This is a genomic window from Acinetobacter sp. FY683 (assembly GCF_059515885.1).
The window spans coordinates 1-57,252 of record NZ_JCAKNA010000012.1; the positions used below are offsets into that span (position 1 = coordinate 1).

Below are 57,252 nucleotides of genomic sequence, written 5' to 3' on the forward strand. Positions count from 1 at the left end.
GGCTTTGTTGCACAAACCTAGCATGGAAGGCTTATTCAGCAATATAATTTCAAAATGAATAAACCTGCCCCTAAAATCTATCGTACAACCAATTGGTCATCCTATAATCGAGCCTTAATCAACCGGGGTAATATTTCCATTTGGTTTGATCCAAAGACCCAGTGGTATGCACAATCACAAGGCAAGCAAGGTCGAAATCAGACCTACTCCGATACAGCGATTCAATGCTGCTTAATGATCAAATCTCTATTTCGACTCTCTTTACGTATGGTCACAGGTTTTGTTCAAAGTCTGATTAAACTCTCTGGATTAGATTGGACAGCGCCGGATTACACTACGCTTTGCAGAAGACAAAAACATATTGATATTGCGATTAGCTATGAAAAAAGTAGTGATGGTCTGCATCTACTCGTAGACTCTACTGGTTTGAAGTTTCTAGGTGAAGGTGAATGGAAATGCAAGAAACATGGGGCTGAATATCGTCGTCAATGGCGTAAGCTGCATATTGCTATAGATGCTAAAACTCTTCAAATACGTGCTGTACAGCTCACTACAAATGATGTTGGTGATTCTCAAGTACTTGAAGATTTACTTTCTCAAATTCCCTTGGATGAGAAAATTGATTCTGTTTATACAGATGGTGCTTATGACACAAAGCATTGCCGACAAGTCATTTTAGATCGAGATGCACATGCGATCATTCCACCGAGGAAAAATGCAAAGCCTTGGAAAGATCAGCAAGCGAGGTCTATCGAGCGGAACGAGTTATTAAAGACAGTCAAACGTCTAGGTAGATCGCTTTGGAAAAAGTGGTCTGGTTATCACCGTCGGAGTTTGGTTGAAACGAAGATGCATTGCATCAAATTATTAGGCGATAAATTAACAGCAAGGAGTTTTCCTAGTCAGGTGAATGAGATCCACGCACGCATGGCAGTCTTGAATAAATTCACAGAATTAGGTCGTCCTCATACCCAAGTTGTCTCTTAAATTTGGCTCACCTAGGGGAGCTCAGCCTTTCAAGCCTTTATGCAACAAAGCCGCAGGAATATCAAGTTGTCCCCATTGTACAATGCTGGCTTTTGAGTTTTTGAGATGTCCGTGTAACGAATCACCAATTCCCCGAAAATCGAAACTTAATACGTTATAACCTTGTTCACTTAACCACTGTGCAAATGGGTGGTAGAAATTTTTTGTGATACCTGTGGCAGGACAAATTAAAATAGGAAAATTGTTGCTAGTATTGTTTGTTGATGGGTAAAAGCGTCCTGATAAAACATAGTTATCTTTACACTTAATTTTAATATCTTCAGATGCAGTCATAGTGTTTCTTTAATGGGAAAGAGATAATGACAATTAATGTACACAAGTTATAAGAGGAAGCTCAGTCATTTTTTTGACTTAGGAGGTCAGTTATTTGATTAAGTTGAAATTTTAAAAATAGAAAATATAATTTTTATAATAGTTGTGAATGTTTTTTTACTTTTAAAGATGGATGCTTAGCATCCACCTTTTAATCAGAAGTTTGGCTTTTGAGTGTTTTTCGACATTTGTGGTCTGCAAGATTCCACATGGCAAAAGCGAGTGATACGACAAAGGCATAGACGAAGAACTCAGGTTTTAAGTTTCCTTGAATCATTCCATGTAGCGCTAAAATCATCATAAGAGCAAACGTGGTGCTTAAATAAGTCACCATGTGTTTCGTTTTAAGCATATTAATGAAGACTGCTTTATTTAAAAATGGAGAAAACATTTTCAGGCCTCCTTAGGGTGTTGTTAATTCATAGTATTTTTATCGGGTTTTGATTGACAACTATATCACTTTTTTGCTGGTATTTCAATAGGTGATACTACTATTTACTGAGTAAATGATACTTATCTGTTTGGGTAAAGACGTATAAGTGTTTACTTAATGTGAATACAGAGTTAAGAAATCATTTATAACTTAAAAGCAGGATACGTGCCAAATTTATTAGATTAAAGTCTAAATTTTTATATTAAAAAAGGTTTTGGATTGTGATCTATAAGCAATAATTGCCTGTTTGGATAAAACGAGGCAGTTATTGGCTATATGAAAAATAGTATTTGGGTAAAATTCTATTTCTTAGAAAAGTTAATGTTGATTATTTTTTAACTTTATCGATCACAATGCAAATAACGAGTACACATAGAGATGGTATTAACCATGCTAAATTTTGTGCACTTAAAGGTAGGTGAGTTAAGGCATCAGGTAAGAATTGTTCAAAGCCCGCAACTTTTAAGCCGTCCGCTATACCAAATAACAAAGCAATTGCTGTTACAGGTGTAATTACGCGTGATGGGTTATTAAAGAACTTCCAGCAGAAACCTAAAAGAATAACGACAATAGCAGGAGGGTAAATTGCACTTAAAACTGGTACCGAGAAAGCAATAAGCTTTGTCAAACCTAAGTTGGAAATAACGAATGAGAAACCAACTAAAATGAACACCCAAGCTTTATAAGAGATCTTTGTGATTTGAGAGAAATATTCTGAACATGCACATGTTAAGCCAATTGCTGTAACCATACATGCAATAAAGATCATCGCACTTAAGAAAATAGAGCCGAAGTCACCAAATGCGTGTTGAACATATGCGTGTAGGATAACCGCACCATTTGTTGCATTTGCTGCTACATCATGACTCCCTAAACCAAGTTTGAATAAGCTGAGATAAACAAGGGTTAAGCCAATACCTGAAATAATACTTGCGATAACAGCATATTTGGTTGTGAGTTTTGCATCTGTTACGCCACGTGAGCGGATTGCATTAATAATCACAATACCAAAAACTAAAGCACCAAGAGTATCCATGGTTAAATAACCATTTACAAAACCTTCTGAAACTGGGCTTTCTATATAATTACCAATTGCAGGTGGAATAGTTCCTGCTGGAATTAAAAATGCAGCAACACCTAGAATAACTAAAGAAAGAATTTTTAATGGAGATAAAAAATAACCAATAGTATCTAAGATTTTGTTTGGGTATAAAGAAACAAGTGTTACAAGTGAAAAATAAATTGCACTATAAATAAGCAAGCTTGATGCAGAAGTACCAAAATAAGAAGAGAAACCAATTTCATAAGAAACTGTCGCTGTACGTGGCGTTGCAAAAAGCGGACCAACAGCTAAATAACATGAAATTGTTAAAATTAAGCTTGCTACTTTACCTAAAGGAGAACTTAATTTTTCAATTGAACCTTCAACACGTGAAAGAGCAATAATTGTGATAACAGGTAAGCCAACTGCTGTGATTAAGAAACCAAAAGCTGCTAACCAAACGTGTTCACCAGCTTGTTGTGCCACGATAGGTGGGAAAATAATGTTGCCTGCACCGATAAATAGTGCAAAGGTCATGAAACCTAAGGCAATAATATCCCGTGTACGTAAATTCGTCATGAAGGAGATCGGTTAATAACAAAAAGGGCGATTTTAGAGGAATAAACTCTTATTTTCTAATCAAAATATATTGAAAAATGAGGGCTTTTAGTGTGCGAAATATAAAATAAAACTATTAATAAAATGATGTTTAAATTATCTGTATGATTTTAAATTGTTAATTAAATAAAATTAAATATTGTTTCGATATTTTCTTATAAAAATGAATTGAAATATATTTTGTAAAAAAAGGTTAAGTGTTTAAAAACCAATCATCAGATGTATTTGATAATTTGAGGGTGTATCTCACATACGTATTTAAAAGGTTTATAATAAGTATTCACTTAATTTTGGACATAAAGAAATGCGAGCTTCCGCTGTTAAAATTAAAACTGAGCAAGATATAGAAAAGTTGCGTATTTCGGGGCGACTTGCTGCACAAGTTTTAGCGATGATAGGGGAATATGTAAAACCGGGTGTCACGACTGAATATTTAGATGATATTTGTAACGATTATATTGTAAATACACTAAAAGTTATTCCAGCCAATGTTGGTTATTATGGATATACAAAAACTACGTGTATTTCTGTAAATGAAGTCGTGTGTCATGGTATTCCATCTGTAAAAACAGTTCTGCAAGATGGTGATATTATTAATATTGATGTCGCAATTATTAAAGATGGTTATTTTGGCGATACAAGCCGTATGTATTATGTTGGTAGTGTTTCTCCTGCTGCAAAAAAACTATGTGATACGACTTATGAGGCAATGGTTGCTGGTATTCATGCTGTTAAGCCGGGTGCAACATTAGGTGATATTGGTTTTGCTATTCAATCTGTTGCACATAGAGATGGTTATACTGTTGTACGTGAATATTGTGGTCATGGTATTGGTACTACTTATCATGAGCAACCGAGCGTTTTACACTATGGTCAAGCTGGTCAGGGCATGATTCTTAAAAAAGGAATGGTGTTTACTATCGAGCCGATGATTAACGCAGGTAAATCTGGTGTTAAAGAGCTTAAAGATGGTTGGACTGTAGTAACTAAAGATCGCTCATTGTCAGCGCAATGGGAGCATATGGTTGTTGTAACCGATACAGGTTTTGAGTTATTAACACCATGGCCTGAAGGTGTAGGTTCTTATCTTGAAATTTAAAAAATAATTTAGCTTTTTATTTAAAAAGCCCATCAAGGATGGGCTTTATTTTGTTTCATGGGTGATATTAATTTAGTGCTTACTAAGCTGCTCAACAAGATAATCAATAAATACACGAACAGCAGGAAGTAAACCACGTTTAGATGGATATACTGCATGAAAAATACCATGTTGGGCTTTCCAATCTGGTAAGACACGTACTAGTTTTCCGCTTTGTACGTAATCGCTTGCAATACTATCTGGTAATAATGCTACACCACAATTTTGGCTGGTCAGTTGGGCTAGCATGAGTAAGTCGGAACCCATAATGGTTGGGTTGACCTTAATTTTTTTCTGTTCATTTTTACTATTGTGAACAGTAATAAATTGATCTAAATGTTCATCTGCCATGCTTAAAATTTGATGTTCCGCTAAGTCTTCAGGTTTTTTTAGCTCACCATGCTGATTTAAGTAGGCTTGAGTTGCAAATAGATGTTGCTCAATGGTGGCGAAGCGACGTAATACTAAACTAGGGTCATCATCTAAACTCGAGCGAACACGTAAAGCAATATCAAACCCTTCATTTATGATGTCAACTCTACGGTTGGTCACCATCATTTGTAGTTTGATTTCAGGATACTTTTTAATAAAATGGGGAAGTATTTTTGCCATTTCATTTTGTGCGATGGTAACGGGCACACTTATTTTAATGACGCCTCTAGGTTCGGCACTTAAATGATCTACAAGGTCATGTGCAGCTTGAGCTGCATTTAGCATGACTTGTGTGTGACGATAGATATTCATTCCAATATCGGTTACTGCGAAATGGCGAGAACTACGTTGAATAAGACGAACACCTAATCGCTCTTCAAGATTGTAAACACGACGACTTAATTTTGATTTTGGAATGTCGGTTGCACGTTCGGCGGCGCTAAATCCACCATGTTCTACAACGACAGAAAAGCAAAAAAAATCATCTAAATCCGTGAGCATTTTAATATTCTCTTTATGCAACAATAAGACTATTAAATTTTTATTGTTCTATAAAGTCAATTTTTAATTGGTAAATTTTTAAAGTAATTACAATTTTTTTTAATGGCTAAAATGTAAGAAAGCGATGCACTTATGTTTTAAATAGTGTGTTTTAGCAGGATTTATTTGTTGCTTAATTTACTTATCTCTAATATGCGGTGATTTTATTTTGTAGTTCTCATTATGCGTTACACGGCAGAGCAAGCTTTAAATATTTTGATAGAAGGTAATCGTAAATTTTGTTCAGGGGAAATAGCTACTCACTGCTTTGAAAATGCACAACAAATTATGAAATCTGACCAATCTCCAAAAGTTGTGATATTAAGCTGTTCGGATTCTAGGGTATTGCCAGAGCAAATATTTTCACAAGGTTTTGGTGATGTATTTGTGATTCGAGTTGCTGGAAATATTGCAAAATCATCTCAAATTGGGAGTATTGAGTATGCTGTAAAGCAATACGAAATTCCGCTTGTTGTTGTGTTGGGGCATAGTGATTGTGGGGCAATTACCTCAACGATTAATGCAATACATGATTTAGATCATGTATTGCCAGAAAATTTACAGCATATTGTAGATGATATTAAACCTACGGTTATGAGTGTTTATGAAAATAATAAGACAGCAGCATTATGTGAAATTGCGAAGTTAGCTATTAAAGAAAACGCCATGAATATTGTGAATGGATTATGTGAAAACTCTAGTTTTCTTAAAAATCGTGTTGAGTGTATGCAATTAAAAATTGTTGCAGCTACGTTTAGTATGGATACGGCAGTGGTTGAATTCTTTAATTAAGTTTTGTTATAGATTCTTTTATACTATTGCACATTCAAATTTTTTGCTGTGACTCAAATGGCTTATCAACTTATTCAAACCAATATAAATGCAACAGATAATATTACATGTCCTCATTGCCAGCATGCTGTGATTGACTGGTCTGAAGAGCAATATGTTCAGCCATGTGAACATGTTTTGTTTATTGCGATGGATTTAGGTTTTGAATATATTTCAGATGAATTTGAGCAAAGTATGTCTCGTAGTGTAGATGAAATTCATGCACATGATGATCAGCTTAATATGTTTAAAGAATTAACGGAAACAAACTATCCAAATTATATGATTTATCAAAGTGACTTAGGTGCTCAAAATCTTTCTAGATATGTGGGCTTTGTTCAAGCTTAATAGATTACTAGTTAAAATTTTAAATAAATAAAAAAGCTCCATTAAGGAGCTTTTTTATTTATCGGAGATGATGTTAATTCGATGTTTCGACTTCCTCCTCAACATCATCATCTGTGGTATCCATACCAAGTTCTTTTAATTTTCGAGTAAGAGTATTGCGCCCCCAGCCAAGTAATTCGGCAGCATGGCGTTTACGACCACGTGTTTGTTGCAGTGCTGCATTAATGAGTGAGCGTTCAAACATAGGAATGGCAATGTCTAAAATCTTCATTTCACCATTTTGAAGCTTTTGACCTGCCCACTGACCCAATAACTCATCCCAGTGATGAATAGTAATGCGCTCAATATTTGGTGGAATTTCACCTTCAGGCATTTTGTTCAATGGAATTTGTTTGAGCTCGGAAGGTAAATCTTCAGGATAAACCTCTCGACCTGTAATCATGACGGTTAACCAACGACATGTGTTTTCAAGCTGTCGCACGTTACCCGGCCAAGGCAGTTTTTGAATGTATTCTTGTGTTTCTTGACGTAAGATTTTTGGGCTTACTCCAAGTTCTTTGCCTGCACGTGCAAGGAAGTGCTGTGCGAGCATAGGGATATCTTCACTGCGATGTGCAAGTTTTGGAATATGAATTCGAATAACGTTTAAGCGGTGATATAAGTCTTCACGGAAACGTCCATCATGCACTAGTTTTTCTAAGTCTTGATGTGTTGCTGCAACAATACGGACATCAACTTTTACAGGAATGTGTCCGCCAACGCGGTAGAACTCACCATCTGCTAAAACGCGTAATAGACGTGTTTGTGTTTCAAATGGCATATCGCCAATTTCATCTAAAAACAGCGTGCCACCATTAGCTTGTTCAAAACGCCCTTGACGTTGCGTATTCGCCCCCGTAAATGCACCTTTTTCATGTCCAAATAGTTCCGTTTCAATCAGATCTTTTGGAATGGCAGCCATGTTGAGCGCAATAAAAGGTTTGCTACTACGTGGAGAGTGGCGGTGAAGCGCATGTGCAACAAGTTCTTTACCTGTACCAGATTCGCCATTAATTAAAACGGTAATATGTGATTGTGATAAGCGACCAATTGCACGAAATACTTCCTGCATAGCAGGTGATTCACCAATAATTTCAGTTGACTGAATAGGCAATGTTGTTTTTGCAGATTCTTGTTGCTGTAATTTGGTAATGTGTAAAATTGCACGATTCACTAAAGCTAGCGCTTCGTCAATATCAAATGGTTTTGGTAAATACTCAAAAGCACCTGTTTGATAACTTGAAACTGCAGATTCTAAATCTGAATGCGCCGTCATAATAATGACAGGAAGGTCGGGGAAGTTAGCTTTAACTTTTCCTAAGAAAGTAAGACCATCGATACCTGGCATACGAATGTCAGTTAAAATGACATCGGGTGCTTCTAATGTAAGTTGATCTAAAGCAGATTGTGCTTCTTCAAAACTTGTAACATCAAAACCTTCTTCTCTAAATGTTTTTTCTAGTACCCAGCGCATGGCGCGATCGTCATCAATTACCCATATTTTATTTCGCGACATGATTCGACTCCCAAGGTAAATATAAGCTAAAGATTGTTTTTCCAGGAACTGATTGGCATTCAATCATTCCGTTATGTTGATGCATAATATTTTGTGCAATACTTAAACCAAGCCCAGTGCCTTTAGCACGACCTGTTACAAGTGGATAAAAAACGGATTCCACAATTTCTTCGGGGACACCAGGTCCATTATCTTCAATATCTATACGTACGGCAGAACGGTGCAATACACTGTTAATGGTTACCAAACGTTGAATTCTAGTTCTAAGAATAAGTTCGGGTTGGTGTTCTATAAAAAACTCTTTGTTTTCTGTTATGGCTTGGACAGCATTTGCACCTATGTTTAGCATGACTTGAATGAGTTGATCTCGATCTGCAAGTACATAGGGAAGTGATAGATCATAATCACGTGTAATTTTAATTTTCTTTTTGGTTTGATTGGCAATGAGTGAGCGAACACGCTCTAATGGCTCATGTATATTTGTTGGTTCATAACTTGGAAGTTGGCGTGAACCAAGCATGGTATCTGCAAGTGTGCGTAAACGATCTACTTCACTAATAATAATGTCAGTAAATTCTGCATATTGAGGATCGTTTAAACTACGTGCTAATAATTGTGTCGCGCCGCGAATTCCTGCTAGTGGATTTTTGATTTCATGTGCAACGCCACGTATTAACTGGCGAGCCACTTGGTGTTGTTGAATTAAATTTTCTTCTTTTGAAATTTTCAACATTCGATCAATTGGATTTAGTTCAATTAAAAGCAAAGGATGATAAGTTTTAGCATAATTAAGTAATGAGACAGAGTAATCAACGTGAATGTCTTTGAAGTTCACATTAATGGTTGCTTCACGACGCGTGTAGGGTTGCCCTGTACGAATAGAGTTATTTAAGGCTTCTTTGGTGTTAAATTCATCGCTTGGAACATGAAGTAAATTAAGAACAGGCTGACCTTCAGCGCGTAATAAACTAATATCAAACAAAGCTTCGCAAGATGAGTTGAGATAAAAAATATTAAGATTACTGTCGACAAGTAGAATGGCTGTTGCCAAGTTATCTACCAACAAACGATAGTCGATAGTTGAGTCTTGATCCATTTGTTATAAAGTCCTGTTTGAATAATGCTTAAGCATCTTCGTAAAGCAATAATTTTGAATGAAGAACATTAATTGAGCCAAATTACTGCAACATCTGCGCCAACTTGTCTAAATTGGGCATAAATTGTTGCTAAAAACATAAAACCGCCCTGAAATTGTTCTTATTTAAAAAGGTATAGCGGATAGGCTGAATAATGTAAATAGCTTATGCACAATAATGGTGCGTGTGTGAATATGTGTTTATTTTTATGGCTGTATTTTGGTGCGACATGTAAAGAGTGGGCTTTATAACTATTTTTATCTTCAGAAAAGACATACAATATGCGCATTCTAGTGGAGCGCAGATTCATGAAATCCCCCAAAGTCGGTTTTGTTTCTTTAGGTTGTCCTAAGGCATTGGTAGATTCCGAACGAATTTTAACTCAGTTAAAGACTGAAGGTTATGATGTAGCGTCAGATTATGACGGTGCGGATTTAGTTGTTGTAAATACCTGTGGTTTTATTGAATCTGCAGTGCAAGAGTCTTTAGACGCAATTGGCGAAGCCATGAGTGCAAATGGTCGTGTTATTGTGACAGGCTGTTTGGGTAAAGACGAAGACAAAATTCGCCAAATGCATCCAAATGTATTAAAAGTTACAGGTGCGGCGGCATATCAAGAAGTGATGGAAGCTGTGCACGAATATGTGCCTGAGCCACCAAAACATAATCCATTTATCGATTTAGTTCCAGAGCAAGGCATTCGCCTTACGCCTAAACATTATGCTTATTTGAAGATTTCAGAAGGCTGCAACCATCGTTGTACATTCTGTATTATCCCAAGTATGCGTGGTGATTTGGTTTCTCGTCCTGTTGGTTCTGTATTAAGCGAAGCACAAGCATTAAAAAATGCGGGTGTAAAAGAAGTATTAGTGATCTCCCAAGATACTTCTGCTTATGGTTTAGATACCAAGTACAAACTGGATTTTTGGAATGGTCAGCCTGTTAAGACTAAATTCTTCGACATGTGTGAAGCTTTAGGTCAGTTAGGTATTTGGGTTCGTTTACATTATGTATACCCATATCCGCATGTAGATGCTGTTATTGATCTAATGGCACAAGGTAAAATTTTGCCTTACTTGGATATTCCTTTCCAGCACGCAAGTCCAAAAGTATTAAAACTTATGAAGCGACCTGCTCATAGTGAAAATACTTTAGATCGTTTAAAAGTTTGGCGTGAAAAATGTCCTGATCTTGTTATTCGTTCAACATTTGTTGTTGGCTTCCCAGGTGAAACTGAAGAAGATTTCCAAATGTTATTGGATTGGTTGAAAGAAGCACAGTTAGATCGTGTTGGTTGCTTTACGTATTCACCTGTAGAAGGTGCAACGGCAAATGACTTGCCTGATCATGTGCCTGAAGAAATCAAACAAGAGCGTTATGAGCGTTTCATGCAAGTTCAGCAAGAAATTTCAGCCGCTAAACTTCAAAAACGTATCGGTCAAATTATGACTGTGCTTGTAGATGATTTGGAAGAAGAGTTTCCAGTTGCTGTAGCACGTTCTTATGCAGATGCACCAGAAATTGATGGTAATGTTTTTGTTGAAGATATCGACAAGACACAAATCAAAGCGGGTGATTTACTTGAAGTTGAAATTACTGATGCAGATGAGTATGACTTGTTTGCTAAGTTAATTCGCATCAAATCTGCCTAATAAAGTTAAATATAAAAATAGTTTGTAAAGAATCGGAGCTTTTTATGATGTTGGATTCAAAAAAACCACGTTATGCACGTATCTTATTGAAGCTATCAGGTGAAGCACTTGCTGGTAATAAAGATATGGGTATCGATGCACAAGTACTCGATCAAATGTCGTTATCTATTGCTCACTTAGTGGGTTTAGGTGTTCAAGTCGGTATTGTTGTTGGTGGTGGTAATTTATATCGCGGTAGCCAATTACAAAAAGACGGCTTGGTTGGTCGTGTAACAGGTGACCAAATGGGTATGCTTGCAACTGTTATGAATGGTTTGGCATTGCGTGATGCGTTGGTACGCCGTAACATCAAAACACGTTTAATGTCTGCATTACCAATTGGTGCGGTTGTTGAACAATACTCAAGCCGTGATGCAATTCGTCATTTAACGCAAGGCGAAGTATGTGTATTTGTTGCAGGTACGGGTAATCCATTCTTCACAACAGATACAGCAGCATGCTTACGTGGTATCGAGATTGAAGCAAACTTAATCTTGAAAGCAACTAAAGTTGATGGCGTATACAACAAAGATCCAAGTAAATTTGATGATGCTGTTAAATACGATACTTTAACATTTGACCAAGTGTTAGATGAGAAATTAGGTGTGATGGATTTAACGGCAATTTGTTTATGTCGTGATCACCATGTACCACTTCAAGTATTTGACATGAATAAATCAGGTTCTCTACTTTCAGTTGTAATGGGCGAAAAAGAGGGTACTCACGTTACGAATTAATGTACGTGAGCCTGAAAGCTCTTTATACTACAAGCTATTTTGAAATTACATCTTTTAAGAATTTAGTAAGGAAGATCATATGATTAACGATCTTAAAAAAGACGGCGAACAACGCATGCATAAGACTCTCGAGTCTTTAGATCAAGGTTTTGCTAAAGTACGTACAGGTCGCGCGCATCCATCAATTCTAAATGGTGTAATGGTACCGTATTATGGTTCAGACGTACCTTTGAACCAAGTAGCAAACGTGGGTGTTGAAGATTCACGTACATTGTTAGTTCAACCATTTGAACGCACAATGGTTTCTGCAATTGATAAAGCCATTCGTGAATCAGATTTGGGCTTAAACCCAATTACTGCTGATGCGATTCGTGTACCACTTCCAGCATTGACTGAAGAAACACGTAAAGACATGCAAAAAGTTGCACGTTCAGAAGCTGAAAATGCAAAAGTTGCACTTCGTAACATCCGTCGTGATATTTTGGGCGATGTGAAAGCATTGTTGAAAGAAAAAGAAATTTCTGAAGATGATGAACGCCGTGCAGGTGATGATGTTCAAAAAATGACAGATAAATTCGTAGCAGAAGTAGATTCACGCTTAGCTGCGAAAGAAGCAGAATTAATGAAGGTCTGATTAAATGACCCAAGTTGAAGACTATTTATATCTTCCGAAACATGTTGCCGTTATTATGGACGGCAACAATCGTTTTGCTAAAAAAAATCAATTGGATACAGGTGGTGGACACCGTGAAGGTAAAAATGTCCTAGATCCAATTGTAGAGCACTGCCGTAAAAGAAATATTCAGGCACTGACGGTTTTTGCTTTTTCAAGTGAAAATTGGAATCGCCCTCAATTTGAGGTGGATTTACTCATGCAATTGTTGGAAGATACAATTCTTGAGCAGATTCCACGTATGGAAGAATTTAATATTTCCTTGCGTTTTATTGGGGATAGGTCTCCTTTATCTCCTAAATTACGCGACCTTATGTTGCAAGCTGAAGAAAGGACTGCTAAGTTCGACAGTATGACTTTAACTATTGCAATTAGTTATGGTGGTATGTGGGATATGGCGCAAGCGGCAAAGCAAATAGCCCTTGATGTCCAAAATGAAAAATTAAAAATAAATGACATCGATACAGATCTTTTTGGTCAGTATGTAAGTTTAAGTGATTTGCCTGCGGTGGATTTACTCATTCGAACAGGTGGTGATTATCGTTTATCTAATTTCTTATTGTGGCAAGCAGCGTATGCTGAATTATATTTCACAAAAACATTATGGCCTGAATTTACTGTTGAAGAATTCGATGTTGCGATAGCAGAGTTTGTAAGTCGTGAACGTCGTTTTGGTAAAACATCAGAGCAAGTTCAACAAAAAAATTTCGAGAATTAATACATGTTAGAGCGGATTATTACCGCATTGGTTTTGGTTGCTGTGGTTTTAAGTTGTATGTTTGCAACGCAATCACATTACCCAATGCTTGTGCTAATGATTGTTGCTGCTGGGGTTGCAGGGTATGAGTGGTTTAAGCTTATGCCAAGAAGCTCTACAAATGTAATTAAGCCAATAGCTTGGGGCTTTGGTATTGTTACTGCTGCACTATCTACTCTTGCTCTCTATTACAGTGAAATTGCACTGTTGCTATGGATAGCATCAATTTTTATTTGGGTACTAAGTATTCATTGGGTGAAGTCTTATCCTGAATATGATGGTTGGTACAATGCAAGCCTTAAATTGATTGGTTTTGTATTAATTTCTGCTGCAATCACCGCAATTTTCTCTGTATGGGATAGTTCACCTTGGTGGCTTATGTACCTATTCTTATTGGTATGGGGTGCCGATAGTGGAGCGTATTTTGTTGGGCGTAAATTAGGAAAGCGTAAACTTGCACCACATGTAAGTCCAAATAAATCTATTGAAGGATTATTGGGTGGTGTATTTGTTTCAATGGCTATTATTGTGGTTGTTGAAGCAATTTATCTTGATTTAACGATTGCACAACATATTTTATTTTTAATTCTTTCAGTCCTTACAGTTTTTAGTTCGGTATTGGGAGATTTATTAGAATCTATGATTAAACGTCGTGCTGGTATTAAAGATTCAGGTCGTATTTTACCAGGTCATGGTGGTGTATTAGATCGAATTGATTCTTTGCTTGCAGCAGCTCCTGTGTTCGCAGCAGGTATGTATGTTTTAAAACTTATTGGCGTAGATTTATAAATGTCTCAAACTGTTTGTATATTAGGTGTTACAGGTTCAATTGGTCAAAGTACTTTAAAAATACTGCAACAACATCCAGATCAATATTCTGTTTTTGCAGTGACTGCATATAGTCGAATTAATGAGCTTGTAGAAATATGTAAACAGTTTCATCCTAAAATTGCTGTAGTTCCTACGCAAAAAGTAGATGAATTAAGAGAAAAATTAAAAGCTGAAAATTTATCTGATATTGAAATTTTATCTGATGAAGCAGGTTTAATTGCTGTTGCAGAGCATCCATCTGTGGATGTGGTTATGGCTGCAATTGTAGGTGCTGCTGGTTTAATGCCAACTTTGGCTGCTGTAAAGGCGGGTAAACGAGTATTACTTGCAAATAAAGAAGCTTTGGTGATGTCTGGCGATATCATGATGCAAACAGCACGTGAATCTAATGCTTTGCTTTTACCTGTAGATTCAGAACATAACGCAATTTTTCAAAGCCTACCGCAAAATTACCTACAAGCTGAGCGTAATGGGAAACCAAAGCAGGGTGTTTCTCAAATACTCCTTACAGCTTCGGGTGGTCCTTTTTTAAATCACACTCTAGAACAGTTGGCATCTGTTACGCCTGCACAGGCCTGTAAGCACCCTAATTGGTCTATGGGTCAAAAAATATCTGTTGACTCTGCAACTTTAATGAATAAAGGCTTAGAGCTGATAGAAGCTTGTCATCTGTTTGCGATTGAAGAACAATTTGTTACAGTTGTCATTCATCCACAAAGTATTATTCATTCATTAGTTCAATATGTGGATGGTTCAACTTTGGCGCAAATGGGTAATCCTGATATGTGTACGCCTATTGCTCATGCTTTAGCATGGCCTGAGCGTATTCAGACACATGTGCCACCGCTTAACTTATTTGTTAATAATCAGTTGAATTTTCAAGAGCCTGACACCTTTCGTTTTCCTGCACTAAATTTAGCAAGACAAGCGATGAAAGTGGGTGGTCTAGCACCAGCTATTTTAAATGCAGCAAATGAAATTGCGGTTGCTGCATTTTTGGCAAGTAAAATAAAATTTACGGAAATACCTAAAATCGTTGAAAAAACATTGGACAATATTGCAAATGGATCTGCGGATTCAATTGAAACAATTTTACAAATTGATCAACAAGCTCGTATAGTTGCTGAAAAGTTTGTGGTTGGTTATTAAAGGAAGAATAAGATGAGTGCTATTTTTATAATCGTCGCTGCTATTTTATTACTTGGTCCTTTAATTGCGATTCATGAATTTGGTCATTATTTTGTAGCACGAAAATTAGGTGTTAAGGTTCTTGTCTATTCAATTGGTTTTGGTCCAACGCTTTTAAAATGGACTTCAAAAAAATCAGGTATTCAGTATCAGTTGTCGGCATTACCTTTGGGTGGCTACGTCAAAATGTTAGACGAGCGAGAAGGTAATGTTGCAGAAGAAGATTTACCCAAAGCATTTAATCGACAGCATCCTTGGAAGCGCATAGCCATTGTTGCTGCAGGACCATTAATTAATTTAGCTTTTGCTGTGTTTTTATTTTGGATTTTATTCTTACCCTCACAAGAACAGTTGAATACTCGAGTAGGAAGCATTGCTCCAAATTCTCCTGCGGCAACTGTTAAAATGCAAGTGGGCGATAAAATTACAGCGATTGATGGGACAGATGTTACATCATGGGAAAAGTTGAATTTTGCACTTGTGGACCGCGCGGGTGAAACAGGTGTTATTAGTGTTGATGCCGATAGAGCGGGACAAGCACAGAATTTCAAGTTACCTATTCAAGACTTTTTAAAAGATCAAAGCAAATCACCTTTAGATACTTTAGGCTTTACGCCATATCGACCACATATTGCTGCGGTTATTACTAAATTAAGTGATGATGGTGCTGCAATTCGTCAGGGTATGAAAGAAGGCGATAAAATTGTTGCAATTGATCACGTTAAAATGAATGATTGGTTTGATGTTGTGCGAGTTGTACAAGCATCTCCTGAAAAGTTACTAAAAATTGATGTATTAAGACAGAATAAACTGGTTCATCTTGAAGTTATGCCTCAGGGTAAACGAGATAATATGGGAAATATTTCTGGTGTCCTTGGTGTACAAAGTGATCCTGGAAAGGTTAAAGTACCTGCTGAATATAAACAAATGATTCAATATTCTCCACTTGAAGCAATGACCATGGCGGTAGATAAGACCGGTCAAATTTCAGGGATGATTTTAAATTCAATTGTTAAAATGTTTCGTGGTTTAATTGGTTTGGATAATTTATCTGGTCCAATCACTATTGCGAAAGTTGCTGGGCAAAGTGCTGAAATGGGGTGGCAAACTTTTATTTCATTTATGGCGCTCATGAGTGTAAGTTTAGGTATATTAAATTTATTACCAATTCCTATGCTTGATGGTGGACATTTAGTTTATTATTTTATAGAACTAATTCGAGGTAAACCAGTTTCTGAACAAATACAAATAGTTGGTTTGAAAATTGGTATGGTATTGCTAGGGAGCATGATGCTCTTGGCGTTATTTAACGACTTTATGCGTTTATAAAAACGTGGATGATATAAATTAACATTGGAAAACACTGGCATGCATCACAAAAACCTTTTTATGCCTTTAGCACTTATCAGTGCGATGGCAGCAGCACAACAAGTATATGCAGCAAATGATTTTGTCGTTAGAGATATAAAAATAGATGGACTTGTTCGCTTAACGCCAGCCAGTGTTTATGGTTTGATTCCTGTAAATAGCGGTGATCGTGTGAATGATGCTGTTCTAGCAGACACGATTCGTTCTTTATATGCATCAGGTTTATTTGATGATATTAAGGTATCAAATGAAAATGATGTGCTGGTTTATAGTGTTGTAGAACGCCCAATTATTTCTAAAGTTGAATTCAAGGGTAACAAGCTTATTCCTAAAGAAGCCCTGCAAGAAGGCTTAAAGAAAATGGGAGTTGCTGAAGGTGAGGTTCTAAAACAATCTGTAATTCAAACGCTTGAATCAGAATTAACTCAGCAATATATGCAACAAGGTCGCTATGAAGCGAGTGTTAAAGTTATTACTACAGCACGTCCAAACAACCGTGTAGATTTAACGGTTGAATTTGTTGAGGGTAAGGCGTCTAAAGTCGTTGATATTAATATTATCGGTAATACTGTTTTTAAAGACGATGATATTAAACAAGTATTTGCTATTAAAGAAAGCGGTTGGAATTCGATTATTACGCGTAATGATCGTTATGCACGTGAAAAAATGGCTGCAAGTTTAGAGTCACTTCGCGCTTTATATTTAAACAAAGGTTACATTAATTTCAATATTAATAACTCTCATTTGAATATTAGTGAAGATAAGAAAAATATTTTTGTTGAAGTGTCTGTGGACGAAGGTGAGCAATTCAAATTTGCTGAAACTAAGTTTTTAGGTGATGCTCTTTTCTCTTCTGATGAATTGAAGGCGCTACAAATTTATAAAGATGGCGACATTTATTCGCAAGAAAAAGTAAATAATGTAAAGCAATTGCTACTGCGTAAATACGGCAATGCTGGTTATTACTATGCAGAAGTAAATGTTGTTCCTGAAATTAATAATGAAACAAAGCAAGTCGGCTTAAATTACTATATCAATCCAGGTCAGAAAGTTACAGTGCGTCGTATTAACTTCGCTGGTAATACTAAAACGGATGATCAAGTACTTCGTCGTGAAATGCGTCAAATGGAAGGCGCATTGGCAAGTAACGAGAAAATTGATTTATCTAAAGTGCGTTTAGAGCGTACGGGCTATTTCAAAACTGTTGATGTAAAACCTGAGCGTGTACCAGGTGCACCTGACCAGATCGATTTAAATGTTACTGTTGAAGAGCAACACTCAGGTACAAGTACATTGGCTGTTGGCTTCTCACAAAGCGGTGGTATGACCTACCAAGCGGGTTTAAGTCAAACGAACTTCTTTGGTACGGGTAATAGTGTTGCAATTGATTTATCTCGTTCGCAAACACAAGATTACTACAACTTAAGTGTTACTGATCCATACTTCACCATCGATGGTGTTCGTCGTGGATATAACATGTACTACCGTAAAACAAAATTAGATGATAAGTATAGTGTTCAAAACTATGTAACGGATAGTTTAGGTGGTGGTTTAACATTTGGTTATCCAATTGATGAAAACCAAAGCGTAAGTATGGGCTTAAATGTTGATCAAACTAAAGTTACGACTGGTGATAATGTTTCCATTTATGTACGTGACTATTTATTGGAAAATGGTGGTAAGGAAACTAGTGCTGGAAAATATAAAGGTGACTTCTTAACATTTAATGTAAATTTAGGATGGTCATACAATACTTTAAACCGCCCATTATTCCCAACATCGGGTACTTCACATCGTATTAATGTAGAGATTGCAACGCCAGGAAGTGATGTTGAATACCAAAAGTTAACTTATGATGCTCAAGTCTTTTTCCCATTAGGTAAAGATTTTGTTATCCGTGGTTATGGTAAGTTGGGTTATGGTAATGACTTACCATTCTATAAAAACTTCTATGCAGGTGGTTATGGCTCGGTACGTGGTTATGAAAATAGTACATTAGGTCCAAAATATCCATCTGTTAATGATAATTACTCTGAGGAAGTCGGGGGGGATGCGCTTATACAATTAGGCACAGAGCTTGCACTACCTGTTCCATTTAAAGGTGATTGGGCGCGTCAATTTAGACCAGTTATTTTTGCTGAAGGTGCCCAAGTTTTCCAAACTCAGTGTAATGTGCGAGGGGTAAGCTTAGAAATGTGTGAAGATAATAAGGGCATTAAGTTTGATGATATGCGTTATAGCGTAGGTGTTGGATTTACATGGATTACTATGATTGGTCCATTATCTCTGAGCTATGCATATCCACTCAATGATAAGTCTGGTGATGAAACAAAGAGCATTCAATTTGAAATTGGTCGTACTTTCTAAGTACGGCTAATATTATTATATTAATTTAGGATTTTAAAAAATGAAAAAAGTATTACTAGCATTGGCTTCAGGTTTGGTGTTTACAGCAGCACAAGCAGCAGATTACGGTGTAGTTGATGTTGAAAAAGTCGTACAAGGTAGTACTTATTTAAAGCAGCAACAAAGTAGCTTGCAGCAATCAATTAAGTCTCAAACAACTCAAATTGAACAACTTCAAAAAGATTTGGCAGGTATTCAACAAAAAGGTAATACGGCTAAAACTCAAGCTGAAATTGATACTTTAAAAGGGCAGTTTGAAGCAAAAGCTACTCAATTGAATTCTTTACAGCAACAAGTTCAGTCTAAAGTTCAATCAACTATGCAAGCAACAAATACAACATTTGAAACGCGTGTAAAAACTGCTGCTGAACAATTACGCAAAGAAAATAAATTGGACTTGGTTTTAAACAAAAATTCAGTACTTGCAGCTGACGCAGGCACTGACTTAACTGATAAAATCATTCAAAAGGTTAATGCAATTAAATAATTTATGAATCATCAATTTTATCGCTTAGATGCTCTTGCACAGCAAGTACAAGCGAAGGTGTTGGGACAGGCTGATCTTAAGTTTAAAGGATTGGCTAGTCTTGAAAATGCAAATGAACATCAGCTTGCGTTTGTAAATGGCGAGAAATACATTAATCAGGCGAAAGAATCAAAAGCTGGTGCCTTAATTGTGACATCAGCATATAAAGATTTGCTTGAGGGTTATCATTCTAATTTTTTAGTTGTAGATAGCCCGTATCTTGCATTTGCAATTTTGACACATGTATTTGAGCGTAAACAAATTGAGCGTGGTATTGAAAATACCGCGCAGATTCATCCTTCCGCAATAATTTCAGATACTGCATATATTGGTCACTATGTTGTGATTGGTGAAAATTGTGTTGTAGGTGATGATTCCATTATTCACTCTCATGTGAAAATTGATGATTTTGTTGAGGTTGGAAAAAACTGTTTTATCGACTCACATGTGACTTTAACGGGCGCATGTAAAATTGGTAATCGTGTTCGTATTCATGCAAATACGGTTGTTGGTGGAGAAGGTTTTGGTTTTGCTCCATATCAAGGAAAGTGGCATCGAATTGTACAATTAGGTTCAGTTGTTGTGGGTGATGATGTACGAATCGGATCAAATTGTAGTATCGATCGTGGTGCTTTAGATGACACTATTTTAGAAAATGGCGTCATTATTGATAACCTTGTGCAAGTTGCTCATAATGTGAAAATTGGAGCAAATACGGCAATTGCTGCAAAATGTGGTATTGCTGGAAGTACAACAATTGGCAAAAACTGTGTGCTTGCAGGTGCGGTTGGTATTGTTGGTCACATTAATATTGCCGATAATGTAACAATCACAGGAATGTCAATGGTGACAAATAATATTTCTAAAGCTGGTAGTTATTCATCGGGTACTGCGCTGATGGAGTCAAATTCCTGGAAAAAGGCCGCAGTTCGCTTTAAACAATTAGCAGATGTGCCATTGACCCAATTGGTCAAACGACTTGATCATATGCAATCACAAATTGAATCCCTTGAATCAACATTTAAATTGCGTAAATAACTATGATGACAGAGTCTAATACTACAACATTCACGATCCCGACATTACCAATGAACATTAATGTAATTCGTGAATATCTTCCACACAGATATCCTTTTTTACTTGTTGATCGTGTAACTGAGGTGACTGAAAATTCGATTGTTGGCTATAAAAATGTCACAATTAATGAAGAATTTTTTCAAGGACATTTCCCTGAATATCCTATTATGCCGGGTGTTCTTATTATTGAAGCATTGGCACAGGTGTCTGGTGTTTTAGGTTTTATCATGAATGATGAGAAACCAAGACCGGGTTCTTTGTTCTTATTTGCTGGTGCAGAGAAAGTTAGATTTAAGAAACAAGTGGTTGCTGGTGATCAACTTGTATTAAAATCTGAATTAGTGATGCAAAAGCGTGGCATTTACAAGTATCATTGTACTGCTTCAGTTGATGGTGTTGTTGCCGCAGCTGCAGAAATCATAATTTCACACCAAAGAACAGGGCAGGCATGAGTAATAACGAACTTATTCACCCAACGGCTATTATTGACCCATCTGCTGAAATTGCAGCAGATGTGCAAATCGGTCCATATTGTATTATTGGCCCTAAGGTTAGTATTGGCTCAGGCACAAAGTTACACTCACACGTTGTTGTTGGTGGGTATACGCGCATTGGAAAAAATAACGAAATTTTTCAATTTGCAAGTGTTGGGGAAGTTTGCCAAGACTTAAAATATGCTGGCGAAGAAACATGGCTAGAAATTGGTGATCATAACTCGATTCGTGAGCATTGCAGCTTACACCGAGGTACGATACAAGATAATAGCTTAACAAAAGTAGGTAGTTATAACCTACTTATGGTAAATACACACATTGCACATGACTGTGTAGTGGGAGATCATAATATTTTCGCAAATAATGTGGGTGTTGCAGGACATGTACATATAGGTGATTTTGTTATTATTGGCGGTAACTCTGGTATACATCAATTCTGTAAAATTGATTCTTATAGCATGATTGGTGGTGCATCTTTAATCTTAAAAGATGTTCCTGCTTATGTTATGGTGTCAGGCAATCCTGCGCATGCTTCTGCAATGAATGTTGAAGGTATGCGTCGTAAGGGATGGTCGAAAGAAGTTATTCAAGGGCTTCGTGATGCTTTTAAATTGATTTACAAAGCTGGTTTAACGACAACGGAAGCGGTTGAGAAAATTCGTAATGAAATTTTACCAACGGTTCCTGAAGTTCAGCGTTTTATTGATTCTGTAGAGCAATCTAAGCGTGGTATTGTCCGCTAATAGATGTTTTAAGAAATAAAAAAAGACACTTTTTAGTGTCTTTTTTTATTTCTAAGTCTTATTTTTTAAGAAAACCTGCTTCTTCCGATTTAGGATAGTTCGTTAAAATTTGGCTTTTATATTTATTGGCTAAAGCGGTGTTTTTATCAACATTAAGTGCAATGCTATGCAGTCGATATAATGAACTTGAAGCTTTTGATGAATTTGGGTATTTATTTGCAACAATTTCAAAATTCTTTTTAGCTTCAGCATAATTTGCCGGATCGATTCCTAAATTAAACTCTGCTAACCAAAAATATGCATTACTAATATAAGCACTATTAGGGTGGTTCTTGATAAAAGCTTGCATTGGGGCTATGGCTTTTTTCGCACCACCTTGCTTATATGCTTCTAGAGCAACAGTATATGCAGCTTTGTCGGAGCTAGTTGTTGATGTGCTATTGATGGTTTTAGGTGCTACCGAAGTTTGTACTGTTTTAGGTTGAACTTGAGGAGTAGCTTCTACTTTATTTTGTACTGGGTACAGTATCTTGTTGGTTATCCTCCTCTTTGGCAACAGAGTCTGGGTCAACTTTTTCTTGAAGTAACTCTAAACGCTGATCTAAATCTGTATAGCGATTTTGCAAGTCATGTTTGAGTTGAGCAATTTCATTATCTTGTTCTTCTATCTTTCCGCGTAAGCTGCGTAATTCGTTTTCTAAGCGCTCTGCTTTTTGCATGAGCTGCCAATTAATATTAGTGGGCGTAATAGTAGAGTCATCATTTGGTGAATTTGATACATTAATGGCAGTTGCTGTTGTTGCTGTTGTTGCTGTGTAATTTCCAGCATCTTGGCTCAATCCACGAGATTCAATAGGAATTGCGTAGAGTGGAGCAGAGCAGAGCAATGTTATTGTAAATAGAGTATGCTTTTTTAGCATAATGTAATATCCATTTTAGATTGCAGTATTGATCAATAGGTATGACCAAAGATTTGTTTGATGTAGACATTTAAAACGTCTGAACAGTGAATTGCAATATGCTTTTACAATGTTACTTTATTTTAAGTGTTATTGATTGTAGCGAATAATATTGAAGACAAAGTGTATAAAAAATTATTTTGTTTTATTAATAATCAATTGGATGAATCATTGCTGAAAATTAACCTTGTATGCTTGCAAGTTCATTAAAAATCTCTATACTCTGTCCTTGCAATGGTAGCCCTGCCGGTTACTTCGCAATTGTTCTCTGTGAACCCCGCCAGGACCGGAAGGTAGCAACGGTAACAGAATAATGATGTGCCGAAGTCTTGCTGGTAGGGTTGCCACCAGTTTTATAATAAAAATATTTAAACCTTCCTTTTCTAAATTTTTATCTCTATTTATTCAAAATCATTCAGCTTTCTATTAATTGCTTTTATAATTGCATCCATTTCAAAACCTCGATACATCAAAAAACGTATTTGCTTGGCTTTAATTTTTGGGTCTTTAGTGACTTCAGTTCCGTACTTTTTGACTTTTAGTTCATAGGCTTGTTGAATCCAGTCTGTTTCTTTGAGTTCATCTGCAATTAATGCCGCATCAATTTTTTTATTTTTCAGTTTCATTTTAATTTGATTTGGACCTTTACCCTTACGCTTTTGGCTTGAGAGCATAATTTCAGCAACACGTTTGTCACTTTGGTAGTTTTCTTTAGATAACTCATCGACAAGCTCGATAACTTCGTCTCGATTGTCTGCATATAGCGCGAGTTTTTCGATGAGTTCCGCTTTTGAATATTCTTTGCGGGTAAGTACTGCAAATGCATAAGAACGCAAGCGAGAGCCTGTTAAGCCAGGTTTTTTATCTTCAGTAGTTGTGTGGCTAAAAAGACGCTCTTCAGGATTAAAGGCTAAACCAGAAGGTGCTGATGATATTTGAGCTTGATCCTCCTCATCACCAAATTGTTGTTTTAGCGTTTCATAATCGAGAAGTTTATTAAACTTTGCGTCGGACATGACTTTCTCAGTGAAAAATATTTGCGAATAAATACTTAGATATAATAACAAAACGCCCCGAAGGGCGCTCTGTATGAATGCTTAAAGATGATCTAAATGATGGAATTAAGCATCTAAAAGATCAGGTTCTTGCTCATCTGTATCTTCAACAACTGTACCTGTTGTAAGCAGTTGCTCACGAATTAGTTTTTCAATTGTTTCAGCTAAATCTTTATGTTCTTCTAAATAGCGAATGGTGTTGTTTTTACCTTGACCAATTTTATCGCCTTGATATGAATACCAAGCACCTGCTTTTTGAACAATTTCTTGTTGTACAGCAAGATCAATTAATTCACCAAGGTGGTTAACACCTTTACCATAAAGAATTTGGAATAATGCTTCACGGAAAGGAGGAGCCATTTTGTTCTTCACAACTTTAACTTTTGTTTCAGAACCAACAATTTCATCGCCTTCTTTAACTTGACCAACACGACGAATATCAAGACGTACAGAAGCGTAGAATTTTAAAGCGTTACCACCTGTTGTTGTTTCTGGGCTACCAAACATCACACCAATTTTCATACGAATTTGGTTAATGAAGATCACCATGCAGTTAGAGCGCTTAGCATTACCTGTAATTTTACGAAGTGCTTGGCTCATTAAACGTGCTTGAAGACCCATGTGAGAGTCACCCATTTCGCCTTCAATTTCTGCACGAGGTGTAAGTGCGGCAACAGAATCGACTACGATCATGTCGATTGCACCAGAGCGAACAAGCATATCTGCAATTTCAAGTGCTTGTTCACCGTTATCTGGTTGAGAAACAAGTAAATTGTCGATATCTACGCCAAGTTTGCGTGCATATTGAGGGTCAAGTGCGTGTTCTGCGTCGATAAAAGCACATGTGCCACCAGCTTTTTGACATTCAGCAATAGCTTGTAATGTCATGGTCGTTTTACCAGAAGATTCTGGACCGTAGATTTCTACGATACGACCTTTTGGTAATCCACCAATACCAAGTGCGATATCAAGAGTGAGTGAACCTGTTGAGATTGCTTCTACAGCTTGTACAGTGTTATCACCTAAACGCATAACTGTGTTTTTACCAAATTGTTTTTCAATTTGGCTAAGTGCAGCATTTAGCGCCTTACCTTTATTCTCATCCATCTTATAACCTCAACACGATGTCACTAAATAATATATTCAAGTGGATGTATTTGATTCAATCGATTTCCACATGCCTATAGTGACAGAAAGTTTACTTATGTTCTATTGAAATCATATTGTGTGCGACACAATATGACGCTTCTATCAATCATCATTATAAGACCAAGACTGGTCAAATTGTTGATCATTTTCTTGTTTGAACTTGCTGATATCCCTACGATCTTTTTTGCTTGGGCGGTGATCAGGTCGAGCTAGATTATGCATCTTTCTTTGGGTATTAATCAATTCTCGTCGTGCAATACTGACTTCGGTTTCTTCATAAAGGAGTTGTGCAACGGGTGCAGGACCTCGAACATCAGACAGTGCCTTAACAATCACAGATTTTTTTTCTATGCCTTGCTGAACTGTAAGTTCCATACCTATACGAACTTCACGAGATACTTTCACGCGTTCACCGTTTTGATGAACTTTACCGCCTTCAATTGCATGTTTTGCAATAGAGCGTGTTTTGAAGAAGCGAGCAGCCCAAAGCCATTTATCGACACGCATGCCAACAGCATCTGGTGCTAGGTTCGATTTACGCATATTTTTCACGTTCCTCGGCTTGTTCTAAATGTTGAATTAAGTCGGTTAAGTTATTTAACATAGGGTATGCAAATTCCGTGCGCGGAGCATTATCGGAAGAGGGTTGCTGAATACTAAAAAGGTTTTGAATACCGAAGTTTTTTGCGCCATTGAGCACTTTTTCAGTGTCATCAATAAAATAACTTGTTTCAGCATCAAAAGGATGTTGTTTTGCGAGTATTTGCCAAAATTCAACAAATTCTTTGGCGTGACCAATTGTTTCAGAACTAACAATTACATCGAAATATTCTGCTAAATGCATTTTTTCTAATTTAAATTTTAAGCCTGCGCTATCTGCATTAGTCGCTAACCAAATTGGATAGTTGTTATCTTTTAAATAGTTGAGAAGCTCTAAACAACCTTCACGTTTTTTGACTTTATCTTTATATTCAATTTGCATAGCCAAAACGTCTACCCCAACTTTTGCTGTCCAAAAGCGTGAAGAGTACCAATTTAGCGTATGATTATGTTCTTGGTAAAATTCAAAAAGTGTATTTTTACTTTGTTCTATTGTGCATTGATGCATTTCTGCATAACGAATGGGTAATAGGTGATTCCAAATAAAATCATCATAAGCAAGGTCGAGTAAAGTTCCGTCCATGTCGAAAATGATTGTTGGTTTTTTAGAGTGATTTGACATATTTAAAGGTAATCTATGTTTAAGCCTACAACAGCGCCGCAAGACAGTTTGACTTTACAGCTTGTTCCCATTCTGACACAAGCATGTGAAATTTTGCGAGAAGAATATCAACAATATTGCTCAGGTTTGGCTTTTGATATAGAGAAAAAACAAGACGATTCACCTGTAACGCAGGCAGACTATCGAGTGAATCATTTTTTGACATTAGCTTTGGCGGAAATATCTAGATTACCTTTGCTTTCGGAAGAAGGTGATCATTTAACTCGACAAAATTGGCAAAAATTTTGGATGTTAGACCCTTTAGATGGAACCAAGGAGTTTTTGCATAAGCGACCTGAATTTACCATTAATGTAAGTTTAGTTGATGGAGAAAATACAAGTTTTGCCGTTCTTGCGATTCCTTGTGAGCGAACTTTGTATATTGCACCTGAAAGTGGTTTTCCTCTTAAATATGAAATAGAAACACGACAATGGTCAATTTATTCAAAGAAGGGTGATGATACAATTATTAAAATTGGTTTAAGTCAAAGTAGTCAAAAAAAACCAAAATATGAGCAATATTTACAAGCAATATCTGAATTAACAGCCTATTCGGAATTTAAGGCGGGAAGTGCTTATAAGTTTTGTATGATGCTTGAAGATCAAGTTGATATTTATCCAAGATTCCATCCTACATGTGAATGGGATACGAGTGCAGGGCAATGTCTGCTTGAACGTATTGGTGGTGGCTTGGTTGACTTTAAAGGTCGTGCATTTTTATATAATCAAAGAGAAACATTGTTAAATGATGGTTTTATCGCATATAAGAATGAAGATATGAAAAAATTGGCATTTCAAGCAGTAGAACTTATGGCTAGTAAGCATTGAGCAAATATTGCTTCGTGATATAGTGGAGTAAATCCTTTCAATGTTTTTATTATGGCATTAGATCTTCTTCCAGCAAGTATGTTAAAGGCAATTGATTTATTACCTGATACAAAAGTGCCTGTAACATTATTTACGCGTCATTCAATTCGTGAAGAAGTGGCAGGTAAAGGCTTGGCTGGATATGACTTACAACTTACGAATCAAGGTCGAGATCTTGCGGAAGCATGGGGTGGGTATTTAATTAAAAATACAGATCGCTCAATAAAACATTGTATATCTAGCCCAATTCAACGATGTATTGACACGGCAGCACTGATGATTCAGGGAGCTGATGATATCGGTGATACGCTGCATACACATAATATTGAAATTATTGAACAGGGATTGTTGGTAGAGCCTGGAAGTTTTGTACTTGATATTAAGCAAGCAGGTCCATATTTCAAAGAGCAGGGCGCATTAGGTTTTATTAATAGCTTTGTAAACAATGCATTACCAGGTATGAAAAAACCCATTCATGGTGCGGTAGATGTACTTGAGCTTATTTATAATACGCATCCTGAGCAAAAAAATGGATTAAGTTTGGCTGTGAGTCACGACACGATTTTGGCGGCAATTTTAGCTGTAATTTCGGGTCGTTCAGTCATTACCAAAGAAGATTGGCCAAAAATGATGGAAGGTTTATTTGTTTGGTTTGAAGGAGATGTATTTTTAGAATCTCAGCTAAAATGGATTTGGCGTGGTGAAATACATGAGCTTGATATACGTGATTTTGAAAAAAATAATGGTTTGGTTGGTTAAAATTTTAAAAAGCGAGTTATTTAAAAAAGCCAGTTATTTAAAGAGTAACTGGCTTTTTTAATATCATATTTTTGCTTTTAATCGATTTTCAAATTTCAATAAATTAATCGTAAAGCCATCATCATTTAAAGGCCAAACATAGGTATTTACAGGGATACTTTGTTGATGGATTCGATTGTATTTGTCTGCGGCAATTAGCGTTGCAATATCATGTTCTGGAATGGTGTAGGCATGTACAACATCTTTAGGGTATTTTGTGCGTGAATAGAATTCTTCTTCAGATTCACCTTCATGTAGGGCAAATATTCGTTCAATGGCAGGTAAGTAAACACCGTAACCTAACCATGAGTCGACACCTTGGGAGGCTTGAATTTCGGCAGTGCCTTTCATATTAGAAATGACTTTACCAATGATGTCAGTTTCACCTTTTGAATTGAAGTATTCAATATACTGATTTTCTGTTTCTTGAAATTTGTCGAGTGTTGGTAGAAATTTATTAATCATTATGTTGCCCCAAATTAAGAAAATTTGCTTATATGGAATGTAACGACTAAAAAATAATACCATAATTTTTTTATGGGATTATTATTCTCTGAATTGGTAATTTGAATAAAAAATGGAATGAGTATTGTTTACTTTTAATAAAGTACGGGCATAAAAAAAGCCCTAAAAGGGCTTTTTTTACTGCAACAAATTAGTTAGCTAATGCTTTAACTTGTGCGTTTAAACGGCTCTTATGACGAGCAGCTTTGTTTTTATGGATGATACCTTTGTCAGCCATACGGTCGATCACAGGTACAGCAGTTTTGTACGCTTCTGATGCAACAGCATAGTCGCCAGCAGCAATAGCAGCTACTGTACGTTTGATGTAAGTACGAACCATAGAACGCAAGCTTGCGTTGTGTTTACGTGCTTTAACGTTTTGACGAGCACGTTTTTTAGCTTGAGCAGAGTTTGCCACTCGTGCACTCCTTGAATTAGATTGGTCTGGGCGGGCTGAAATTGCATCTGAAAACCATCTCCAGAAGAATGATCACCAGCCCGTAAACAAGTGCCATATTTTGATTAAATAATGCAGTTAAGTCAAGTCTTGACTTGGTTTGACTACATTTTAGATGCATAAAAAAGACGAATAAAGCGTTATATTATGGAATATTAAAGGAGTTTGCTTTTAAAATGATCAACTCAATAAAAAGTGCCATCGTCATAGGTGCAACAGGTTTGGTGGGAAAGCGGTTGCTCAATTTGCTAAATGAATCGCAACATTGTGACAAAATTACAGCAATTGTTCGAAATGAAAATGAAGAGCTAAAAAAATTAAAAAAAGTGCATCAAATTGTAATGAATGATTTCTTTTTGCTCAATTCATTGGATGTTCAAGAATATACGCATGCATTTAGTTGTTTAGGGACAACGATAAAAAAAGCAGGTTCTAAAGAAAATTTCTTTCATATTGATTATGAGCTGAATGTACATTTTGCACATCTATTTCAAAATACGAAAACACACTATGTGTTGGTGAGTGCGTTGGGTGCAAATGCTCAATCTAAATTTTTTTATAATCAAGTTAAAGGTCAGCTAGAACAATATATTCAGGGTCTACAACTTTCAAAGGTTTCTATTATTCAGCCTTCATTATTGTTGGGTCATAGAGATGAACAGCGAACTTTGGAAGATTTGACTCAAAAATTATATTTAAAGTTCTCGCATTTGGTGCCATCGACTTTTAAATATAAGCCAGTGACATCTGATCAGGTGGCTTATACTATGGTCGAGGCTGCACTTTATCAAACTGAACAATTTAAAATTTATGATAATTTAACAATACATAAAACTAAATAGAGGGATTACGCTGTGTCGAATGTGCCATTTGTAACTTGTGATTTATTGGATGATCATCCAGATTTAGATATTCAAGTTTTGATTCCATCATTAGATGGTAAGTTTCTTAATAGTTATGGTGCACGTAAAACATTTGGTGGTGAGGTGGTTACTGTCAAATGTTTTGGTGATAATTCTCGTGTAAAAGAGTTACTCGCAACAGACGGTACAGGAAAGGTTTTGGTTGTAGATGGTGGAGCATCTATGCGCTGTGCTTTAATGGGAGATATGATTGCAGAGTCTGCTGTTCAAAATCATTGGAATGGCGTGATTATTTACGGTTGTGTGCGAGATGTAGATGCGATTGCTCAACTTGATTTAGGTGTACATGCTTTGGCTGCTATTCCACAAAAAAGTACGCGTAAAGGCGTGGGTGAAGTAGATATTGAAATTTCACTTGGTAATGTGCGCTTTAATTCAGGTGATTATGTTTATGCAGACAATAATGGAATTATTGTCTCTAAAACTAAACTAGTTGACCTTTAATCAATAAGTTGGGTGAAATCTACGCTTAAAAATAAAGCGTGAAAATGGCGAACTATAAGTGTTCGCCATTTTTACATGTAATTAGAAATAGCGAAAATACATGAGCAGTACTAAGATATAGTGCTAAGAGTTGTATGAAATTTGATTTGAAATGCTAAATAAAATTGTAGATTTTTTTAAAAGTGATAAAGAAACACCCGAACAGATTTTTTTAAAAGAAAATCATATTGAATATAATGTAGAGCAGGGTTTTATTATTAATAGCATTGTTGTTAATGAGTGGTCGGAACGTTTAGAGTATTTATCGAATCGTAGATTAAAAAAATTTGATGATTTAAAAGCCCTTTATGATGCGGGTATGATTATTAATGAAAAAATTGATTTAGAAATTACATCGCAAAGATTTGTTGCTCGTTTAGGAAATACAAAAGAAAACTTGCTTGAACTTAAACAGGTGGTAAAGCTACTTAATGAATATTATCGAAATTTTTTAAGAGATAAAAAATAAAATATATAAGAAAATGGGCTTGTAGAAATATAAGCCTTTTTTATTGAGTCTTGAATATAAAAATTCATCTAAACTAAAAAAGCATCGTGTTAAGATACGACCACGTTGTTTAACTTTAAAAGTCAGATAAATGTTCCAACAAGAAATAGCTCAACTCAATTTGCCACGCCTTAAAACAGGTGAAAAACGCTGGATAGGTAATTTACAAGGTTCTGCAGCAGCACTACTTTTTAAAGAAATCAGCAAGCAAAATAAGCAACTATTTATTCTTGTGGCACGTAATAATCAGCATTTGGGGCAACTTGAAAGTGAGCTTGAATTCTATGGCATAAAGCCGACTATTTTCCCTGATTGGGAAATTTTGCCTTATGACCGATTATCTCCACATCAAGATATTGTGTCTGAGCGTTTATCTATTTTATCGAATATGCCAACGCAAGGTATTTTACTTATTTCAGCCACAACTTTAGCGCAGCGTGTTGCACCAACCACATGGGTTTTAGGTGAGCATTTTGATATTAAAATTGGGCAAAAATTTGATTTAGAAAAACAAAAAATAAGATTGATTCAGGCTGGCTATCATCTTGTAGATACCGTATATGATCATGGTGAGTTTGCTGTACGTGGCAGTATTATGGATATTTATGCTTCGGGGCAAAATGCACCTATTCGTATAGATTTATTTGACGATGAAATTGAAAGCTTAAAATTTTTCGATCCAGAAACACAGCGTACAACAGAAGCATTAAAAGAATTTGTGGTTTTGCCTGCAAAAGAGTTTCCACTTAAAGAGGGACGATCTATCTTTAGAGATCGTTATGCAGAGGTTTTTCCATCGGCAAATCCTAAGCGGAATCCGATTTATCAAGATGCATTAGAGGGCATTGCATCCCCAGGCTTGGAATATTATTTCCCATTGTTTTTTGAACAAAAGGACATGGAAAGCCAAAGTACCTTGCTATCTTACTTACCAAAGAATGGCATTGTCATTACAGATTCACATTTAGATGATGAGTTAACTAACTATTGGAAAGATATTGTTCGTCGTTATGAAGATCGTCGTCACAATGTTGATCAACCCATTTTGCCTCCCGAATATTTATTTTTACAGCCAAATCAGGTGCTAGAGCAAATAAATAGTTTTGGTCGTATTGTTGTATCGGCAGAAGTGTTTGATGAAAAAGCAGGTGTTACCAATTTAAATACGGAAATTCCACCTCGTTTACCTGTAGATCCGAAGCAAGAACAACCATTTGCTGCTGTAAAAAAATATGTAGATGACTCGACTTATCCTGTTTTAATTGTCGCTGAAAGTGCAGGTCGACGCGAAACGTTAAAAGATGCATTACGCACATCTTTAGGTGATATTCCAAATGTCGATACTTTTGAGCAATTTCAGATATCGGCACAGTCTATTGCAATTACGAGTGCACCTTTAGACCGAGGTTTGGTACTTTCAGGAAAGCTTAGTGTTATTTCTGAAAATCAATTATATGAGCATCGAGTTGTTCAGCGTCGTCGTAAACGTCAGCAAGAAGTTTCCGAAGAGTTTTTGGTTAGAAGCTTAACTGAGCTGAGTATTGGCGCACCTGTAGTTCATATCGATTATGGCGTAGGGCGTTATGCAGGTTTAATTACTTTAAGTATTGATGATCAAGATCATGAGTTTTTACAGCTCGATTATGCCGATGCTGCAAAAGTTTATGTGCCTGTGACCAATTTGCATTTAATTAGTCGTTATAGCGGTGGTGATCCAGATCTTGCACCTTTGCATAAGCTAGGTACAGATGCATGGTCTAAGGCTAAACGAAAAGCTTTAGAGCAAATACATGATGTTGCTGCAGAACTTTTACATATTCAGGCACGTCGTCAGGCTAAGCCAGGTTTTGGTTTTGAGCGTGATGAGAAATTGTATATGCAATTTGCTTCAGGCTTTGCTTATGAAGAAACTCTAGATCAAGCGAATGCAATTGAAGCGACACTTTATGATATGCAGCTTGCAAAGCCAATGGATCGGCTGGTTTGTGGTGATGTTGGCTTTGGTAAAACGGAAGTGGCAATGCGTGCTGCTTTTATGGCTGTACAAAATAATAAGCAAGTTGCAGTACTTGTTCCGACAACTTTACTTGCACAGCAACATTATGAATCGTTTAAAGATCGTTTTGCAGATTGGCCTGTACGTATAGAAGTGCTTTCTCGTTTTGGTTCTACAAAAACACATAACAAAACCATTGAAGATTTAGCTGATGGTAAAGTGGATATTGTGATTGGAACGCACAAAATTCTTCAAGAAAACATTCAGTTTAAAAACTTAGGTTTAATGATTGTTGATGAAGAGCATCGCTTTGGTGTACGAGATAAAGAACGTATTAAAGCCATGCGTGCTGATGTTGATATGCTGACATTAACGGCAACACCTATTCCACGTACGCTGAATATGGCATTTAGTGGTATGCGTGATTTATCTATTATTGCAACGCCACCTGCACGTCGATTGGCTGTAAAAACTTTTGTACAAGAACATACAGATGATGCAGTTAAAGAGGCAATATTGCGTGAATTATTACGTGGTGGTCAGGTGTATTTCTTACATAATGAAGTAGATACGATTGAACGAACAGCAGAAAACATTCGTAATTTAGTTCCTGAGGCACGTGTTGCGGTTGCACATGGTCAAATGCGAGAACGTGAGCTTGAACAGGTTATGCAGCAGTTCTATCACAAAGAATATAATGTATTGGTTTGTTCAACGATTATTGAAACAGGTATTGATGTTCCAAGCGCCAACACCATTTTAATTGAACGTGCAGATAAACTTGGTTTGGCTCAGTTACACCAATTGCGTGGACGTGTAGGGCGCTCGCATCATCAAGCTTATGCCTATTTGCTAGTTCCATCTATTAAAGGCTTGAAAGGCGATGCTGAGAAGCGTTTAGATGCAATTCAGCGTGCGTCTACTTTGGGTGCAGGTTTCATGCTTGCAACAGAAGACTTGGAAATTCGTGGAGCAGGTGAGTTACTTGGTGAGCAGCAAAGTGGTTCGATGCAAGCCATTGGTTATAGTTTGTATATGGAAATGCTTGAAAAGGCGACTAAAGCCATTAAAAAAGGTAAAACGCCAAATTTTGATGCACCATTATCATTAACTGCTGAAATTAATTTACATATGCCTGCATTAATTCCAGATGATTATTTGGGTGATGTACATCAGCGTTTATTATTTTACAAACGCATTAGCAATACGGATACACAAGAAAAACTTGATAATATTCGAATGGAGTTGATAGACCGATTTGGTATTCCGCCGCAATCGGTTAAGCAATTATTTGCTGTTCATCAAATACGTTTAAAAGCAGAAACTTTGGGAATTACCAAAGTTGATATTGGTGAGAATGGAGGACATATTGAATTCTCTCCAGATACGCCAGTACAAGCCATGAGTATTATTCAAATGATGCAGAAGCAGCCGACTTATTATCGTATGGATGGTGGTCAGAGATTGAAAATTACGGTAATGCTTCAAGATCACACAAAGCGTTTACAGTTTATAAACGATGTGTTGAATCATTTGATCAATGAATTAAAAGCATCGTAAAACGAGGAAATGAAAGCTGCCATCGGTCATAAATTTATATTATTTTTTAATAGGTACTTGTATTCCTAGGAATAAAATATTAAAAATGAATGTATGACCGAGTTCAAAACAAATGAGCAGTTATTTGTAGTGAAACACGTTATATAGAATATTCACACCCTTTGGGATGTGATAGTATTAGCCATCATTCTAATTTGCATCATTAATAAAGATATGTTTAGTTTGCATCCACAACTTGCTCAAGACACTTTTTTTGTCGGCGACTTTCCGTTATCAACATGTCGTTTAATGAATGATATGCAATTTCCTTGGCTTATTTTGATTCCACGTGTGCCAGGAATAACAGAGTTGTATGAACTTAGTCAGGCAGATCAAGAACAATTTTTACGTGAATCTAGCTGGTTATCAAGTCAATTATCACGCGTATTTCGTGCGGATAAAATGAATGTTGCTGCACTTGGGAATATGGTTCCTCAGTTGCATTTTCATCATGTTGTTCGTTACCAAAACGATGTGGCTTGGCCTAAACCTGTTTGGGGTTCTCAAGCAGTTCCATATAGCAATGAAGTACTTGCGCACATGCGTCAAACTTTAATGCTTGCTCTACGTGGTCAAGGTGAAATGCCATTTGACTGGAGAATGGACTGATTGACTTAGTTAAGCCACGAGGGGGTTTCGTGGCTTTAATCCTTGGGGAGAAAGGATTTGTCATTAGACACTTTGATGGATAGAGATCCAAAGCAATTTGAATACCTACATAGAGTTGTAGGGTATAGTAGTCTTGCATTAATTCTTATTGTTTATTATTTCACTTATCCCGATACGACCTATCAACTCTATATTCCATTATTTCTTATCATTTTCCTTATTTTTACGCCTAAGTTAAGCCAGTGGCTTGAATATAAATATAATGGTGTACGTGCAAGAAGAAACATCTTTTTTCTTATTGATATTGCAATTGTTGCCGTTACGCTTTCAGCGATTCAACTCAATATTGTTTTGACTTTTTTAACATTGGTCTCGCTGCTGTATACGGTAATTAATGTTAAAGTTCCATTCATTATTATTGCTGTGTCTGGGCTTTTTGGCATAGTTATATTTTATTTTTCGAATATATTTTTATTTGGTTTTGGTCCATATTTTCAACAAACTAGTGTTGAGCTAACTGTTCTTGCATTTTTATGCGTGATTGGTTTTTTTGGTATGGGTTCAATTTATCAAATTCGCCGTGTAAAAATGGCAACAGCAAAACAAGAATATTATTACTCTCAAATGCACCGTTATATGGAATTTGCTAATCAGTTAAGTCGTTATGCGCCTTTACAGTTGTGGCAATCTATTATGAAAGGTGAGTCTGAGGCAAAAATTGAATATAAGCGTAAGAAAATGACAATTTTCTTTTCGGATATTCAAGGATTTACCGAGCTATCAGAGACGCTTATTCCTGATGATTTGGCATTTGTTTTAAATGATTATTTAAGTCATATGACCGAAATTGCTAAGCATTATGAAGCAACCGTAGATAAGTTTATGGGTGATGCCATTCTTATTTTCTTTGGCGACCCAAATTCTCAAGGCCCAGAGCAAGATGCTAAAATATGTGTAGAAATGGCAATTGCGATGCGTCAGCAAATGAAGTTGTTACGCGAACGTTGGATTAAAATGGGTTATCCTGCGTTACATATTCGCATGGGAATTAGTACGGGTTATTGTCACGTTGGTAATTATGGTGCTGCATACCGTATGGCGTATACCATTGTTGGACGTGATGCAAACTTGGCGGCTCGTTTACAAAGTGCAGCCGAAGTTGATGAAATTTTGGTATCAGAAAGTACATATAATTTAGTGAAAAGTAGCTATTTATGTGCACCAAGAGCACCGATTTCATTAAAAGGGATACAAGAGCCTGTTCCAACATGGCAGGTAATGGAAAAGTATAAGTCAGATGTAACTGAGTATCAGCAGTGGTTTGATTATGAATATAAAGGTTTTCATTTGTTGCTAAACTTTGATGAAGTGCAAAACTTTGAATATTCAAAACTCATTGATGTATTAGAGAAAATGATTAAGCGTATTCAAACTCAACAAGCTTTAACGAACTCGCAAGGTATTGTTAAACTTCGTTTATCTGATGAAGTTATAGTTGAAGACTAATATTTATTTTTATTAGATTAAAAAAAACCATGCTTTTGCATGGTTTTTTTTAAATATGAATTAGTGATTTTCAGAAGCATGGTTAATCGTGTACTTCGGAATTTCAACTTCTAAGTCTTCATCAACAACTTTAACTTGGCAAGAGAGGCGAGAATCTGGTTCTAACCCCCAAGCACGATCAAGTAAGTCTGCTTCAACATCATTCATTTCTTCTAAGCCATCGAAGCCTTTACGTACAACAACGTGGCAAGTTGTACATGCAGCTGACATATCGCAAGCATGTTCAATTTTGATACCATTTTTGAGTAAGCTTTCGCAAAGGTTAGCGTTTTCTTCAACTTCAAACTCAGCACCTTCGGGGCAAATTACCGCATGTGGAAGAACTTTAATACGTGGCATATTCTTTACCTTAAATTAGTTTGAGTTTGACCAGTCATCAAGCTTGGTGCCTTTTAAAGCGGCATCAATATGTTGATTCATGCGAGCAGCAGCAAATGCATCACTGTGTATTTTAAGCTGCTCAACCGAATCTTCAATAGCTTTGATATCTGATGTTTCAATTTGAGTTTCTAAATGTGTTTTTGCACGAGTTAATTGGTTAAGTTGATCTTGACCTAAAAGGTGAGCATCAACTTTTAAAGCTTGTTCTAATGCTTCAAGTTCGCGTTTAGCTTCAACTTTAGTTTCTTGTAAGTGACGAAGATTTTTATCTTCTTCTGCATATTTGAAACCGTCTACTAGCAAACGCTCCATATCTGTATCAGATAAACCATAAGATGGCTTGATATCAATTTGAGCTTGAACACCTGAGGTTGTTTCTTTGGCAGAAACGCTTAACAAGCCATCAGCATCTACTTGGAATGTTACTTCAATTCGTGCTTGACCAGCAGTCATTGGAGGAATACCACGAAGTACGAAACGACCTAAGCTACGGCAGTGTTCAACTAAATCACGTTCACCTTGAACAACATGAATCAACATGGCTGTTTGACCATCTTGATATGTTGTAAATTCTTGACGACGTGCAACGGGAATGGCGGTATTGCGTGAAATTAAGCGCTCAACTAGCCCACCCATGGTTTCTAAACCAAGTGACAATGGGGTTACATCTAAAAGTAGCGAACCATCTGTAGAGTTACCAATAAGTTGGTTTGCGGTGATAGATGCTCCAATTGCAACAACTTCATCGGGGTTGATTGTGCAAAGAGGTTCTTGATTGAAAACTTCGCGGACTGCTTTTTGAACAGCATAAGAACGAGTAGAGCCACCCACTAATACCACACGTTGAATATCTTCTAAATCAAGTTTTGCATCGCGCATTACACGTTTACAAACACTGATAGTTTTATCTAACGCAATTTTGATAATTTCTTCAAATGTTGAGCGATCAAGAGTTAAAGCTTGATTAACAAGTTCTAGTTTTACACTTTCTTGATGAGTTAATGCTTCTTTTGCTTGGCGTGCAGCAACTATTGCATGTGCATATTCAGTGTCATCTAAGGTATCAATGCTAAGCTGTTTTTTTGCCCATTTGACAATAAGACGATCTAAGTCATCACCGCCTAGTGCTGTATGCCCACCTGTTGCTAACACTTCAAAGACGCCTTGCGAGAAGCGTAGAATTGAAACGTCAAATGTACCGCCACCTAAATCATAAATCACATAGTTTTGATCATGCTCTAGATTTGCTTCTTGGTCTAAGCCATAAGCTACCGCAGCGGCAGTAGGCTCATTTAATAAGCGTAAAACATTTAAACCTGCAAGCTGTGCAGCATCGCGAGTTGCTTGACGTTGAGCTTCATCAAAGTAAGCAGGAACTGTAATAACAGCGCCATTAATCGGGTTCTTTAAGCTAGATTCAGCACGATCTTTCAACTGTTTTAAAATTTCAGCAGAAATTTCTACAGGTGTTTTATGGCCTTGTGCTGTTTCAAATGCTGGCATTTGATTGTCTTCACCCAAAAGAGTGTATGGGTGTTGAAATTTAATGTCGGCTTTTGATCGACCCATAAAACGCTTTACAGATGTAATTGTATTTTTAGGATCTGTTGTTAAAAATGGTTTTGCATCATCGCCAAATTGCGTTGTTTGATCAGCATAATGTACGACAGAGGGAAGTAACACGCGACCTTGTTCATCATTGAGCACTTTGGCTTTACCTGAAAGAACTGTTGCGACCAATGAGTGTGTTGTACCTAAATCGATACCAATTGCAATTTTGTGTTCATGCGGTGCACTTGATTGACCTGGTTCTGCAATTTGCAAGAGAGCCATTGTGTTACATCCTTTGCACGTTAAAAAGTAAAAAAATAAATAATGCTTGAATTGCTTAAGCTAAATAGCTTTAAAACTTAAAATTCATCATCTAAGTCGAAGTTGTCATCATCTAAGAAACGATCTTCGGCTTTGTTAATATCGGCCAAAACTTTTTGGAAAAAGCGTAGTTTACGAACAGTATCGCGTGCTTCAGCCCAATCTTCATCATCGTAATCAATTTTAAACTCACGAACCAAGCCATCTATCCACTGCTGAACTTCTTTTTTAAGAGATTGCAGATCATCGGCAGAGTGGGCTTCATCAAGTTGTTCACGGATTTCTAAAGCAGATTGAAGAAATTCGAAATCGCCAATAGATTGATCTAAATGGTAATCTTGCTTTTTTAAGCTTAACAAATATGCCGCACGGCTATCTACATTTGATAATGCTTTATAAGCTTGGTTGATTTCACTCGATTTAATCAGTGCTTGGTCTTTATCTTCGGCTTTGTCTGGATGATATTGCTGCTGAAGCTTTAAAAATTCAGCTTTTAACGTCGCTAAATTAATATCAAGAACAACGGGAAGATTGAACAACTCAAAATGATTCATGGGAAATTGTGTCCACGATAAATTTGCAAATCATATAGATTAAATACGATTAAAACAGTGTTGGACACTGTTTTAATACGTGAAAAGGCTAATGAAAATTAAACTGTGAACGATTCGCCACAGCCACATTCGCCTTTTTTATTTGGGTTATTGAATTCGAAACCTTCATTTAAGCCATTTTTAACATAGTCCATCTCCATACCATCAAGATAAACCAAGCTTTTCGGGTCAACGAAAACATTTACACCATGCTGAACAAACATTTGGTCATGAGTATCGACTTCATCAACAAATTCGAGTACATAAGCCAAACCTGAACAGCCAGAAGTTTTCACACCAACACGAATGCCTTCACCTTTACCACGATTTTTCAGGTAATTGCTGATGTGAGCAGCCGCATTTTCAGTTAAATTGATCATGAAAACTCCGTGATACTTTGTTCAATACGCAAAACGATTAAGCTTTTGCTTTTTTGCTACGGTAGTCTTCTACAGCAGCTTTAATTGCATCTTCAGCTAAAACAGAGCAGTGTACTTTCACTGGTGGTAAAGCAAGTTCAGTTGCGATATCAATATTCTTAATTTCTTGAGCTTGATCTAGTGTTTTGCCTTTTAGCCACTCTGTTACAAGTGAGCTAGAAGCAATAGCAGAACCACAACCATAAGTTTTGAAGCGTGCTTCTTCAATTACACCGTTGTCATCAACTTGGATTTGTAAGCGCATTACGTCACCACAAGCTGGTGCACCAACCATACCAGTACCAACATTTTCAGCATTTTTGTCTAAAACACCAACATTACGAGGGTTTTCGTAATGATCAATTACTTTTTCGCTATAAGCCATGACGCGTCTCCAAAACTCGGGGTCAGCCAAATATTTAATGGGGATGAATTTAAGTTAATCAACAAGATAGTTTGATTTCAAACTATCTTGTTTGGGGATGAATTAATGTTCAGCCCATTCAACAGTTGAAAGATCGATACCGTCTTTGTACATATCCCAAAGAGGTGAAAGATCACGTAATTTTTGAACAGCAGTTTTAGTCACTTCAAGAACATGGTCAATATCTGCTTCAGTTGTGTATTTACCAAAGCTGAAACGAATTGAGCTATGAGCTAGTTCGTCTGAAAGACCTAGTGCACGAAGGACATAAGATGGTTCTAATGTTGCAGATGTACATGCAGAACCTGAAGATACTGCAGCATCTTTTAGTGCCATCATTAAAGACTCACCTTCAACAAAGTTGAAGCTTACATTTAAGTAGTTCGCAACGCTTTGAGTCGGGTGACCATTTAAGAAGACTTGTTCTAAACCTTGTAAACCATTCCAAAGTTTGTCACGCAGAATACGAATACGTGCTTGTTCAGATGCTAGATTTTTACCAGCTAATTCAAAAGCTTCACCCATACCAACAATTTGGTGAGTCGCTAAAGTACCTGAACGCATACCACGTTCATGACCACCGCCATGCATTTGAGCTTTTAGACGTACACGCGGTTGACGACGTACATAAAGAGCACCAATGCCTTTAGGGCCATAAATTTTGTGAGCAGAGAAGCTCATTAAATCTACTTTCATTGTAGAAAGATCGATTTCGATTTTACCAGCAGCTTGAGCAGCATCTACGTGGAAGAAGATTTTCTTAGCACGAGTGATTTCACCAATTGCAGCAACGTCAGTTACCGTACCAATTTCGTTGTTTACCATCATAAGAGAAACAAGAATTGTATCTGGACGAATTGCAGCTTCAACCATTTCAGGTGTGATTAAACCTGTTTTAGGCTGTGGTTCGATATAAGTGATTTCGAAGCCTTCTGCTTCTAATTCACGACAAGTATCTAAAATTGCTTTATGTTCAATTTTGCTTGTAATGATATGTTTGCCTTTAGATGCATAGAATTGAGCAACACCTTTAAGAGCAAGGTTATCAGATTCTGTAGCACCAGAAGTCCATACGATTTCGCGAGGATCTGCTTTAATTAAGTTAGCAACTTGTTCGCGTGCATATTCAACTTTTTCTTCTGCCTGCCAGCCATAAGCATGTGAACGAGAAGCTGCGTTACCAAAAGTACCATCAAAAGTTAAACACTCAACCATGCGTTCCGCAACTTGAGGGTCAACAGGAGTTGTTGCTGCGTAATCTAGATAAATTGGACGTTTCATGTCAAATACCTGTAACCGATAATAAGTCTGAATCAAAAGAAGCTGAATTTTGGCGAATTGCAACGGTTTGAACGTTGTCTCTAGCTACAAGATCAGCAAGTGTGATTTTTTCTAGATAATCGGCAATGTGATGGGAGAGCTCTTGCCATAAATCATGTGTTAAGCACATTGCACCATTTTGGCAGTTACCTTTATGGTCGCAACGAGTTGCATCAACAGCTTCATTTACAGCTTCAATAATGGCTAACACAGTAATATCTTCAGCACTACGCGCAAGGTGATAACCACCATTTGCACCGCGAATACTTGAAACTAAGCCGTGACGTTTTAATTTAGCGAACAGTTGTTCAAGGTAAGCCACAGAAATAGATTGTCGAGATGCAATTTCAGCAAGAGTGATCGTTTGTTCAGTTGGCTGCAAAGCTAAATCAAGAAGAGCAGTCACTGCGTAGCGACCGCGAGTGGTTAAGCGCATGATTCGATACACATGGTTAGACTAGATGGTTCAATTCTATGAATCCTGACTAAAATAGTCAAGTATTTTTAAGGTGAGAAAGTGTTACGAGAGGGCATGCTATTTTACTAATTTTTATGCGAATATATTATATACTAATAAAGTTAATAAAAGCGCAATAATTGTAATAAATAGTATGTTTAATCGCTTTTGATTTCGCTGTATGCGATGAATTCGATTTTTATACTGCTTTATTTTGACATGTTGCTCATTAATTTTGGTGCGTTGATGTTCAATTTTTTCTAAAAGTGGTGCAATTCGCTTTTTAGATGTCTCAATATTTTGTTCATCAACAGGTTCTTTGAGCCATTGTTTCCAATCAGATAAAATTTTGGGTACATTAAATAGTAGTAATAAATCCTTAAATTCATCTTTAAGTGTGATGTCACCATCTATACGCATAGCCTTAATGCTACGCTTATTGCCTAATAAAAAGATTTTAATTAAGTCTATTAAAGATGTACGGACATCTAAGTCCACTGCTTGTGCAGGTGCTTTTAGATCTAAAAGAATACCGTGTTCATTAAATTGAACGTAAATATCAAAAAAAGGAATGTAGCTATTAACTTTAATAGAAATTTGATTTTCTACAAATTTTTTTGCTTGTAATGCAATAACACGATCATGTTTGAGGACTAGTGTAAATATAGTTTCCAAAATAATGAGAACTGTATTCAGCAACAAATGTGTTTCATTTTGTCTTTGTTGCGATTCGTTCATGAAAATTATTCCCTCTAAAACAAGTATGTCCTTTTAAATAGTAAGAACATTAAATATGTAGAATGTTGCTTTGTAGAACAGTTTTGATAAAGGATCAAGTACTAATTTTGTTATTATGGGATAAATATTAAATCTTATACATTTACAGGGTATAAAATAATTCAGTGAGTTTTCGAATGAAATCAATAAAAAATGATTCAGAGGATATTTCTCAAAATACTCAAATTGAAAATGAAAAGACCATAAACAAAAGGGCTTCAAAGAAATTGAAGTTGGACTTTAGAAAATATACGAAGCAAATATGGTTAGCTGGATTAGGTGCATTCTCTCGTGCCGAAGAAGAAGGAAATAAGTTATTTGACTCGTTAGTGCAGGTTGGGGAAGAACTAGAGTTAAAAACATCTGAAAGTGCTGGAAATACAGCTGAAGATACTTCTTTGAAGGCGAAAGAGTCTGTTTTTGAAACGAAGGATAAGTTTGAAAGATTGCTAGATCAGAGTATTCATCATTCTTTAAATAAAATTGGTCTAGTTTCGATAAAAGATCTTCACCATTTAGAGAAAATCGTATTAGAATTGAGCAACAAAGTGGATTCTTTGTTAGAAGAAAATAAGGAAATAAAAAGACTCATCACGGAAAAATGAAATAGAAATAACTGTTTCACGCTTTTTAGGCGTTTTTTTACAACTTATTTTGCATAAAACGGTATATGAAGTATTGCTTTTACACTTAAACCATTGCTATAAAGGCATTACGGTAATTCAAATTAAACTTTTGTACCTTAAATAAACGAATTAAGAGGACTTAATCTTCATGAATAAATCAGAATTAATTGATGCGATTGCAGAAAAAGGGGGATTGTCTAAGACTGATGCAGGTAAAGCCTTAGACGCGACAATTGCTTCAATTTCAGAAGCTCTAAAAAAGGGTGACACTGTTACTCTAGTTGGTTTTGGTACTTTCGCTGTGAAAGAACGTGCTGCACGCACAGGCCGTAACCCACAAACTGGTGCTACTTTGCAAATTAAAGCAAGTAAAGTTCCAAGCTTTAAAGCTGGTAAAGGTTTAAAAGATTCTGTTGCATAATCTTTTTTAAATCAAAAAAAGCGCGCTACGGCGCGTTTTTTTATAATTCACGATCAATTACTAGATGTACAGATTCATTCGAGATCGTTTTTCGGTTAAAATCGCGCATAAATAAAATTTGGAATACTTATGGAATCGTTTCGTAAAGTCATTAAAGGATGGTTGGGCAAAGTATTGCTCGTTTTGTTCTTGACGCCTTTAGCGCTTGTGGGTATTGAAGGGTATTTTAGTGGCGGTAATTCTAAAGACTCTGTTCAATCGATAAATGGTCAAGATATTTCACAAAAAGAATTAGATGCACTGACGAAATCGTTTCAGCAGCAGTATCTTCAATATACGAATGGAGATGAAACACTTCTGAACCAACCTTTTATTAAAAATAAAGCGTTAGATATGCTTGTTGCACGCACATTATTGTTACAACAAGCTGAAAAATTGGGTATTTCATTGAGTGATGCTCAAATTGAGCAAATGATTGCACAACAGCCAAGTTTTCAAAAAGATGGTAAGTTTTCAGAAGAGTTATTTGCAAATTATTTAAGTTCACAAGGTTTTCCAAATACTCAGTCTTTTATTATGAATATTAGACAAGATCATGCTTTGAAAAACTTGACAGCTGCAATCTCTGATTATGCTTTAGTGAGTAAAGTGGATCTGAAGCAAATTGTAGATTTACAAACTGAAAAGCGTACTTTGCATTTAGCAAGTATTAAACTGGATGATTACAAGAAAAATATCACTGTAACACCTCAAGAAATTCAAGATTATTACAACAAACATACTCAACAATTTAAACAAGTTGCGAGTGTAGATGCAGATTACATTCTTGTTACACCTGCAATGTTTGATGCTAACGATGTAGTCATTACCGATGCTGACTTACAGCAAGCGTATGAAAAATTTGCTGAAGCTGAAAAAGCGAAAGTTGAACCTGTAGTTAAGCATGTTTTAGTTGCTACAGATGGTAAAACAGATGCCGAAGCGAAAAAATTGATTGATGCTGCTTATGCAGAATTAAACAGTGGTACGACTTTTGCGGCTGTGGCTCAGAAGTATTCTGATGATACAACTTCGAAAAACAGCGGTGGTCAATTGGCTGCTTATGATAAAGGCTTATTTGGTGATGAGTTTGATAAAGCTGTTGCATCATTAAAAGTAGGTGAAATTTCTAAGCCAGTAAAAACACAGTTTGGTTATGAAATTATTCAAACTTTATCACCAAGTGTGACGGTTCCTAGCTTTGAAAGTCAAAAAGAGCGTTTAACGGCTGAAGCTAAAAAAGCAAAAACTGAAAATGCATTTGCTGATGCAGTGAATAGTTTAAATGAAATGGTGGTAGGTAGTGACTCTTTAGATGTTGTGGCACAAGAAGTTAAAGCTGCAAAAACAGAGTCTGTTAATAATTTCACTTTAGGTTCACAACATGCTGTATTAAGTGACCACAGTGTTAAGTCTAAATTATTTAATGATGACGTGAAAAATGGCGATCGTAATGCTACGAGTAGCATTCAACTTGCCAATGGTGATGTTGCTTGGGTGAAAGTTCGTCACTATCAGGATGCAGGTGTACAAAGCTTAAAAGATGCGACACCTCGTGTGAAAGCGAAATTAATTGAGCAAAAAGCGTATGCTGCTGCAAAAGTTAAAATTAAAAAAGCATTAAATGATTTTAAAACTAAACCTGCAGCAACAGCTGTTGCTGAAAGTGGACTTAAGTTTGAAAATGCGGGTACATTTACACGTGCTGATGGTTTGTTGAAGCGTCCAATTGAGCGTGCTGCTTTTAGTGTAATGCCACCGAAAGAAGGTATGTGGTCTGTAACTACGGCAGAATTACCTGATGAAATGGTGGTGGTTGCTGTGTCTAATGTGGTAGATCCAGCGGCAGATTTATTACCAGCAGAGCAAGTTCAAGAAGTCTCTAAGCTGTATCAACAGCTTCGTGCTCAACAAGAGCTAGATGCTTATACTGCTTATTTAAAGTCTCAAGCTAAAATCAAGTAATCGATATAGTGTAAAGCAATAAAAAAACTCGGATTTAGATCCGAGTTTTTTTATGAAAAAATTAGAATAATTGAATTGGGATATCTAAAAAAATTCGCCATTCATTGGTATTTGGCATATAGCTATTACGGTAAGCCTCATCTGCTCGATAAATATAATTACGAGCGCGTAAGCTTACGTCTTTTGCAAAACCAGATTGAACAGTATATTTGATTTGATTAAAAAACTCTGTTTCTTTTGCATTGTCTGTAATTAATTGGCTTCGATCTGCATTTGCTACATTGATGTCCCAGCCATAAACATAAGCGGTTGTCCATGATAAACCTGGAATGTTTAACGCAGCAAAGTCGAAGCTGTATTGAAGATTTACAGATTTTTCACCTGCACCTGCAAAGTCCGATAAATATGAGTTTGGTAATGCAATACTTGCACCACCATCAGCATTGTTATTGTAGTCATAACCTGTGTTGCCCGTGTTTTGCTGATATGCGAGCATAAGGGCATGAGGACCTTTGGTATAGGTTGTAGATAGTGCCCAAATCGAGTTAAAACGATTGTTTTTATCACTGGTGGTTTCAGAATATGTATTTCCCTCAGCATCCCATTTGGTGTGATAAGCATTAAAATCGTAAGTTAAAGCACTGTCTTGGGTTAGTGGCTGTTTAAAGTTGGTATTTACATAGTGTCGTTTCAAACGATCTTTAATATCTAAGCCATAATAAGATGTGCTTAATTGATCATTAAATTTGTATTTAGCCCCCCAAGTGACAGCTTTGCCAAGATTATTTGCATCTGAGCTTGTTTGACCTGAACGTACGTTTTTAGTGTATTTCCCTGCGGTTAATTCTAAGTTTTCTATTTCATGGCTTGTAATAGAAACACCTTCATAATATTCAGGTGCAATACGTCCCATATTACTTGCAAAAACAGGTGAATTAACAATTTGTGTGCCATAGACAAGTGTGGTGTTTGACATGCGTGCTTTGACATATCCACCACCTCGAAGCCAATGGTCTTTTGGTGTTACATGTCCAAATGGATTTGTTACACCATTATTCTCAGCGGGAATCATATCTGTTCCAGCATGGCTATTATCACCAATTTTAAAACCAGCATCAGTTAAGATCCCCAGACCAAAACCAACAGTTCCTTGGGTAAAGCCTGAATCTAAGTTAAAAATGGCGCCTTGTCCTGCCGAGTTTTGATCCATTTTTCCATTTTTTTTATCGCGGGTATTTAAGCCAGTTCGAAAAAGTACGGAACCCTTCGCATCTTCTAAAAAGCCTTTTGCTTCACTTTGCTCGCTTGCATAGGTATTTGAGATAAGTAGGGTAGGAATAATGGTTGCAAAAAGAATTGTTGTTGGCTTTTGCATTTAAAGAACCTTTTATAAAGCGAAGACACGTTTAAATGTCTTCAAAGCAACATCCTGTTGCTTTGGAATAGTTAGTATTTAATTTATCGACTATGAAAGTAGATAGAATATTTAATACCTGTTTCGATTTTCTGAAGATATGTAGCTTTGACGGGTGTTTCGTATCATTTTTTTGATTTTTATAATGTGATTGTAGCGAGGGTTTAGGGGTTATTAGCCTATGAAGTTAGCAGGTTGTAAGCAAAGTTTTAAATATATAAATATTTATTATGATACAAATTACTTATTTTAATGAATTATTTTTTATTTTATAAAAATATAAGATGTTATTTTCTGTAATGAATAGCATGAAAGTCTACATTATTGAATGTGGTGTTTGTGTAAGCAAATTTTATTAAAATAGAGTTGGGTTATAGAGGTATTAGGAAACTGTTGCTTTAAAAAATTTAAGCCGATGTAGCTAAAGGATTACATCGGCTTAAATATAAAAATATTTTATTCAGATCTAACTTTTAACTCATAGCCTGTATATTTTCGAATGTTAATAACACCTGTATCTAAAATTAGATATTGCCCCTTAATACCCTGAAGTTTTCCTCGAATAATTGGGGTTTTATCTAAATTATGCGATTTAATCTTTTCAGGATAATAATCTACAGGGTAAACAAATTCTCGAGGTAGTTCATCTTCTAGAATCTCAACATTTTCATTGAAATCTAAGCTCATACTAAATTCATCACGAATCATTTCAATTTGTGGTTCAAACTCAATTAAAAGCTCATCTCTGAGTTGAATGAGATCCAGTGGTTCTGCCTCACCTTTAAGAAGCTTACGCCAATCGGTTTTATCTGCAACTTGAGTACCAAACATAATCTCTAGCTGGCCTGAAAGACGACGTGAGCCTACTTTCATAATAGGAAGGGCTTGGGTTGCACCTTGATCTAACCAACGGGTAGGCATTTGCCCTAAGCGCGTGATACCAATTTTTAAGGCGCTTGAGTTGGCTAAATATACGATATGTGGTTGAAAGCAGACCTCTTGGGCAAAGCTTTCTTCACGACATGTACCTAAGTGGTAGTGGCAAGTTTCAGGCTTCATAATACACATATCGCAAGATGCTTTAGTTTTAAAACATTTAAAACAGTGACCTTGTGAAAAAGACTTCGATGTTTTGCTACCACAAGAAATACAGTAGATGTTTCCCGTTGTTTCAATTTCAACTTCTTGACCTAAACTAAATGGAAGGTCAAATTCTGTTCGATCTAAAATAAATTTATATTCAACATTTGCTTTGTGAGTCTGATGATCAGTTAAACTAACATCCTTGAGGCCAGCGTGCATTTTGTGGCAAATGCCTTGTAATTCCATGAAGATACTCACTTTAATAACAGGAAGCAGCTATGGCTGAACTTAACGTCATCACTTCAATGCTAGACGATTTATCTAAAGAACAGCCAGTTCACACTGCAATTTGTATTGGTCAAAATCTAGAGCAATACAGTTTTCATCAATCAATTCAATGGTCGTATTTTAACGTATCTGATTTTTTAAATCTGCCATTTACACAACGTTATGATCTTGCATTTGTATTATTGGATACAGATGAAACTTTGCATTTAGATGTACAACAAAAATCTCAACTGCTTGTGAAATTAAGAGATTTGATGGCAAAGAGATTGGTTGTAGTGAGTAAACGACAAGACGAATCACTTCTAAGAGCTTTAGGCTTAACTCAGCTGATTGATCAAAACATACATGATCGTGATTTTGCATTATGGCAATTTAATATTTTAACGTATAAGCATGTACCTGATTGGTTTAACTCTAAATTTTGGGCAAATCCTGAAAATTGGGATAAATTTCGTTGGTGAGTTAGCGATATTAAAAAGTGTGTAAATTTAGCGATGAAGGTAGATGTTTTTTTATTTTTCAGGGTATTCTAGCGATGTACATATTATGGAATAACTAAAAATGACAAACTTAAATAACATTGTAGAAATTTTAGCTAAACAGGCACTTGGCGGTGGTCAGCAACAAAAGCAAGACAGTAGCTTTGGCGGTATTCTGGGTTCTGTGCTAGGTCAATTAGGTGGGCAAAATCAGCAATCTAACTCAGGCGGTTTGGGTGGAATTTTAGGTTCTGTTTTAGGTCAGTTTGGTGGGCAATCTCAACAAGGCTCAAACACAGGTGGTGGCACTCAATTGCTTATTGCTGTACTGCCATTGGTACTTGCATGGATTCAGAAGCAAGGTGGTTTACAAGGTGCTTTAGATAGCTTAAAAGGACAGGGTTTAACAAGCCAAGTTGAGGATTGGGTATCTACAGGTGAGGGTGATAACGCAGCGGTAGATCCACAGTATATTCAGAGTCTATTTTCAGATGCTGACATTGAACAAGTGGCACAGCAAGCTCAAGCACCTAAGCAAGATGTATTGAGTGCTATTTCTACGGTATTGCCGCAAATTATTGACTCATTAACACCGAAAGGTGAGCAAAGCAGTAATACGGAAGCAAATTCAGATATTGCAAATGTTATGAATCTAGTTTCAGGTTTTTTAAATAAGTAATTTATTTTAGAAATAAAAAAACACGCAATTGCGTGTTTTTTTATGGGTGTCGTTTGGACTTAGAAGTCGTAACGGAAACCTAAAGATAGACCAGTAGAGTCTTTGCCAGCGACACCTGAAATATCAGTGCTACGACCTTGTTGCCAAGGCGTTAATTTAGAGCCTTTGTCATTTAATACAGTTGCAAGGTTTGCATATACGCGTACAGCAGAATCAAGTTTGTGTTCTACGCCAAGAGCAATAAGACTTGCATTTTTATCTTGAGTATCTACATCACGTAATAGGTATTGACCACGTAAGGCTGTTTTTGGTGAAAGTTTATATTCGCCTGCTATACCATAAACTTGTACGTCAGGGTTTGTTACATCATTATCATGTTTAGAGAATTGATATAAACCACCAAGTTTAAAATCACTTGTAATATCGTATGCAGCTGCTAAGCGGAAACCATCACGTTCACCACGGCTATCGGCGTTTGATTGATATTTTTCGTAAGCAGTAGCAATGTCGATAGGACCATTTTTATAAGTTACAGCAAGATCGTAGGTTTTGTTATCATTTTTACCTTTACCATCTGGCTCTTTAGACTCGAATTTACCATCATGTAGTGAAAGTGCAGCAAGTATGTTAAATCCGCTACCAAGTTTAGGTGATTTATATTCAATAGTATTGGCATTACGTTCATCAAAACGCATATTGTCTGCACGAGTTACATTTCGAATGTCACCCAATTGATCGCCAAAAAAGTTGATAGGGCTACGTGCAACTTTGAATGGACTGTCGAAACGACCTACACGCACTTGACCATAGCTATTACTTTTTACACCTACAAAAGTGTCGCGAGTTGCAAACTTAATGCCATTATCGTCATTGCTACCGCTAGCGAAGTTAATTTCTTGTTCAATTTGAGCAAAAACATTTAAGTCATCATTTACTTTTTGGTTTACTTTAAAGCCTAAGCGTGAAGAGTTTGAAGATAAGTTTACTTCGTTATAGTCTTTACCATCATCTAAATAATCTAAAGATACATGAGCGCGACCATAAACTTGTACGTCAGCTGCTGCAGCCATAATAGGTGTAAAAATTGTTGCCCCAATTGCTAATGCGCAAAGTGTCTTTTTCATTTGTAACTCCAATACAGATTTTTTGTGAATTGATCTTAAAATTCGTGAGTAGAGGTAGTTTTATGTAACTACATCATTCCTTTGGAGCTCAGTATTGATGACAAATAAGTCAGTAAGATTAAGAATTTATTTCAAAAATATTAAAGATGCAGGAACTACATTTAACTGTGATTCATGTTTTGGAGAGAGTTAATTTATTAGTAATTAAATATTTAGATATAAAAAAAGAGCTCAAAAGAGCTCTTTTTTTACTGATATTTATCTTAAAGTGCAGCTTTAATTCTTTCAGCAAGCGCTTTAATTTTATCTTGATCACCCATTTGAAGTGCATGTTTGCCAAGTTCATGAACAGAGCTTGGAATTAAATGGAAATGAACATGTGGAACAGTTTGACCAGCTGCAGTACCTGACAGTTGCATAAGGACAATACCTTTAGCATCTAAGCCTTTTTCAATGGCTTTTGCAATTTTTTGTACTGTTTGGATGGTATAAGCTGCTGTTTCAGGTTCTAAATCTAACAAAGTGACTGCTGGTGATTTAGGAATAACCAATGTGTGACCATCTGCTTGAGGCATAATATCCATAAATGCAAGAACTTGTTCATCTTCATAAACTTTAATAGCAGGTAGTTCACCACGAAGAATTTTTGCAAAAATGTTTTGGTCATCGTAAGCCATGAGGACTCCTTGATTGAATATTGCGAATGTAATTATTTACATTTCAATTCTTTCTGACGATCCTTTATGGCGTCAAGCTTTCTTTGCTCTGCATCAGAAAATTTTGGCTTATCTGTAAAACAATCAGCATTATTGTTAAAGCGTGATTTTGCTTCAGGATCTTTAAAACAGAAACCTTTAGACGCATAAATAATATCTGAATCATTTTTCAGTTTTGCACATTCTTGTTCAGAAGCAAAAGCAGTATTTACCCCAATTAAAGTTGTAAGGCTTGCTATGGCAGCAATAGTTAACTTTCTCATAAGAGTATCCTAGGTAATTGCTTATCATTAATACACATCAAAATAATACGTACGATGTGTATTAATCAATGGCATGAATTTAGCTAATTGTAATTTTACTCCATGATTCATACAACTTTATTGCAGCAGAAAAATCGGCATCAGTGTCAGCCATTAAGTTTGCTGTTTGTATGAGATTTTGAGTTAAGCTCAAAAGAGGAGTAGGTAATTTAACATCTTGGGCTAAATTTAAAGCAATACTTGTATCTTTTGCAAGCAATGGTAAGGCAAAAGTTAAAGGAAAGCTTCTATTTAAGATACGCTGTGGTAATACATTTTCAGTAACACCGCTTTTCCCACTAGAAGCATTAATACAGTCGAGTGCTTCTGTTAAATCTACACCATGTGCTTTTAGTGTTGTGAATCCTTCAGCAACAGACCATAAATTAACAGCCAAGAGCATATTATTTACAGCTTTTACAGCAAAACCCGCACCCGATGTACCTACGTGTTTAATGAGCTTACCAAATGCTTGAATTGCAGGTAGCGCTTGGTTAAAAGCATTTATATCTCCACCAACCATTACTGTAAGGGTGGCATTTTCTGCACCAATAGTTTGTCCGCTCACAGGTGCATCTAAGAAAGTTACATTTTGTTTTTCGAGTTGTTCTGCAAGTTGCTTCGCAGATTCAGGTACGCCACTGGTGCAATCGACCCAAATTGAACCTGCTTTTAATTGAGTACGTGCAATTAGCTCTTCAACATCTTTACTTGTAGGTAAGCATGAAAAAATAATATCTGCCTGAACAGCTTGTTGTAAGTCTACTGCTTGGGTGCCATATTCAATTTCATGTTGCTTGGCTTTTTCGAAGTTTCTGTTCCAAACATAAACTGTGTCGAAATGTTTAGGAAGATGTGTCGCCATTCTGTAGCCCATAGCGCCTAAACCAATAAATGCAACTGATTGAATCATGATGTTTCCCTATAACTTTGTAGACCTAAGTGCGAGCCAGTTTGATAGTACGGGCCAAAATTGTTCAGCACTTTTTTGACTAGACATTAACCCTAAATGTCCGCCTGGAATAAGAGTAAACGTGACATCTTGGCTGTTTGTCAATTCAATTAAAGGCTTGGCTGCTTCTACTGAAACAATTTGATCGTTGTCTCCTGCGCCAACAAAGAGAGAGCAGTCTATATTTTTTAATTCGATGAGCTTATTCGCTAATTGTATATGTCCATATTTGAGTGGGTTTTTCAGCCAAAGATTTAAAACCATGTCTTTGTTTACGCCACCAGGATAATCAATCATGTGATTTAAAAAATGAGACATAGTGGCATGTTCACTTATAAATAGAGTGTTATCTAATTTTTTAAACAGTTGAACTTTGCTGTCGATCCAAGATTTTGGGTTAATCAGTTTAAATCCAATTGAATTGATAATACCTGGTGTATGAATATATGGTGTTGCAATATTTTCGTTAGCAATAAAGTGTTTAAGCGTTGATTTTTTATTGATGAATGTGCGGCTGTATTTAAAAAGCTTCCCAATTTTGCCAGATGCATGTGAGTTAATAGGGCTACCCAAAACAATCAAATTTTTAACAAATTTTGGTTGGTGAAGCGCCGTATAAAGCGTGACAAATGTCCCACCCATGCTCCATCCGTGTAATGAAATTTGCTGAGAGTTTGCATGTGTTTGAATGCATTTAATGCAATGTGGAATTAAATCATCAATAAAATATAAAAAATTAAGTGCATGATGACTAGAATTAAAGCGATCCCATTGTAATAGGTAAATATCAAAACCTTGATTTTGAAAGTATTGAATTAAAGATCTATATGGATGTAAGTCATAAATTGCAGTATTGACTGCTAAAGGTGGAATAAATATCAAAGGTTCTTTGTGTTTTTTATTCGAAGATGCGTAATAACGAATAAGAGTATTTTTATAAGTATCAATAATTTCATAAGGTGTTTGTTCAGATTGAACCAAAGATTCTTGTCGAAATACTCGAATAGATAAATTTCTTAATTTTTTACTTGGATTTTCAAGAATTAATTTTAATGGTTTCATATAAAAATCTATCACAAGCGTTGCCGATTTGAACGAAGACTAAACAATATTTCAATATTATACCTTGACCATAAATGCCTTAGACGCTCAAAATGTTGGCAATTGTTTACAAAGGCAGTCCAAAGACTGAATAATTGAAATGAGCCAACAAGACGACAGTCAATACCAATTAGAAACTTTAGCAATTCGCACAGGGCATAACCGTACCGCAGAAGGTGAACATAGTGAACCCATTTTCTTAACTTCATCTTTTGTATGTGATAGCGCAGCGGATGCTGCTGCTAAGTTCTCGGGTGAAATTGAAGGTAATACATATTCACGTTATACCAACCCAACGGTTCAAGCTTTTGAAAAGCGTTTAGCTGTTTTAGATGGTGCAGAAGCTGCTGTAGCAACAAGTTCAGGTATGGCTGGTGTACATGCTGTGACTTTGGCGTACTTAAAGTCTGGTGATCATGTTGTATGTTCGCGAGCAGTATTTGGTTCAATTCTTTCTTTGTTTGAAAAATATGTCATTAAGTTTGGCGTAGAAGTGACATTTGTAGATTTAGGTGATTTAGACGCATGGAAACAAGCAATTCGTCCAAATACACGTTTATTATTTATTGAAACACCATCTAACCCATTGGCTCAAGTGGGTGATTTACAAGCTATTGCTGATATTGCCCATGCGCATGGTGCTTTATTTGCAGTAGATAATACCTTCTGTACACCTGTATTACAGCGTCCAATTCAATTTGGCGCAGATCTTGTGATTTATTCATCAACAAAATACATCGATGGTCAAGGTCGTGCATTGGGTGGTGCTGTAGTGGGTAGCGCTAAACTTATGGAAGAAATTACAGGTGTTATTCGTACATTAGGTAATTCTTTAAGCCCATTTAATGCATGGATTTTCTTAAAAGGTTTAGAAACATTAAGCCTGCGTATGAAAGCGCATTGTGCAAGTGCACAAATATTGGCAGAGTGGTTAGATGCACATCCTAACGTAGAAAAAGTATATTACGCAGGTTTACCACATCATCCAGGGCATGAATTGGCGAAAAAACAGCAGTCAGGTTTTGGTGGTGTTGTATCTTTTGTCGTGAAAGGCGAGCGTACAGGTGCATGGACAGTGATTGATAATACACATTTCTTATCTATTACAAGTAATTTAGGTGATACAAAATCTACAATTACGCATCCTGCAACAACATCTCACGGCAGAATGTCTGCGGAGGCAAAAGTTGCAGCTGGAATTAGTGAAGGTTTAATTCGCGTATCTGTTGGTTTGGAAGATATTAATGATATTATTGCCGACATTCGTCGTGGTTTAGATTTAATTTAAGATTTGTTCGGAGTTTTTTATGAACGTAAATATGTTAATGCAGCAAGCTCAACGCATGCAAAAAGAAGTCGCGAACAACATGAAAAAGGCAAAAGAAGAACTTGCCCAAACTGAAGTTCATGCAGAAGCAGGCGGCGGTTTAGTGAAAGTAACAATGACTTGTCGTAATGTCGTAAAACGTATCGAGATTAATCCTGAACTTCTTCAAGATGATCCAGATATGATTGAAGACTTAATTGCTGCTGCAATGAATGATGCTGCGCGTCAAGCAGAAGCTGTTTCTGAAGAAAAAATGAAAGCTGCAAATTCTGGCATGGGTTTACCACCAGGTTTAGCGGGCTTGTTCTAAGGAATCGCATTAGTGTTTAGTGATCGTTTTGATCAACTTGTACAAGCACTGCGTATTTTGCCAAGCGTTGGGCCAAAATCGGCTCAGCGTATGGCATTACACCTCATTATGAAAAATAAAGAGGGTGCTGTTGGTTTAGCACATGCGCTGAATGAGGCGACAAGTTATATTCATGAATGCACCATTTGTCATTCTTTAACAGAAGATGAAGTCTGCAATATTTGCGTATCTCATGAAAGAGATGAGCACTTATTATGTGTGGTGGAATCACCTGCAGATGTGATGGCAATAGAGCAAAGTGGCAGTTTTAGAGGGAAATATCATGTTTTGGGTGGGCATTTATCTCCATTAGATGGTATAGGGCCTGATGAAATTGGTATTCCTTACTTGGTTCAACGCTTAAGCGATGGCAAAGTAAAAGAAGTGATTCTTGCAACAAATGCAACGGTTGAAGGTCAGGCTACAGCGCATTATTTGGTCGAAGCCACAAAGCATTTGCCTATACATGTAACACGTATTGCGCAAGGTGTGCCACAAGGTGGTGAGCTTGAATATGTCGATAGCCATACACTGAGTCAAGCTGTTCATAATCGGATGCAAATGAAATAAGCTTTACGAAGTTTATTTCATTAATTATAAAATATACTGATTGGTATAAAATATGTTTTTATTAATAGTTTTAAAGTATTAATCAAATAATAAAATGTGAATATTCACAGTAAATGACAATAAAAATACGATTATTTCCATATTTTCATATAGCTAAATCATATTTATTGTTTACAATAGGATAAAGAGAATCTTTAATCATATCTCGTCGTTATGTTTCAATTTATTCAACAACAAAAAGACTTTGAAAATGTTTTAGCATTAATGAGTCGATACAATACTTATGGACTTGATACTGAGTTTATTAAAGTAGATACCCTGTGGCCAAAACTTGGTGTTTTTCAAATAAATGTAGATGGTCAAGTTTATCTACTTGATGGAACAGCATTAGAGCTGTCTGACTTTTGGGATAAATTATTTAACGCAAAACAAAATATCTTCCATGCTTGTAGTGAGGATATCGATTTAATTTATCATTATGCGCAAAATAAAAACTTAACAAATGTATTTGATACTCAAGTGGGACTATCTTTTTTAGGTCATGGTCTGCAAGTAAGTTATCAAAATGCATTAAAAACAGTTTTAGATATTGATATTGATAAAGATCAAACACGTTCAGACTGGTTGGCAAGACCGCTCACAACTGAGCAGTTGAACTATGCTGCTAATGATGTGCTTTATATTATGCAGCTTTCAGAGAAAATTCAGGCTGAACTTTCAGCTAAAAATATTCTTTCATTTGCGTTAGAAGATTGCTGTAATTTGACCAAAGAAATTGGCACAGAAGTACCAACAGAGCTGCTTTATGCTGAAGTTGGTAATTATAGACATTCACGCCGTCAGCTTATGCAATTACAGCATTTAGCAGTTTGGCGCGAGCAAATGGCGAAAGCATTGAATCAACCGCGTAGTTTTAT

General features: G+C 36.4%; 59 protein-coding genes, 1 other RNA gene and 2 pseudogenes (1 of these 62 only partly in view). 34 read left to right on the top strand and 28 right to left on the bottom strand.

All coding sequences use genetic code 11. The features are described from left to right. Window positions 1-54 precede the first annotated feature (54 nt). Complete coding sequence (locus AC5YDH_RS08060; RefSeq protein WP_496116183.1) at window positions 55-987, top strand: IS5 family transposase; 933 nt, start codon at window positions 55-57, stop codon at window positions 985-987. Window positions 988-1,032: 45 nt separating this feature from the next. Here the strand turns inward: AC5YDH_RS08060 and AC5YDH_RS08065 are convergent. From AC5YDH_RS08065 to brnQ, 3 genes and pseudogenes are all read right to left on the bottom strand, one after another. Continuing rightward, window positions 1,033-1,320: pseudogene (locus tag AC5YDH_RS08065) on the bottom strand (alpha/beta hydrolase family protein); the annotation flags it as partial. Window positions 1,321-1,510: 190 nt separating this feature from the next. Then, entirely contained in the window at window positions 1,511-1,750 is a 240-nt protein-coding gene (locus AC5YDH_RS08070) for a hypothetical protein (RefSeq protein WP_496118408.1), read from the bottom strand. Window positions 1,751-2,120: 370 nt separating this feature from the next. Next, window positions 2,121-3,413 carry a branched-chain amino acid transport system II carrier protein gene (gene brnQ / locus AC5YDH_RS08075; RefSeq protein ID WP_496118410.1) on the bottom strand — a complete coding sequence of 431 codons (1,293 nt, stop codon included), beginning with the start codon at window positions 3,411-3,413 and terminating at the stop codon, window positions 2,121-2,123. A gap of 343 nt (window positions 3,414-3,756) precedes the next feature. On the opposite strand from brnQ, the gene map reads away from it, so the two are divergent. Next, entirely contained in the window at window positions 3,757-4,551 is a 795-nt protein-coding gene (gene map, locus AC5YDH_RS08080) for a type I methionyl aminopeptidase (protein ID WP_496118412.1), read from the top strand. Window positions 4,552-4,623: 72 nt separating this feature from the next. Here map and AC5YDH_RS08085 read toward each other — a convergent pair whose 3' ends face one another. Then, window positions 4,624-5,523: a LysR family transcriptional regulator gene (locus AC5YDH_RS08085; RefSeq protein WP_496118413.1), complete on the bottom strand. Its 900-nt coding sequence runs from the start codon at window positions 5,521-5,523 to the stop codon at window positions 4,624-4,626. 222 nt (window positions 5,524-5,745) lie between these two features. Here AC5YDH_RS08085 and AC5YDH_RS08090 point away from each other — a divergent pair, with 222 nt between their 5' ends. Both AC5YDH_RS08090 and AC5YDH_RS08095 read left to right on the top strand, forming a co-directional pair. Then, on the top strand, window positions 5,746-6,354 hold the full coding sequence (locus AC5YDH_RS08090) for a carbonic anhydrase (protein ID WP_496118414.1): 609 nt from the start codon (window positions 5,746-5,748) through the stop codon (window positions 6,352-6,354). A gap of 57 nt (window positions 6,355-6,411) precedes the next feature. Continuing rightward, complete coding sequence (locus tag AC5YDH_RS08095) at window positions 6,412-6,741, top strand: hypothetical protein (RefSeq protein WP_496118416.1); 330 nt, start codon at window positions 6,412-6,414, stop codon at window positions 6,739-6,741. Between the two features lie 73 nt (window positions 6,742-6,814). On the opposite strand, the gene glnG is transcribed toward AC5YDH_RS08095, so the two are convergent. Together glnG and glnL are read right to left on the bottom strand one after the other, a co-directional pair. Next, the gene (glnG, locus tag AC5YDH_RS08100) at window positions 6,815-8,296 is read right to left on the bottom strand and encodes a nitrogen regulation protein NR(I) (RefSeq protein WP_496118418.1); all 1,482 of its coding nucleotides are present in this window, start codon (window positions 8,294-8,296) and stop codon (window positions 6,815-6,817) included. After that, window positions 8,283-9,392 carry a nitrogen regulation protein NR(II) gene (gene glnL / locus AC5YDH_RS08105; RefSeq protein WP_496118420.1) on the bottom strand — a complete coding sequence of 370 codons (1,110 nt, stop codon included), beginning with the start codon at window positions 9,390-9,392 and terminating at the stop codon, window positions 8,283-8,285. The genes glnG and glnL overlap by 14 nt, the downstream gene beginning before the upstream one ends. A 348-nt stretch (window positions 9,393-9,740) precedes the next feature. Here glnL and rimO point away from each other — a divergent pair, with 348 nt between their 5' ends. From rimO to lpxA, 12 genes are all read left to right on the top strand, one after another. Beyond that, window positions 9,741-11,084, top strand: coding sequence for a 30S ribosomal protein S12 methylthiotransferase RimO (gene rimO / locus AC5YDH_RS08110; RefSeq protein ID WP_496118422.1), 1,344 nt, complete (start codon window positions 9,741-9,743; stop codon window positions 11,082-11,084). 47 nt (window positions 11,085-11,131) lie between these two features. Then, window positions 11,132-11,860, top strand: coding sequence for a UMP kinase (pyrH, locus tag AC5YDH_RS08115; protein WP_496118549.1), 729 nt, complete (start codon window positions 11,132-11,134; stop codon window positions 11,858-11,860). Between the two features lie 79 nt (window positions 11,861-11,939). Beyond that, on the top strand, window positions 11,940-12,494 hold the full coding sequence (frr, locus tag AC5YDH_RS08120; protein ID WP_496118424.1) for a ribosome recycling factor: 555 nt from the start codon (window positions 11,940-11,942) through the stop codon (window positions 12,492-12,494). A 4-nt stretch (window positions 12,495-12,498) separates the two neighbouring features. After that, complete coding sequence (gene uppS / locus AC5YDH_RS08125; RefSeq protein WP_496118426.1) at window positions 12,499-13,251, top strand: polyprenyl diphosphate synthase; 753 nt, start codon at window positions 12,499-12,501, stop codon at window positions 13,249-13,251. A 3-nt stretch (window positions 13,252-13,254) separates the two neighbouring features. Beyond that, window positions 13,255-14,079 (top strand): phosphatidate cytidylyltransferase, encoded by an 825-nt coding sequence (locus AC5YDH_RS08130; RefSeq protein ID WP_496118428.1) that lies wholly within the window; start codon window positions 13,255-13,257, stop codon window positions 14,077-14,079. Then, window positions 14,080-15,270: a 1-deoxy-D-xylulose-5-phosphate reductoisomerase gene (gene ispC / locus AC5YDH_RS08135; RefSeq protein WP_496118430.1), complete on the top strand. Its 1,191-nt coding sequence runs from the start codon at window positions 14,080-14,082 to the stop codon at window positions 15,268-15,270. It begins immediately after the preceding gene. A 12-nt stretch (window positions 15,271-15,282) separates the two neighbouring features. Beyond that, window positions 15,283-16,638 carry an RIP metalloprotease RseP gene (gene rseP / locus AC5YDH_RS08140; RefSeq protein ID WP_496118432.1) on the top strand — a complete coding sequence of 452 codons (1,356 nt, stop codon included), beginning with the start codon at window positions 15,283-15,285 and terminating at the stop codon, window positions 16,636-16,638. Between the two features lie 39 nt (window positions 16,639-16,677). Further along, window positions 16,678-19,044, top strand: coding sequence for an outer membrane protein assembly factor BamA (bamA, locus tag AC5YDH_RS08145; RefSeq protein ID WP_496118433.1), 2,367 nt, complete (start codon window positions 16,678-16,680; stop codon window positions 19,042-19,044). A gap of 40 nt (window positions 19,045-19,084) precedes the next feature. Continuing rightward, window positions 19,085-19,570, top strand: a complete 486-nt coding sequence (locus AC5YDH_RS08150) for an OmpH/Skp family outer membrane protein (protein ID WP_496118435.1) — start codon at window positions 19,085-19,087, stop codon at window positions 19,568-19,570. A gap of 3 nt (window positions 19,571-19,573) precedes the next feature. Next, window positions 19,574-20,647 carry a UDP-3-O-(3-hydroxymyristoyl)glucosamine N-acyltransferase gene (gene lpxD, locus AC5YDH_RS08155; protein WP_496118436.1) on the top strand — a complete coding sequence of 358 codons (1,074 nt, stop codon included), beginning with the start codon at window positions 19,574-19,576 and terminating at the stop codon, window positions 20,645-20,647. 5 nt (window positions 20,648-20,652) lie between these two features. Next, complete coding sequence (gene fabZ / locus AC5YDH_RS08160) at window positions 20,653-21,138, top strand: 3-hydroxyacyl-ACP dehydratase FabZ (protein WP_496118550.1); 486 nt, start codon at window positions 20,653-20,655, stop codon at window positions 21,136-21,138. Then, the gene (gene lpxA, locus AC5YDH_RS08165; RefSeq protein ID WP_496118438.1) at window positions 21,135-21,923 is read left to right on the top strand and encodes an acyl-ACP--UDP-N-acetylglucosamine O-acyltransferase; all 789 of its coding nucleotides are present in this window, start codon (window positions 21,135-21,137) and stop codon (window positions 21,921-21,923) included. The genes fabZ and lpxA overlap by 4 nt, the downstream gene beginning before the upstream one ends. A gap of 58 nt (window positions 21,924-21,981) precedes the next feature. Here the strand turns inward: lpxA and AC5YDH_RS08170 are convergent. After that, window positions 21,982-22,846, bottom strand: a pseudogene (locus tag AC5YDH_RS08170) (YbgF trimerization domain-containing protein). A 280-nt stretch (window positions 22,847-23,126) separates the two neighbouring features. Between AC5YDH_RS08170 and ffs the strand changes: the two are divergent. After that, an RNA gene (gene ffs, locus AC5YDH_RS08175) (signal recognition particle sRNA small type) lies at window positions 23,127-23,223 on the top strand. 60 nt (window positions 23,224-23,283) lie between these two features. Here the strand turns inward: ffs and AC5YDH_RS08180 are convergent. From AC5YDH_RS08180 to AC5YDH_RS08195, 4 genes are all read right to left on the bottom strand, one after another. Next, window positions 23,284-23,898 carry a regulatory protein RecX gene (locus AC5YDH_RS08180; protein WP_496118440.1) on the bottom strand — a complete coding sequence of 205 codons (615 nt, stop codon included), beginning with the start codon at window positions 23,896-23,898 and terminating at the stop codon, window positions 23,284-23,286. Between the two features lie 105 nt (window positions 23,899-24,003). Next, a complete protein-coding gene (gene recA / locus AC5YDH_RS08185; RefSeq protein ID WP_496118441.1) occupies window positions 24,004-25,044 on the bottom strand; it encodes a recombinase RecA in 1,041 nt (346 codons plus the stop codon). Between the two features lie 144 nt (window positions 25,045-25,188). Then, on the bottom strand, window positions 25,189-25,629 hold the full coding sequence (locus AC5YDH_RS08190; protein WP_496118443.1) for an RNA-binding S4 domain-containing protein: 441 nt from the start codon (window positions 25,627-25,629) through the stop codon (window positions 25,189-25,191). Then, a complete protein-coding gene (locus AC5YDH_RS08195) occupies window positions 25,622-26,308 on the bottom strand; it encodes an HAD-IA family hydrolase (RefSeq protein ID WP_496118445.1) in 687 nt (228 codons plus the stop codon). Before AC5YDH_RS08195 ends, AC5YDH_RS08190 begins: the two co-directional genes overlap by 8 nt. A gap of 15 nt (window positions 26,309-26,323) precedes the next feature. Here AC5YDH_RS08195 and AC5YDH_RS08200 point away from each other — a divergent pair, with 15 nt between their 5' ends. After that, window positions 26,324-27,175 carry a 3'(2'),5'-bisphosphate nucleotidase CysQ family protein gene (locus AC5YDH_RS08200; RefSeq protein WP_496118446.1) on the top strand — a complete coding sequence of 284 codons (852 nt, stop codon included), beginning with the start codon at window positions 26,324-26,326 and terminating at the stop codon, window positions 27,173-27,175. Between the two features lie 51 nt (window positions 27,176-27,226). Further along, entirely contained in the window at window positions 27,227-27,973 is a 747-nt protein-coding gene (locus AC5YDH_RS08205; RefSeq protein ID WP_496118448.1) for a histidine phosphatase family protein, read from the top strand. Between the two features lie 63 nt (window positions 27,974-28,036). Here AC5YDH_RS08205 and AC5YDH_RS08210 read toward each other — a convergent pair whose 3' ends face one another. Continuing rightward, entirely contained in the window at window positions 28,037-28,477 is a 441-nt protein-coding gene (locus AC5YDH_RS08210; RefSeq protein ID WP_496118450.1) for a hypothetical protein, read from the bottom strand. A gap of 190 nt (window positions 28,478-28,667) precedes the next feature. Beyond that, a complete protein-coding gene (gene rpsT / locus AC5YDH_RS08215) occupies window positions 28,668-28,934 on the bottom strand; it encodes a 30S ribosomal protein S20 (protein WP_004696602.1) in 267 nt (88 codons plus the stop codon). A 215-nt stretch (window positions 28,935-29,149) separates the two neighbouring features. Between rpsT and AC5YDH_RS08220 the strand changes: the two genes are divergently transcribed. The 6 genes from AC5YDH_RS08220 (at window position 29,150) to AC5YDH_RS08245 (ending at window position 36,597) form a co-directional block, all read left to right on the top strand. Continuing rightward, on the top strand, window positions 29,150-29,815 hold the full coding sequence (locus AC5YDH_RS08220; protein WP_496118453.1) for a Rossmann-fold NAD(P)-binding domain-containing protein: 666 nt from the start codon (window positions 29,150-29,152) through the stop codon (window positions 29,813-29,815). 12 nt (window positions 29,816-29,827) lie between these two features. Further along, the gene (gene rraA, locus AC5YDH_RS08225; RefSeq protein ID WP_496118454.1) at window positions 29,828-30,340 is read left to right on the top strand and encodes a ribonuclease E activity regulator RraA; all 513 of its coding nucleotides are present in this window, start codon (window positions 29,828-29,830) and stop codon (window positions 30,338-30,340) included. A 151-nt stretch (window positions 30,341-30,491) separates the two neighbouring features. After that, the gene (locus AC5YDH_RS08230; protein ID WP_496118456.1) at window positions 30,492-30,848 is read left to right on the top strand and encodes a hypothetical protein; all 357 of its coding nucleotides are present in this window, start codon (window positions 30,492-30,494) and stop codon (window positions 30,846-30,848) included. A 130-nt stretch (window positions 30,849-30,978) separates the two neighbouring features. Next, complete coding sequence (gene mfd, locus AC5YDH_RS08235) at window positions 30,979-34,443, top strand: transcription-repair coupling factor (protein ID WP_496118458.1); 3,465 nt, start codon at window positions 30,979-30,981, stop codon at window positions 34,441-34,443. 213 nt (window positions 34,444-34,656) lie between these two features. After that, complete coding sequence (locus tag AC5YDH_RS08240) at window positions 34,657-35,091, top strand: HIT domain-containing protein (RefSeq protein ID WP_496118460.1); 435 nt, start codon at window positions 34,657-34,659, stop codon at window positions 35,089-35,091. A gap of 57 nt (window positions 35,092-35,148) precedes the next feature. Beyond that, the gene (locus tag AC5YDH_RS08245) at window positions 35,149-36,597 is read left to right on the top strand and encodes an adenylate/guanylate cyclase domain-containing protein (protein ID WP_496118462.1); all 1,449 of its coding nucleotides are present in this window, start codon (window positions 35,149-35,151) and stop codon (window positions 36,595-36,597) included. 60 nt (window positions 36,598-36,657) lie between these two features. Here AC5YDH_RS08245 and fdx read toward each other — a convergent pair whose 3' ends face one another. From fdx to AC5YDH_RS08285, 8 genes are all read right to left on the bottom strand, one after another. Further along, window positions 36,658-36,996: an ISC system 2Fe-2S type ferredoxin gene (fdx, locus tag AC5YDH_RS08250; protein ID WP_496118464.1), complete on the bottom strand. Its 339-nt coding sequence runs from the start codon at window positions 36,994-36,996 to the stop codon at window positions 36,658-36,660. 15 nt (window positions 36,997-37,011) lie between these two features. Then, the gene (gene hscA, locus AC5YDH_RS08255) at window positions 37,012-38,871 is read right to left on the bottom strand and encodes a Fe-S protein assembly chaperone HscA (protein WP_496118465.1); all 1,860 of its coding nucleotides are present in this window, start codon (window positions 38,869-38,871) and stop codon (window positions 37,012-37,014) included. A 77-nt stretch (window positions 38,872-38,948) separates the two neighbouring features. Then, entirely contained in the window at window positions 38,949-39,464 is a 516-nt protein-coding gene (gene hscB / locus AC5YDH_RS08260; RefSeq protein WP_496118467.1) for a Fe-S protein assembly co-chaperone HscB, read from the bottom strand. 98 nt (window positions 39,465-39,562) lie between these two features. Continuing rightward, entirely contained in the window at window positions 39,563-39,883 is a 321-nt protein-coding gene (iscA, locus tag AC5YDH_RS08265; protein ID WP_154772906.1) for an iron-sulfur cluster assembly protein IscA, read from the bottom strand. A gap of 37 nt (window positions 39,884-39,920) precedes the next feature. Continuing rightward, on the bottom strand, window positions 39,921-40,307 hold the full coding sequence (gene iscU, locus AC5YDH_RS08270; protein ID WP_154772905.1) for a Fe-S cluster assembly scaffold IscU: 387 nt from the start codon (window positions 40,305-40,307) through the stop codon (window positions 39,921-39,923). A 102-nt stretch (window positions 40,308-40,409) separates the two neighbouring features. Further along, window positions 40,410-41,627: an IscS subfamily cysteine desulfurase gene (locus AC5YDH_RS08275; RefSeq protein ID WP_496118469.1), complete on the bottom strand. Its 1,218-nt coding sequence runs from the start codon at window positions 41,625-41,627 to the stop codon at window positions 40,410-40,412. 1 nt (window position 41,628) lies between these two features. Then, window positions 41,629-42,102, bottom strand: coding sequence for an Rrf2 family transcriptional regulator (locus AC5YDH_RS08280; RefSeq protein ID WP_496118470.1), 474 nt, complete (start codon window positions 42,100-42,102; stop codon window positions 41,629-41,631). Between the two features lie 114 nt (window positions 42,103-42,216). Then, entirely contained in the window at window positions 42,217-42,861 is a 645-nt protein-coding gene (locus AC5YDH_RS08285) for a hypothetical protein (RefSeq protein ID WP_496118472.1), read from the bottom strand. 176 nt (window positions 42,862-43,037) lie between these two features. On the opposite strand from AC5YDH_RS08285, the gene AC5YDH_RS08290 reads away from it, so the two are divergent. The 3 genes from AC5YDH_RS08290 (at window position 43,038) to AC5YDH_RS08300 (ending at window position 45,951) form a co-directional block, all read left to right on the top strand. Then, a complete protein-coding gene (locus AC5YDH_RS08290; protein WP_496118473.1) occupies window positions 43,038-43,505 on the top strand; it encodes a phasin family protein in 468 nt (155 codons plus the stop codon). Window positions 43,506-43,674: 169 nt separating this feature from the next. After that, complete coding sequence (locus AC5YDH_RS08295; protein WP_152873538.1) at window positions 43,675-43,947, top strand: HU family DNA-binding protein; 273 nt, start codon at window positions 43,675-43,677, stop codon at window positions 43,945-43,947. 129 nt (window positions 43,948-44,076) lie between these two features. Continuing rightward, window positions 44,077-45,951, top strand: coding sequence for a SurA N-terminal domain-containing protein (locus tag AC5YDH_RS08300; RefSeq protein ID WP_496118474.1), 1,875 nt, complete (start codon window positions 44,077-44,079; stop codon window positions 45,949-45,951). 61 nt (window positions 45,952-46,012) lie between these two features. On the opposite strand, the gene AC5YDH_RS08305 is transcribed toward AC5YDH_RS08300, so the two are convergent. Beyond that, window positions 46,013-47,326, bottom strand: a complete 1,314-nt coding sequence (locus tag AC5YDH_RS08305; protein ID WP_496118475.1) for an OprD family outer membrane porin — start codon at window positions 47,324-47,326, stop codon at window positions 46,013-46,015. Window positions 47,327-47,821: 495 nt separating this feature from the next. Beyond that, window positions 47,822-48,694 carry a DUF2797 domain-containing protein gene (locus AC5YDH_RS08310; protein ID WP_496118477.1) on the bottom strand — a complete coding sequence of 291 codons (873 nt, stop codon included), beginning with the start codon at window positions 48,692-48,694 and terminating at the stop codon, window positions 47,822-47,824. A 32-nt stretch (window positions 48,695-48,726) separates the two neighbouring features. Between AC5YDH_RS08310 and AC5YDH_RS08315 the strand changes: the two genes are divergently transcribed. Next, a complete protein-coding gene (locus AC5YDH_RS08315; protein WP_496118479.1) occupies window positions 48,727-49,197 on the top strand; it encodes a DUF6231 family protein in 471 nt (156 codons plus the stop codon). A gap of 100 nt (window positions 49,198-49,297) precedes the next feature. Beyond that, window positions 49,298-49,894: a YidB family protein gene (locus AC5YDH_RS08320; protein ID WP_496118481.1), complete on the top strand. Its 597-nt coding sequence runs from the start codon at window positions 49,298-49,300 to the stop codon at window positions 49,892-49,894. 59 nt (window positions 49,895-49,953) lie between these two features. Here AC5YDH_RS08320 and AC5YDH_RS08325 read toward each other — a convergent pair whose 3' ends face one another. From AC5YDH_RS08325 to AC5YDH_RS08345, 5 genes are all read right to left on the bottom strand, one after another. Continuing rightward, window positions 49,954-51,018: a porin gene (locus AC5YDH_RS08325; protein WP_496118483.1), complete on the bottom strand. Its 1,065-nt coding sequence runs from the start codon at window positions 51,016-51,018 to the stop codon at window positions 49,954-49,956. A gap of 263 nt (window positions 51,019-51,281) precedes the next feature. After that, the gene (locus tag AC5YDH_RS08330) at window positions 51,282-51,695 is read right to left on the bottom strand and encodes an HIT family protein (protein WP_496118484.1); all 414 of its coding nucleotides are present in this window, start codon (window positions 51,693-51,695) and stop codon (window positions 51,282-51,284) included. A 32-nt stretch (window positions 51,696-51,727) separates the two neighbouring features. Next, window positions 51,728-51,997, bottom strand: coding sequence for a YARHG domain-containing protein (locus AC5YDH_RS08335; protein WP_496118485.1), 270 nt, complete (start codon window positions 51,995-51,997; stop codon window positions 51,728-51,730). 79 nt (window positions 51,998-52,076) lie between these two features. Then, entirely contained in the window at window positions 52,077-52,949 is an 873-nt protein-coding gene (locus AC5YDH_RS08340; RefSeq protein WP_496118487.1) for an NAD(P)-dependent oxidoreductase, read from the bottom strand. A 9-nt stretch (window positions 52,950-52,958) separates the two neighbouring features. Then, window positions 52,959-54,050: an alpha/beta fold hydrolase gene (locus tag AC5YDH_RS08345; RefSeq protein WP_496118489.1), complete on the bottom strand. Its 1,092-nt coding sequence runs from the start codon at window positions 54,048-54,050 to the stop codon at window positions 52,959-52,961. Between the two features lie 139 nt (window positions 54,051-54,189). On the opposite strand from AC5YDH_RS08345, the gene AC5YDH_RS08350 reads away from it, so the two are divergent. The 4 genes from AC5YDH_RS08350 to AC5YDH_RS08365 all read left to right on the top strand — a co-directional run. Continuing rightward, window positions 54,190-55,377: an O-succinylhomoserine sulfhydrylase gene (locus tag AC5YDH_RS08350; protein WP_496118490.1), complete on the top strand. Its 1,188-nt coding sequence runs from the start codon at window positions 54,190-54,192 to the stop codon at window positions 55,375-55,377. A 19-nt stretch (window positions 55,378-55,396) separates the two neighbouring features. Beyond that, window positions 55,397-55,726 carry a YbaB/EbfC family nucleoid-associated protein gene (locus tag AC5YDH_RS08355; protein ID WP_154773682.1) on the top strand — a complete coding sequence of 110 codons (330 nt, stop codon included), beginning with the start codon at window positions 55,397-55,399 and terminating at the stop codon, window positions 55,724-55,726. A gap of 12 nt (window positions 55,727-55,738) precedes the next feature. Beyond that, window positions 55,739-56,335, top strand: coding sequence for a recombination mediator RecR (gene recR, locus AC5YDH_RS08360; protein WP_496118492.1), 597 nt, complete (start codon window positions 55,739-55,741; stop codon window positions 56,333-56,335). Between the two features lie 213 nt (window positions 56,336-56,548). Further along, window positions 56,549-57,252, top strand: partial view of a ribonuclease D gene (locus AC5YDH_RS08365; protein ID WP_496118493.1) — the 5' portion only. It continues 439 nt past the right edge of the window; the window shows 704 of its 1,143 coding nt (coding positions 1-704); it begins with the start codon at window positions 56,549-56,551; its stop codon lies beyond the right edge, outside the window.

Excerpts from the sequence above, each read along its gene's own strand:
- iscA (WP_154772906.1), bottom strand. The coding sequence starts at position 39,883 with ATGATCAATTTAACTGAAAATGCGGCTGCTCACATCAGCAATTACCTG.
- glnL (WP_496118420.1), bottom strand. The coding sequence starts at position 9,392 with ATGGATCAAGACTCAACTATCGACTATCGTTTGTTGGTAGATAACTTG.
- AC5YDH_RS08335 (WP_496118485.1), bottom strand. The coding sequence starts at position 51,997 with ATGAGAAAGTTAACTATTGCTGCCATAGCAAGCCTTACAACTTTAATT.
- AC5YDH_RS08310 (WP_496118477.1), bottom strand. The coding sequence starts at position 48,694 with ATGGAATTACAAGGCATTTGCCACAAAATGCACGCTGGCCTCAAGGAT.
- AC5YDH_RS08340 (WP_496118487.1), bottom strand. The coding sequence starts at position 52,949 with ATGATTCAATCAGTTGCATTTATTGGTTTAGGCGCTATGGGCTACAGA.
- glnG (WP_496118418.1), bottom strand. The coding sequence starts at position 8,296 with ATGTCGCGAAATAAAATATGGGTAATTGATGACGATCGCGCCATGCGC.
- recA (WP_496118441.1), bottom strand. The coding sequence starts at position 25,044 with ATGGATGAGAATAAAGGTAAGGCGCTAAATGCTGCACTTAGCCAAATT.
- pyrH (WP_496118549.1), top strand. The coding sequence starts at position 11,132 with ATGTTGGATTCAAAAAAACCACGTTATGCACGTATCTTATTGAAGCTA.
- AC5YDH_RS08130 (WP_496118428.1), top strand. The coding sequence starts at position 13,255 with ATGTTAGAGCGGATTATTACCGCATTGGTTTTGGTTGCTGTGGTTTTA.
- AC5YDH_RS08355 (WP_154773682.1), top strand. The coding sequence starts at position 55,397 with ATGAACGTAAATATGTTAATGCAGCAAGCTCAACGCATGCAAAAAGAA.
- lpxD (WP_496118436.1), top strand. The coding sequence starts at position 19,574 with ATGAATCATCAATTTTATCGCTTAGATGCTCTTGCACAGCAAGTACAA.
- mfd (WP_496118458.1), top strand. The coding sequence starts at position 30,979 with ATGTTCCAACAAGAAATAGCTCAACTCAATTTGCCACGCCTTAAAACA.
- AC5YDH_RS08330 (WP_496118484.1), bottom strand. The coding sequence starts at position 51,695 with ATGGCTTACGATGACCAAAACATTTTTGCAAAAATTCTTCGTGGTGAA.
- AC5YDH_RS08300 (WP_496118474.1), top strand. The coding sequence starts at position 44,077 with ATGGAATCGTTTCGTAAAGTCATTAAAGGATGGTTGGGCAAAGTATTG.
- AC5YDH_RS08345 (WP_496118489.1), bottom strand. The coding sequence starts at position 54,050 with ATGAAACCATTAAAATTAATTCTTGAAAATCCAAGTAAAAAATTAAGA.
- AC5YDH_RS08230 (WP_496118456.1), top strand. The coding sequence starts at position 30,492 with ATGCTAAATAAAATTGTAGATTTTTTTAAAAGTGATAAAGAAACACCC.
- AC5YDH_RS08150 (WP_496118435.1), top strand. The coding sequence starts at position 19,085 with ATGAAAAAAGTATTACTAGCATTGGCTTCAGGTTTGGTGTTTACAGCA.
- AC5YDH_RS08240 (WP_496118460.1), top strand. The coding sequence starts at position 34,657 with ATGTTTAGTTTGCATCCACAACTTGCTCAAGACACTTTTTTTGTCGGC.
- AC5YDH_RS08285 (WP_496118472.1), bottom strand. The coding sequence starts at position 42,861 with ATGAACGAATCGCAACAAAGACAAAATGAAACACATTTGTTGCTGAAT.
- AC5YDH_RS08070 (WP_496118408.1), bottom strand. The coding sequence starts at position 1,750 with ATGTTTTCTCCATTTTTAAATAAAGCAGTCTTCATTAATATGCTTAAA.
- AC5YDH_RS08315 (WP_496118479.1), top strand. The coding sequence starts at position 48,727 with ATGGCTGAACTTAACGTCATCACTTCAATGCTAGACGATTTATCTAAA.
- AC5YDH_RS08200 (WP_496118446.1), top strand. The coding sequence starts at position 26,324 with ATGTTTAAGCCTACAACAGCGCCGCAAGACAGTTTGACTTTACAGCTT.
- uppS (WP_496118426.1), top strand. The coding sequence starts at position 12,499 with ATGACCCAAGTTGAAGACTATTTATATCTTCCGAAACATGTTGCCGTT.
- AC5YDH_RS08320 (WP_496118481.1), top strand. The coding sequence starts at position 49,298 with ATGACAAACTTAAATAACATTGTAGAAATTTTAGCTAAACAGGCACTT.
- bamA (WP_496118433.1), top strand. The coding sequence starts at position 16,678 with ATGCATCACAAAAACCTTTTTATGCCTTTAGCACTTATCAGTGCGATG.
- AC5YDH_RS08275 (WP_496118469.1), bottom strand. The coding sequence starts at position 41,627 with ATGAAACGTCCAATTTATCTAGATTACGCAGCAACAACTCCTGTTGAC.
- AC5YDH_RS08205 (WP_496118448.1), top strand. The coding sequence starts at position 27,227 with ATGGCATTAGATCTTCTTCCAGCAAGTATGTTAAAGGCAATTGATTTA.
- map (WP_496118412.1), top strand. The coding sequence starts at position 3,757 with ATGCGAGCTTCCGCTGTTAAAATTAAAACTGAGCAAGATATAGAAAAG.
- AC5YDH_RS08090 (WP_496118414.1), top strand. The coding sequence starts at position 5,746 with ATGCGTTACACGGCAGAGCAAGCTTTAAATATTTTGATAGAAGGTAAT.
- hscB (WP_496118467.1), bottom strand. The coding sequence starts at position 39,464 with ATGAATCATTTTGAGTTGTTCAATCTTCCCGTTGTTCTTGATATTAAT.
- iscU (WP_154772905.1), bottom strand. The coding sequence starts at position 40,307 with ATGGCTTATAGCGAAAAAGTAATTGATCATTACGAAAACCCTCGTAAT.
- brnQ (WP_496118410.1), bottom strand. The coding sequence starts at position 3,413 with ATGACGAATTTACGTACACGGGATATTATTGCCTTAGGTTTCATGACC.
- AC5YDH_RS08085 (WP_496118413.1), bottom strand. The coding sequence starts at position 5,523 with ATGCTCACGGATTTAGATGATTTTTTTTGCTTTTCTGTCGTTGTAGAA.
- AC5YDH_RS08305 (WP_496118475.1), bottom strand. The coding sequence starts at position 47,326 with ATGCAAAAGCCAACAACAATTCTTTTTGCAACCATTATTCCTACCCTA.
- fabZ (WP_496118550.1), top strand. The coding sequence starts at position 20,653 with ATGACAGAGTCTAATACTACAACATTCACGATCCCGACATTACCAATG.
- AC5YDH_RS08325 (WP_496118483.1), bottom strand. The coding sequence starts at position 51,018 with ATGAAAAAGACACTTTGCGCATTAGCAATTGGGGCAACAATTTTTACA.
- AC5YDH_RS08195 (WP_496118445.1), bottom strand. The coding sequence starts at position 26,308 with ATGTCAAATCACTCTAAAAAACCAACAATCATTTTCGACATGGACGGA.
- AC5YDH_RS08190 (WP_496118443.1), bottom strand. The coding sequence starts at position 25,629 with ATGCGTAAATCGAACCTAGCACCAGATGCTGTTGGCATGCGTGTCGAT.
- fdx (WP_496118464.1), bottom strand. The coding sequence starts at position 36,996 with ATGCCACGTATTAAAGTTCTTCCACATGCGGTAATTTGCCCCGAAGGT.
- AC5YDH_RS08295 (WP_152873538.1), top strand. The coding sequence starts at position 43,675 with ATGAATAAATCAGAATTAATTGATGCGATTGCAGAAAAAGGGGGATTG.
- AC5YDH_RS08210 (WP_496118450.1), bottom strand. The coding sequence starts at position 28,477 with ATGATTAATAAATTTCTACCAACACTCGACAAATTTCAAGAAACAGAA.
- hscA (WP_496118465.1), bottom strand. The coding sequence starts at position 38,871 with ATGGCTCTCTTGCAAATTGCAGAACCAGGTCAATCAAGTGCACCGCAT.
- AC5YDH_RS08280 (WP_496118470.1), bottom strand. The coding sequence starts at position 42,102 with ATGCGCTTAACCACTCGCGGTCGCTACGCAGTGACTGCTCTTCTTGAT.
- AC5YDH_RS08350 (WP_496118490.1), top strand. The coding sequence starts at position 54,190 with ATGAGCCAACAAGACGACAGTCAATACCAATTAGAAACTTTAGCAATT.
- AC5YDH_RS08220 (WP_496118453.1), top strand. The coding sequence starts at position 29,150 with ATGATCAACTCAATAAAAAGTGCCATCGTCATAGGTGCAACAGGTTTG.
- AC5YDH_RS08290 (WP_496118473.1), top strand. The coding sequence starts at position 43,038 with ATGAAATCAATAAAAAATGATTCAGAGGATATTTCTCAAAATACTCAA.
- rseP (WP_496118432.1), top strand. The coding sequence starts at position 15,283 with ATGAGTGCTATTTTTATAATCGTCGCTGCTATTTTATTACTTGGTCCT.
- rimO (WP_496118422.1), top strand. The coding sequence starts at position 9,741 with ATGAAATCCCCCAAAGTCGGTTTTGTTTCTTTAGGTTGTCCTAAGGCA.
- AC5YDH_RS08095 (WP_496118416.1), top strand. The coding sequence starts at position 6,412 with ATGGCTTATCAACTTATTCAAACCAATATAAATGCAACAGATAATATT.
- ispC (WP_496118430.1), top strand. The coding sequence starts at position 14,080 with ATGTCTCAAACTGTTTGTATATTAGGTGTTACAGGTTCAATTGGTCAA.
- AC5YDH_RS08060 (WP_496116183.1), top strand. The coding sequence starts at position 55 with ATGAATAAACCTGCCCCTAAAATCTATCGTACAACCAATTGGTCATCC.
- lpxA (WP_496118438.1), top strand. The coding sequence starts at position 21,135 with ATGAGTAATAACGAACTTATTCACCCAACGGCTATTATTGACCCATCT.
- frr (WP_496118424.1), top strand. The coding sequence starts at position 11,940 with ATGATTAACGATCTTAAAAAAGACGGCGAACAACGCATGCATAAGACT.
- AC5YDH_RS08180 (WP_496118440.1), bottom strand. The coding sequence starts at position 23,898 with ATGTCCGACGCAAAGTTTAATAAACTTCTCGATTATGAAACGCTAAAA.